Origin of the sequence: Lichenicola sp. (assembly GCF_965198575.1) — a bacterium.
Classification (GTDB): domain Bacteria; phylum Pseudomonadota; class Alphaproteobacteria; order Acetobacterales; family Acetobacteraceae; genus Lichenicola.
In genome coordinates this window covers 2,864,549-2,921,438 of the sequence record NZ_OZ240671.1, presented here as the reverse complement: position 1 = coordinate 2,921,438, position 56,890 = coordinate 2,864,549, and the positions used below count along the sequence as shown (strand labels likewise).

Sequence of the window (56,890 nt, the reverse complement as noted above, 5' to 3'; positions counted from 1 at the left end):
TGCCGGATTGCGGCACCAGGCTGGTGCCCTCGAGCAGTTCGGGCACGCCGGCGCACAGTGTGTACGCCAGCCGCAACGCCAGCCCGAGGATCTCGGCGCGGCGAAAACTGTCATCGTCGAGCAGGCGACGCGCGGATTGCAGGAACGGCTGGTCGAGTTCGGCCTCGTAGCGCATCGCCAGGGTGAGGGCGAGATAGGCGCGCGTCGGGTGGTCGAACGCCATCCCGGGCTGGCGCAGCACGCGCAGGAAGGTCTGCTCGGCGCGGTATTCCGGATGATCGAAGGCGCCGCTATCCGACATCCAGCAGGCACATACGCGCAGGCGTTTCTGCCGGGCGGTCTCTGAGCTGGGGCCGCCATCCGACGGCAGCCCGTACTGCACCAGCGCCTGCGTCCAGGCGATCAGGGCCGGCGGCAGCAGCGCATTGCGGCCGAGTGTGGCGGCCATGTCGCGCGCCGCCGCCTCCATCGGCTCCTGGCTCATCGCCTCGGGGGCGACGTGGCGCATGAACCAGCCCTCGCGCAGACCGTCGACGCAGAACACCACCCGTGCCGGGGCCGCCCGACGCAGCAGCCGGCGCAGCACGATGGCGGCCCAGGGCAGGTCCTCGAGCCGCTTGCGGGGCGCGCCGGGCAGACGCTCGAGCGTGCGGCGGCTGGCACCGATCACCCAGCCGGTCATCTCGCGCGCCTCGTCCTCGCGCAGCTCGTATTGATGGACGATGTTCAGCGGATAGAAGGTGCGCGCGATCTGCAGCCTGGCCAGCGCACGGAACGCGCCGCCGACCAGATACAGCGTGCGGCCGGTGCCCTGCTTCAGCCAGTCGACGCTCATCAGGTCCTGCTCGACCAGCGTGCGTGCCCGCTCCAGGTCGCCTTCGGCGCGGTCGTTGAGCCGGATCACGCCCAGCTTCAGGGTCTGCGCCTGCTGCTTGGTGCCGTCGGCGAGCCTGACCAGCTCGAGCGAGCCGCCGCCGATATCGGCCACCACCCCGTCCGCCTCGGGCAGGCCGCAGAGAACGCCGGTCGCGGAATAATCCGCCTCCTCCTCGCCCGACAGGATGCGGATCGGCACCCCCGGCATGATCCGGCGCAGCTCGTCCACGAAATCCGGACCGTTGCTGGCGTCGCGCACCGCGGCGGTCGCCAGCACCTCGAACGGATCGGCACCCATGCTGCGGGCCACGGCGTGGAAGCGCCGCATCAGCACCACCGCCTGCACGACGCCGTCCGGGTTCAGCCGGCCGGTCTGCTCCAGGCCTCGACCGAGCCGCACCACCGCCTTCTCGTTGAAGATGGTGACCGGGTTGCGCGCCTTGCCCTCGAACACCACGAGCCGGACCGAGTTCGAGCCGAGATCGATGACCGCGGCGCGTGGTGGGCGCGCGGCGGCGGGATCGGCGAAGGGCTGCGTCGGCATCGGCATCGGCATCAATCCTCGAGGATCCGGTCAGGGCGGCGTGGCAGTGGTCGCACGACCGGGAGTGCTGCGTTCTTGCCCGCCGAGCCACGGCCGGACAGCGATGGATTGGTCATGAAATACTCATGCGCCGAGAACGGCTTGATGCTGGAATCGAGACGGCGCCACTGGCCGCTCTCGGACAGCTGCCAGGATTGCAGGTTGTCCTTCAGGTCCATCACCATGATCTGGTCGAGAACCTGCGCGTGCACGGTCGGATTGCGGATCGGCACCATGCTTTCCACCCGCCAGTCCATGTTGCGGGCCATCCAGTCGGCGCTGCTGATATACACCAGCGCCTCACGCGACGGCAGCCGGCTGCCATTGCCGAACACGAAGATGCGGCTGTGCTCCAGGAACCTTCCGACGATCGACTTCACCTGGATGTTCTCGGACAGGCCCGCGACACCCGGACGCAGGCAGCAGATGCCACGCACCACGATCAGGATGCGCACGCCGGCGCCGGAGGCCTCGTAGAGCTTGTCGATCAGGTCGGCATCGACCAGCGAATTCATCTTGAGCCAGATCTGCGCAGGCTTCTTTTCGCGCGCGAAGGCGATCTCGCTCTCGATCAGCTCGACCAGGGTGCTGCGTATGGTCAGCGGACTGAAGGCGATCGCGTCCATCGCGGCGGGTTTCGCATATCCGGTCATGTAGTTGAACAGGCGTGCGGAGTCGCGTGCGAGCCCGGTGTCGCAGGTGAAGAAACTCAGGTCGGTGTAGATCCGCGCGGTGATCGGATGGTAGTTGCCGGTGCCGAAATGCGCGTAGCTGCGCACGCTGCCGCCCTCGCGACGCACCACCAGGCTGAGCTTGGCGTGCGTCTTCAACTCGGCGAATCCGAACACCACCTGCACGCCCGCGGCCTCCAGAGTGCGCGCCAGCCGGATATTCGCCTCCTCGTCGAAGCGCGCCCGCAACTCCACCATCGCGGTCACCGACTTGCCGTTTTCCGCAGCCTCGATCAGCGCCTTCACGATCGGGCTGTCGCGCGAGGTGCGATACAGCGTCTGCTTGATGGCGACCACTGCGGGATCGAGGGCGGCCTGACGCAGGAACTGCACCACCACGTCGAAACTCTCGAACGGATGGTGGACGATGATGTCCTTGGCGCGGATCGCGGCAAAGCAGTCGCCGCCGAAATCGCGGATGCGCTCGGGGAAACGCGGCACGTAGGGCGGGAACAGCAGGTCGGTGCGGTCGCTCTCGATGATCTGCTTGACGTCGACCACGCCGACCAGCCCGTCATGCACCTGGACTTCGCCGAGCGGCACGTCGAACTCGTCGGCAACCAGTTCGGCGAGGTCGTCCGGCATGCCGCCGACGATGTCGAGATGGATCACCACGCCGCGCCGGCGACGCTTCAATGCGGTCTCGTAGGAGCGAACCAGATCCTCGGCCTCCTCCTCGAACTCGACGTCGGTGTCGCGGATCACCCGGAACACGCCGCCACCGCCGATATGGAAGCCGGGGAACAGCCGATCGAGGAACATCACGATCAGGTCTTCGAGGATGATGAACCGTGCCGGCTCCGGCGAGATCTCCGCCGCCGTCGTGTCGTCGGCCGCGCGTGACGGCAGCCGGATGAAGCGATCGACCTGGTTCGGCAGCATGATCAGGCCGGTCATGACGTTGCGCTCGTTCTCGTCGCCTAGCAGGCGCAGCACCAGGCCCAGCCCCATGTTGGGCACGAACGGGAACGGATGCGCGGGGTCGATCGCCAGCGGCGTCAGCACCGGAAAGATCCGCTCCATGAAGCAGGTATCGAGCCAGGCGCGGTCCTGCTCGTCGAGGCCGTCCGCGTCGAGCACGGTGATCCCGGCCGCTCCCAGCGACGCGCGCAGTTCCTTCCAGATCCGCTGCTGCTCGCCGAGCAGGCTGCGCGACCGCTCCTCCACCGCCGTCAGCTGCTGCGTCGGCGTGCGACCGTCGGGCGAGCGCGTGGTCAGCGCCTCGCGCACCTGGCCGACCAGGCCGGCCACGCGCACCGAGTAGAACTCGTCGAGGTTGCCTGCGCTGATCGAGAGGAAGCGCAGCCGCTCCAGCAACGGGTTGCGCTGGTTGTCGGCCTCCTCGACGACGCGCTGGTTGAAGTCCAGCCAGGACAGCTCGCGATTGATGAAACGATCGGGACTGTCGGCGGTCGGTGGCTGGGCGGGGGTGGCGTGCGCGCGGGTCGATGGATGACGTGCGGCAGGACGCGTGCCCGGATGGGACGCGGTACGGTTGGTCAGCGAGCGCGACCTGGCCTTGTCCCGCGCGGTCGCTGTCGCTTTCGCTGGCGGCTTCAACTCGTCCACGTGCGATCCCCTGTGCTCACGGTGATGTAATCGTAGGCAGTCCGCCGGGGGGTGGGAAGGCCGCCGCCGGGCTGCAGCGCCCCGCCATCCCGCGGCATGAGGCGTGCACAGGAGCCATCGGCAGTTGATATTCTCATGACAGCCTCGTCCCCTGCTGTCGGCCGTCCCGTCCCGCCTGAACCTCGGAGCACCCGTCTTGCGTCGCAGATCCTTCATCGCCGCCCTGCCGGCGGTCGCGTTGCCGGCGATCCAGATCACCGGTCAGGCCTTCGCCGCACCTGCCGGCAACGCACCCGCCACCCAGGGCGGTGCCCCGTCCGGAGCGACCACCGACGGGCCTGGCCAGGGCGGCGCTGCCCATCCGGCGCCGGTCGAGCTGCCCGGCTTCCAGCCGCCCGGCACCGAGCATTTCAACCGCCCCGACGTGCATGCCGGCGACCGTCCGGCCGGCGCCAGCTTCGCCAGCCGGTCGGCGGCGATGGGCCTGTCCGGGGCGGCCGGCACCGCGCACCCGATCGCTACCCAGACGGCGATCGAGATCCTGCGTCGCGGTGGCTCGGCGATCGATGCCGCGGTGGCCGCCAATGCCTGCCTGGGCTTCCTCGAGCCGACCAGCTCCGGGCTCGGCGGCGACTGCTACGCGATGGTCTGGGACCCGAAGCTGTCCAAGGTGGTCGGCCTCGCCGGCTCCGGCGCCAGCCCCCGTGGGCTCAGCCTCGAGACCGTGCGCGCGCATGCCCGCAACGGTGCGTTGCCGCCGCTGGGTGCGGTGACCGTGTCGGTACCGGGCGCGCTGGACGCCTGGTGGACGCTGCACCAGCGCTACGGCCGGCTGCCCTGGCGCGAGCTGTTCCAGCCGGCGATCGCCCTCGCCACCAACGGTGCGCCGGTGCCGCAGATCATCGGCTATTACATCCACCGCAACATGGCGGCTTTCGTGAAGCCGGGCTCCGGCGTCGAGGAGACCGCCAACGCGCTGCACACCTACGCACCGGACGGCCAGCCGCCGCGCGAGGGCGACGTGTTCCGCAATCCGGATCTTGCCCGCACCTACACGATGATCGCCGAGGGTGGCCGCGACGCGTTCTATGACGGGCCGATCGCCGACACCATCGAGCGCTACTTCAAGCGCATCGGCGGCTGGATGACGCGCGACGACCTGCGCCGGCACCATTCGGACTGGAGCGACCCGCTGGTCACCAGCTATCGCGGCGTCGAGGTGTACGGCATGGCCGAGAACACCCAGGGTGCGGCGACATTGCAGATGCTGAACATGCTGGAGCATTTCGACCTCCGCCAAATGGGCTTCCAGTCGGCGGACTCGTTGCAGGTGCAAATCGAGGCCAAGCGGCTCGCCTACGAGGATCGCGCCCGCTACTACGCCGATCCGCACGTCTCCAAGGTGCCGTTCGAGTGGCTGGTCTCGAAGGATTACGCCGCCGAGCGGGTGAAGCTGATCCGGCCCGACCGGATCAACACCGACGTCAGGCCGGGCGACGCGCCGAGCCATGGCGACACCACCTATTTCACCATGTCGGACAGCTCCGGGATGATGATCTCGATGATCCAGTCGAACTTCCGCGGCATGGGGTCGGGGCTGGTGGCGGACGGGCTCGGCTTCATGTTCCAGGATCGCGGCCAGCTGTTCTCGCTGCAGGACGGCCATCCGAACCTGTACCAGCCTGGCAAGCGGCCGTTCCAGACGATCATTCCGGGGTTCGCGACCAAGGGCGGGCAGCCCTGGATGAGCTTCGGGGTGATGGGCGGCGACATGCAGCCGATGGGTCAGCAGCAGATCATCGTGAACCGGGTCGATTACGGCCTCGACATCCAGGCCGCCGGCGACAGTCCGCGCTGGCACCATGAGGGCTCGTCGCAGAGCATGGGCGAGGACCAGCCGCATCTGCCGCCCACCGGGATCCTGCGGCTGGAGAGCGGGGTTCCGGTGGCGACCCGCATTGCACTGGCCGGACTGGGCTGGACGCTGGCGCCGTCGGATGGCGGATACGGCCGTTACGAGTGCATCGAGCATCGCATGAACGGCGCCGACCGGGTCTGGGCGGCGGCGAGCGAGATGCGCGCGGATGGCTGCGCGCTCGCCTACTGAGAGGCCGACCCGATCCCGCACGGGCGGAAACGTGATCCCGCGGCGGGCGTCCCCGGGCAGGTTGTCTCGTGACGTGAGCATGGCCGGTTGCTAATCGGATGACCATGTCTCCCGATCACGATCTTTCCGTCGCTTCCGGGCCGTCGCTGACCTCGAGGGCATCCGGCTCGTCGTCCGCCACGCCGATGGCGGACCCGCCGGTGGCGGACCACGCGGCGCGCTACCGGGCGATCCTGGCCAGCGCCACCGATTTCGCCATCATCGCCACCGATCGTGCCGGGCTCATCACCGACTGGAACACCGGCGCCGAGCGGGTGTTCGGCTGGTCCGAGCAGGAGATGCTGGGAACCAGCGTGGAGCGCATCTTCACCCCGGAGGATCGCGCCGACGGCGGTCCGCACCAGGAGATGATGCAGTCGCTGCAACACGGGAACGCCCCCGACGAGCGCTGGCACATGCGCCAGGATGGCCGCCGCTTCTGGGGCAACGGCGAAATGATGCCGTTGCGCGATCCGGACGGCGTGCATATCGGCTTCCTCAAGATCCTGCGCGATCGCACCGCGCAGCGTCTCGCCCTGGACCGGCAGCATTCCGATGCGGAGTTCCTGAACCGCGTCCTGGCGGCCTCGCCCGACTGCATCAAGGTGCTCGATCTCGATGCCAGGCTGCTCTTCATGAGCGATGCCGGGCAACGGGTGATGGAGGTCGGGGATGTCGGCGCGATCATCGGCTGTCCCTGGCCGAGCTTCTGGCAGGGCGCCGGCAACGCTGCTGCCAACGCTGCGCTGGCGGCGGCACGGCAGGGGGGTGCCGGCCATTTCGAGGGCATGGCCAACACCATGGCCGGCAATCCGCGCTGGTGGGACGTGCAGGTCACGCCGATCCTCGATGCGGACGGGCGCCCGGAGAAGCTGCTTGTGGTGTCGCGCGACATCACCGAGCGCAAGCAGGCGGATGCCGATATCGGCAACCTGGTCGGGCTGGTCGAGCAGTCCACCGACTTCATCGGCATCGCCAGCCCCGAGGGGCGGATGCTGTTCGTCAACCCGGCCGGCCGCAACCTGGTCGGGCTGGACGACGACACCCCGCTGGCGGAGCTCGGCATGCTCGATGTCGTCCTTCCGGACGACCAGGCCGCCGTGGCCGAGCTGGTGCTGCCCACGGTGCAGGAGCGGCATCACTGGGAGGGCGAGCTGCGGTTCCGCCAGGCCCGGACCGGCGAGGCGATCCCGGTGCTGTGCACGATCTTTCCGCTGCGCGACGTGCAGGGCACCCTCACCGGCTACGGCACCGTCACCCGCGACCTGCGCGAAACCAGGCGTGCCGATGCCCGCCGGGCTGCTTTGCTGGAGCTCGGCGACCGCATGCGCGAGCTCGAGGATCCGGCGCGGATGGCGTTCGTCGCCGCCGAGATCATGGGCCGCGCGCTCGGCGTCGACCGGGCAGGCTACGGCACGCTCGATCCGCATGGGCATGCCGTGGTGATCGAACGCGACTGGACCGCGCCCGGCACGGCGAGCGTCGCCGGAACCCACCTGCTGCGCCATTACGGTCGCTATTTCGAGGATCTGGGCCGCGGCGAGACCGTCGCCATCGACGCCATCGCGCTCGATCCGCGCACCGCGGATACCCAGGCGGCACTCCTGGCGCTCGGCATCCAGGCGCTGGTGAACCTGCCGCTGATCGAGCAGGGCCGGCTGGTGGCTCTGTTCTACATCAACCATGCGACGCCACGGGCATGGACCGGCGACGAGCTCGGCTTCGTGCGCGACGTGGCGGAGCGCACGCGGGCGGCGATCGAGCGCAGGCGGGCGGAGCAGCGCCTGCGTGACCTGGCGACGATGCTGGAACACCAGGTGGCGGAGCGCACCCGCGAGCGCGACCGGATCTGGCGGGTGAGCCAGGACCTGCTTGGGGTGGCGGACAGCCAGGGTCGCTGGGCCAGCATCAATCCGGCCTGGAACGCGCTGCTGGGCTGGGACGATGCCGACATCATCGGCCGCAGCTCGGAATGGCTGGAGCATCCGGACGACCATGTCGCCACCAGGACCGAGGTCAGCCGGCTGGCGGCGGGCCACCGCACCTTCGCGTTCGAGAACCGCTTCCGGGGTCGCGACGGGCAGTATCGCTGGCTGTCCTGGGCTGCGGCGCAGGAGGACGGCCTGCTCTACTGCGTCGCCCGCGACATCACCGCGGAGAAGGCGGCGGCGGAGGCGCTCCGGCTCACCGAGGACCGGCTGCACCAGAGCCAGAAGATGGAAGCGGTGGGCCAGCTGACCGGCGGCCTGGCGCACGACTTCAACAACCTGCTGACCGGCATCACCGGCAGCCTGGAGCTGCTCGAGACCAGGATCGCGCAGGGGCGCCTGGGCGATGTCGGGCGCTACATCGCCGCCGCGCAGAGCGGGGCCACGCGCGCCGCCGCCCTCACCCACCGGCTGCTGGCATTCTCGCGGCGGCAGACGCTGGATCCGAAGCCCACCAGCCTGCACCGGCTGGTCGCCGGCATGGAGGAGCTGATCCGGCGCACGGTCGGGCCGGCGATCGAGATCGTGGTGGTGGCCGGCGCCGAGCTATGGACCGCGCGGGTCGACCCGAACCAGCTCGAGAACGCGCTGCTGAATTTGTGCATCAACGCCCGCGATGCGATGCCGGATGGCGGCCGCATCACCATCGAGACCGCCAACACCTCGGTGGACGAGGCCACCGCCCGCCAGCGCGACATGGCGCCGGGCGCGTATCTCTCGATGGCGGTGGCCGATACCGGCACCGGCATGACCCCCGACGTGATCGCCCGCGCGTTCGACCCGTTCTTCACCACCAAGCCGCTGGGCGCCGGCACCGGGCTCGGCCTGTCGATGATCTACGGTTTCGCGCGCCAGTCCGGCGGCCAGGTCTGCATCCATTCCGAGCCTGGGCGGGGCACCACCATGTGCCTGTACCTGCCCCGGCACGTGGAGCCCGGCGATGATGCTGCACCGGAGGCGGCGACCGGGCGTGCCGGGACCGCGCACGATGATGACACGACCGCGGGGGTCGGACGCGCCGGCCGAGGCGAGACGGTGCTGGTGGTGGATGACGAGGCGGCGATCCGGATGCTGGTCGTGGAGACCCTCGAGGAGTTGGGCTACACCGCGATCGAGGCAGCGGATGGGTCTGCCGGGCTGCGGGTATTACGCTCCGACGCCCGGATCGACCTGCTGGTCACCGATGTCGGGCTTCCCGGCGGGATCAACGGCCGCCAGCTGGCGGATGCCGGGCGGGCCATCCGGGCCGGGCTGAAGGTGCTGTTCATCACCGGCTACGCGGAAGCCGCGGTGGTCGGCGACGGGCTGCTGGACCCGGGCATGCATGTGCTGACCAAGCCGTTCCTGATGGACACGCTGGCAGGCCGGATCGAGCAGCTGATCACCGGGGCGGTGATCTAGGCTGGCGGCAACCGCGGCGGCCGTCTCCGCCCGCAACGCGGCGCCCCTGCTTCAGGCTCCGTCTTCGAGATGCTTCGCGCCGTCCGAGCTACTCTCCGCCAAAGGTCTTATGCAGCGTCGCCACGGAGACGTGTGGCCAACTCAGGGACGCACCTGGTGCGCCTGTCCCCGTGAGAACGGGGAAGTTGAGAAAGACGGTCTGGACGTATTGCAGCTGCAGAAAGCCGGTATCCTCGGTCGGTCCCTGGATCTTCTCGATCCAGAATGTCGCGAACATCGTTTCTGCGGCCGCATTGCTTTGAAGAAATGGAATATTCAGTATATTCCCGCCTGTGTTGAGCCCCGCCAGGATATCCTTCGGTGGCTGGCCCTCGGGCTGCTCTTGAAGCAGGCTCGGCACCGTGGCGATATTGATGACCACCATGTGTTCGATCACCTGGTCTGACAGCGCTGCGGTCAGAAGCTTCACCGGGTCGAGGACCATGTCCTGCATCGGCACACCTAGGATCGTGGTCGGCAACGGACGAGCCGGTATGTCTCCGGCCGGTGTGCGGAAATTGACTGCTGCAGGGGTGAAGTTCGACAGGTCGTAGGGAGCGAAGCCCGAGAGTGTGCCGGGGAGTGGTATGGTGGCACCGACTGCAAAGGGCGACGTGTTCGAGGGTGTTATGGCGTCGGGGTTGAACGGATTCCCGGTGAACGGATCGAGGCTGATCGCGCTGCCTTGCGCCAGCAGCGAGTTCCCATGCGGAACCGTCCCGAGCCGGAACACGCTCTGCGTGGCGTCGACGTCCTGCGTCGGCACATGAACCCACATACCTTCTTCGATGTGCAGGGCGCCGCCGGTGACCAGGTCGGTTATCTTTTGCTGATAGGTCAGCCCAAACAACTCGATATCATCGACAACATTGCCGCGGTTCGGGATCGAAGAGGATATCGGGATGAAGTTCAGCGTCTCGAACGTCTGGTTGAGCTCGAGAAACAGAGGTGACTCACCTTGGCGGTCTGGCCGGGCAACCAGATTGAAGCCTTCGCCGGTCCAGGTTCCACGGAGGTTTCTCAGGAACCCGAGCTTGTCTCCGACAGCTTCGGAGCTGGCACTCCTGCGGATCGAGGGTATGTATGCTACTGTCATGGTCGTCTCTCCGGTTTCGTATTGAAAGGACTTTGCTCCTGGTGACGATAGGGCAAACGATGTGCTTCGAGGGCGGGACGATGGAGCGGTCGGAATAACCCGCGCACATCATCTCGCCTGACAAACACAGCGTAACTTATTCGCACGGTAACGGTTGTGAAAAGGTTACGTGATCGAAAAGTCCTGGTTTAACGCTTTTTCGCCGATATGCGACGTCTGCGACCTGCTCAACCCTCATGCAGGGCCTGCATCTTTCCGGATTCGGGAAATGCGTCCGTATCGACCTGGATGGTTTGATGAGCGGTTCACGCATTCCAACCGTGCGGATCGTCAGACACGTTTCGTAGTGTCCTGACCTGACCGCTCCGGCGGCGGAACCTGATCGGCCGTGCCGGAAACTCACGCCCACTACAGCAGCGAGCCGGTCCCCAGCTCGCCATCCGGGAGCGTTTCCGCGTCGGCGGGTCCCGCCAGCATGCCGGCAAGCACAGCGGCCGCGAGCGGGCGGGTGACGCGACGACCGAATGCCATGGCGGTCTCGTCCAGTCGACGGGCGGCCTCGCGCATGGCGCCGGCGGTGCGTGGCAGGCGGGGCAGCAGCCAGTCGACCACCGGACGGGTGACCGCCAGCTGACGCTCGACCAGGAGCCGCATCAGCAGGATCCGCAACAGCTCGTCCTCCGGATGTCCGAGCCCGACTGCCTGGATCGCACGCAGCCGGCTGCCCAGGTCCGGCAGCGTGACCGGCCAGCGCGCCGGCGGGGTGCGGCCGGTCAGCAGCACCGGCACGCCGGTCTCGTGCGCCGCGTTGAGCAGGTGCAGCAGCGCCGCCTCGTCCGCACGCGACTCGTCGAGGCTGGCATCGGCATCGTCGACCGCAATGCCGCCCCACCGGTTCGGCGACTGGAACAGCTCGGCCAGGTCGCGCAGCGCGGTGCCGGGGAGCAGCAGTGCCTCATGTTCGCGCGCCCACACATGCAGCAGATGCGTCTTGCCGCTGCCGGCGTCGCCCCATAGCGCCAGCCGACGCGACGGCCAGCCGGAATCAGCCCGCGGCGCCAGCCAGGCCAGTGCATGCCGGTTCGATCCGGCCGCCAGGAAGTCGGCACGCTCGAACTGCGGGCGATGCGCGAACGGCAGGGCCAGCTGCCTGGCGGGAGACTCGAGTGCGGGTTGCCGCGGGAGGGTGTCCGGCGAGGGCTCCCGTGGGAGGGAGTGCACGGTGGACTTGCCTGGGGGCGGGGTTGCGGCACCGTCTCCGTCCTGCCGCATCGGCACGCGCCCCCTGCCCGCCCTGCCGCGCGCCGCGTGCTGCGCCGTCCCGGAACCGAGGAGCATGTAGCGCAGCTTCGGCGCCACTTCGATCCCCCGCCGGCATCAGGAGGCGCGTAGCGCTGGCACCAGGACGCGCGCGGGGCTGGCTGCATCCGCTGCCGCCGGATGCTGCAGCACAGCAAGTGCCGCAGGTTCCCAGCACTTTTCCCATGTGGCAATCTCGAGGTTCAAGAAGCGGCCGAATGGTCGCGTGCAAGGGAAGGGACCGTTCGATGCGTGATCGACGCAGGGAGTCTCGGCGGCCGTTGCCGGGCCGCAACCGCGAACTGGCCGATCGGATGGGGCATGCCGATCCAGCCGATGACCGATCGCACGGACCCGGAGGACGCGGACGATGAGCCAGTCACTCGGTGGCGCACAGATGCCGGGAGCCTGGCCCGAGCTCGACGAGATCGCGGCCCAGGTCAATGCGGGCCTGCCGCACGGCACTGTGTTTTCCAGCCGGCCGGCAAGTCCGTCCTCCAGCTCCGCAGCGTCGGACTACCAGAGCGCCCGCTCCGGATCACCGCCACCCTCACGGCCGCCATCGCCGCGGCAGGTCCCGTTGCCGCCGTCCCCCGCCAGCTCGGCCGCCTCGTCGCGCTCGTCGTCGCCGGCCTCGTCGCGCCCGTCGTCACCGGTCTCGTCGCGTCCGTCGTCACCGACAGGGAGTTTCTACTCGGCCCGGTCGACCGGCTCGTCCGTCGCCGCGCCGGACATGCCGCCACGGCTGCCGCTCTGGGAATGGCGTAGCCGGGTCGATGCGTTCAAGTCGGTGGATGCAGCGCTCGAGCTCGGCGCCGGAATCCTGGCATCCGCGTTCGCCGGCCGGAACGTTCCGGTTGCCTGGTGGACCTTCGCGCCGATCGCCGGTGGCGCCTACGAGGCCTACAAGATCTACAAGGCGCGCAACCCGGACGAAGCCGCGAAGGAGGTGAACCCCCTCCTCAAGACCTACTACGAGGCGAGGCCGTTGTTGCGTGACGGCAACATGTCCGCGGATCATCGGGCGACGGTCGACTACCTGCGCCGGGCGAGCGCGCGCGGCGTCGGCGATGCCACGTCGGCGACGATCTCGCTGATCGGCGGACACTTCGTCCAGGATCTCGGCTGGACCTTCAACTCGCTGATCCATGCGCCGGCCGCCGGGGGCGCGCTCTACACGCTGACACGCGCCAGCTGGATGCTGGTGCGGCGCCTCAGCACGATGCAGCGCGCGGATGACCAGGACCTCGTGAACACCTGGATCACCGGCCTGATCGGCCTGAAGGCGGGCCGGCTGGGCTTCCGGATCGTGCATTCGCTGCTGCCCCGCTTCGAGAACCAGCAGATCCTGTCGATCCTGGCGGGAGCCACCGCGATCCGGCTCGGCGGCAGCCTGACGATCGGCGGCTACATCAATGCGATGGCCTCGCACATCCACTTCAAGGCGTACGAGGAGCAGGGCCACCTGGCGCAGTTCCCGCTGCGGCCGCCGGCAGATATCGAGGCGCAGATCCCGCTGCGCGGCAGGCAGGCCGGACCGAACTCGGAACTCGTCTTCATGCTGTTCGAGGACGCCCTGGTACAGACCAGCACCCGGAACGTCGCCGGCGACATCATCCAGGATCCCGCCGGCTGGCTGGCCATCGCCCACCGGCTCACCATGACATGACGTGTTCCCACCGATCGCTTTTCTCACGGGCCCGGCTGCCGTAAACGGGCGCCAGCGCCGCCGGCGATTCGGTTTCCGGCGCGGATGGTCCGATCGTCGGGCCGTCGCGACAGCGCCGGAGGGCACGCCATGGGTTCGGAACCGGTCACAGCCTCGTATCGCGGGTCCGGGGTGGATATTGAGGCCGGCGACGCGCTGATCGAGGCGATCAAGCCGGCAGCCAAGGCGACCGACCGTCCCGGCACCATGGGCGGCCTCGGCGGCTTCGGCGCGCTGTTCGACCTGAAGGCGGCGGGGTTTCTGGATCCGGTGCTGGTGTCCTCCACCGACGGCGTCGGCACCAAGCTGATGCTGGCGATCGAGAGCGGGCGGCACGAGACGGTGGGCATCGACCTGGTCGCGATGTGCGTCAACGACCTGGTCGTGGCCGGGGCCGAGCCGTTGTTCTTCCTGGATTATTTCGCCACCGGCAAGCTTGCCCTGGAAGACGCCGCACGCGTGGTGCAGGGCATCGCCGAGGGCTGCCGGCTGTCCGGCTGCGCGCTGGTCGGCGGCGAGACGGCCGAGATGCCCGGCATGTATGCGCCGGGCCATTACGACCTGGCCGGCTTCTCGGTGGGTGCGGCCGAGCGTGACGCGCTGCTGCCGAAGCTGGTGTCGCCGGGCGACGTGATCCTCGGGCTGTCCTCGAGCGGCGTGCACTCGAACGGCTTCTCGCTGGTGCGCAGCATCGTGGCCGCCACCGGAATGGGCTGGGACGCGCCCGCACCGTTCGCGCCGCTGATGTCGCTCGGCGAGGCGCTGATGATCCCGACCCGGCTCTATGTCGGCCCGGTGATGGCGCTGGTGCGTGCGGGGGTATTGCGGGCGGCGGCGCACATCACCGGCGGCGGGCTGCCGGGCAACCTGCCGCGGGTGCTGCCGGCGGGGACGGTGGCGGTGCTCGAGGGCGACGCCTGGCCGATGCCGCCGGTGTTTCCCTGGCTCGCCCGCACCGGCCCGGTGGCGCCCGACGAGATGCTCAGGGTGTTCAATTGCGGGATCGGCATGGCGCTGGTGGTGTCCAATGTCGCCAGCGCGAGTGCCTTGCTGGCGGAGCTCGGCGAGAGCGTGACGCTGATCGGGCGGATCGAGGCAGCAGCGAGCCCGGACGCGCCGGCCAGCGTGCGTTTCGCCAGCATGCCGGCGTTCTGAGGCGTGTCTTCAGGGAGCGGGCGGACCCGGGTCGCGGTGCTGGTCAGCGGCCGCGGCAGCAACATGACGGCGCTGATCGAGGCGGCCCGCACGCCGGGGTTTCCGGCCGAGATCGCGCTGGTGCTGAGCAACAACCCGGATGCGGCCGGCCTGCGCACCGCCGCCGAGGCCGGGATTGCGGCGCTGGCGATCGATCACCGGCCGCACGGGCGGGACCGCGAGGCGCATGAGCGGCAGATCGACGCGGCACTCGAGGCGGCGGGGATCGGGCTGGTGTGCCTCGCCGGCTACATGCGGCTGCTGACGCCGTTCCTGGTTTTGCGCTGGCAGGGCCGGATGCTGAACATCCATCCGAGCCTGCTGCCGGCCTTCCCCGGGCTGCATACCCACGAGCGGGCGCTGTCAGCCGGGGTGAAGCTGCATGGCTGCACCGTGCACCTGGTCACCGAGATCATGGATGAGGGCCCGATCATCGGCCAGGCGGCGATCCCGGTGGCGGCGGACGATACCCCCGATACGCTCTCGGCCCGGGTGCTGGAACAGGAGCACCGGCTCTACCCGATGGCGCTGGCCCGGCATCTCGGTGCCGCGTCCACACCGACGGCAACCGGCGCGCTGCTGGCAGTCTGAATGCCCGGCATGAGCGTGTCCCGTTCCGCGTGGGGTGCGGTGGCGCTGCTGGTGGCACTGCCGCTGCTCGTCCAGCTGCCCGCGCTCCTCGGCTGGCTGTCGGCGAACCCGCTCTTCATGGAGGCCGGCCTCACGACCAGCACGCCGAGCCAGATCCTGCCGGGCTTCCCCGGCTGGATCGACGGCAATGCGGGCGTGACGACGCAGGCGCTCGGCAAGCTCGCCGCCGACCAGTGGCTGCACGGGCAGCTGCCCTGGTGGAACCCGTATTCCGGGCTCGGCATGCCGCTCGCGGCCGAGATGCAGAACTCGGCGCTGTTCCTGCCCTTCGTGCTGCTGCTGCATTTCGCGGACGGCGTGCTCTATCTCAAGATCAGCATGCAGATCCTGACCGGTCTGTTCATGCTCGCCCTGCTGTCCGAGCTGGGCCTGGATCGCCGTTCCGGGCTGGTCGGCGCCGTGCTGATGGAGTTCTGCGGCACGCTCGCCTGGTTCAGCCACGGCCCGATCATGCCGGTGCCGTTCCTGCCGCTGCTGGTGCTCGGCATCGAGCGATCCGCCCGGCTCTCGCGCGAAGGGGGGCGGGGCGGCTGGCCGCTGGTCGCGGTGGCGATTGCCGGCTCGATCGTCGCCGGCTTCCCCGAAACGGCCTTCATGGACGGCCTGCTGGCGCTCTGCATCGCCGGCTGGCGGGTGGCGTCGGCGGGTTGGCGATGGACCGATGTCGCCTGGCGGATCGGCGCCGGCGGAGTGCTCGGTCTGCTGCTGTCGGCACCGGCCTGGCTGCCGTTCGCGGAGTCCCTGCCGTCATCGTTCCTCGGCCAGAACACCGATTTCGCCGGCACCCACCTGATGGCTGCCAGCTACGGGCTGCTGCTGTTTCCCTACCTTCTCGGCACGCTGATCTATGGCTTCGACCATGTCCCCGGCGAGGCCGATGTCTGGTGGCATACCGGCGGCTACTGCGATCTCGTGCTGGTGGTCGCGGCGGCAGTGGCACTGGCAGGGCGCACCGGCGGGCGGCATCGCGCGTTGCGCTGGGTGCTGGCCGGCTGGCTGCTGGCAAGCCTGTTGAAATCCGCCGGCATGCCGCGGGTGAGCCAGGCATTCGACCTGATCCCGCTGATCCGCCAGACCATGTTCTACGTCTATGCCTCCCCCGGATGGGCGTTCGCACTCAGCCTCCTCGCCGCACTCGGTCTCGATGATCTGCGTCGCGGTCAAGGTCCGCCCGTGCGGCGGATGCTGCTGGTCGGAGCGGCCTGTGGACTCCTGGCGGCAAGGGCGGCGTTCATGGCGCGCAAACCGGTCCACGCGCTTGCGGCGGTGATGCCGCACTACGCCATCTTCCCGCTGCTCTCCCTGCTCTGGGCATTCGGAGCGGCAGCGGCATTCATCGCGCTGACGATGCGCGGCCGTGATCGGGCGGCGGCATTGCTGCTGGCGGTGAACGCGATCGGCCTGTTCGCGCTGCCGGTGTTCTCCGGCGTCCGCCACGCGCGCGCCGATCTCGGCCCGGTCGCGTTCCTGCGCCACGAGCTCGGGTTGCACCGGTTCTACAGCATGTCGCTGCTGCAGCCGAACTACGGCGCCTACTTCAGGATCGCGTCACTGAACTGGAACGCGGTGCCGGTACCGCTCGCCCTGATCGCCCGGATCGGACGCGACCTCGATCCCGGCATGGACATGACCGGCCTGTTCGGCAGCCGCCTGCAGCGCCTGGGCATGGACGTGCCGTCGCCGGCGACCGTGCAGAGCACGACCGCCACCGCGATCGGCCGCCTCGAGGCGCTCGGCGTGTCGGACCTGCTGGTGCCGCACGGCTTCGACCCGCTCGCCGAGGAGATCAGCGCTCCGGCGATGCCCGGCACGCTCGCCCCGCAAGCCGTACAGGCCGGCACCGTGATCGAGGTCGCGATGCCGCCGGGCCTCACCGGCAATGCACGCATCGAACAGGCCGGTGTCGATCTCGGCACCTATGCGGGCCATCCGGCGGGTCGCCTCGAGATCTCGGTCTGCGTCGCTGCCCGGTGCAGCACCGGTGCTGCCGACCTGGCCCAGGCCGTCGACAACCATCCGCTCTGGATGCCGCTCGACGACCCGCTCGAAACCCGCGCGGGCGACCAGGTGCATTATCGCCTGCGGGTTGCGAGCCTGGCGGGTGGGCTGGCGGTCTGGAACGACACGCTGGCTGACGGCGAACATGCGCCGTTCGTGCTGCTCCATACCGTGTCGCACGAGCCGACCCTCGCGCGCGTCTATGCCGACCCGACGATCGACATCCTCCGCCTGCCGGACCCCGCACCCTACTTCGCCACGACGGAGGGGTCCTGCGTGCTGCAACCGGAATCGCGGATGCGCCTCGCGGCCACCTGTGCCGCACCTGCCCGATTGATCCGCCGCGAGCTGGTGTTCCCCGGCTGGAGCGCCACGGTGAATGACCGTCACCTGACGCCCGATGCCTATGAGGCAACGTTCCAGAGCATCCCGTTGCCTGCCGGACGTTCCGACATCCGCTTCGGATATGCGCCGCCGCATGTCGCGTGGGCCTGGGGAGCGATGCTGCTGGGGCTGCTTCTGCTCGGTGGCGGCATCCTGACGGACAGGCCTCGCCGATGAGCCAGTTTCGTCTCGGCACCCGGAGGCCGGCACCCAGCCTGCTGGCGATCCGGCTCTGGGCATCCGCGATCCGGCTCTGGGCACCGCGGCTCCGGGAACCGCGGCTTTGGGAACCGCGGCTTTGGGCACCGCGGCTGCTGGCGCTGTTCTTCCTGGCGTATGGCGGCACCGGGGTCATGGCGATCGCCTGCCTGATGCCGCCGTTCCAGGCCGCCGACGAGACCAACCATGCCGATCGTGCCGACCAGATCGCCGGCCTGGGCCTGCTCGGCCTGCGCCAGGGTGGCGATACCGCCGGCGGCATCGTCGATCTCGGCCTCGACCGCGCGTCCGCCGCGTTCGACCGGTTGCGCTTCCATCCGGAGATCAAGACCACGCGCGCGATGGCGGATCAGGCTGCGGCGGCAGACTGGCGGCCACGCGGCCCGCTGGCGTTCCCGAATACCGCGATCTACCCGCCATTCTTCTATCTGCCGGGAGCCCTCGGCATCCTGGTCGGCAAGCATGCCGGGCTGTCGGTGCTCAACACCCTGCTGCTCGCGCGACTGGTGAGCGGCGGCGTGAGCGTGCTGATCGCGGCGGTGGCGATCGGGATGGCGGGCGGCATGGCACCGCTGCTGTTCACCGTGCTGTGCCTGCCGATGTCGCTGGCGCTGTTCGCCTCGGTCTCGCAGGACGGCCCGATGATCGCCGCCAGCGCGCTTGGCGTCGCCCTGCTCGGCGCACCGACGGGCCGATCGCGACTTGCTGTCGCATGCGTGGCGGTCTGCCTGGTGGCGATGGCGCGGCCTGCGTATCTGCCGCTGGCCCTGATCCCCGCGTTGCTCTGGGACAATAGCTGGCACCGAGCGGCCTGGCGCCGGCGCCTCGTGCTGGCGGCCTCGACCACCGTTCCGGTCGTGGGCTGGATCATGCTGACCGGTGCGGTCACCCTGCCACACGTCACGTCGGCGCATACGAGCCAGCAGATCCAGGCGCTCCTCGCGAACCCCGGTCTCGCCGAGCGGATTGTCGTCAACACCCTGGCTCGGCAGGTGCAGGAGGGGGGGCCGTATTTCCGCGAGTTCGTGGGCGTGCTCGGCTGGCTCGATACCACCCTGCCGAACCCATACTACGCGGTTACAGGCATCATCCTCATCGTCGCCACGCTTGCGGTGATTCTCGAACCGGGCACGGCACCAAAGCCGGGACCAAGGCCGGCACCAGGGCCGCCCGGGAACGCGTCCCTGCTGCCGATGCTGCTCAACGGCGTGTTGCTCGTCGCCGCCATAGTTGCGGTGTTCGTCCTGGAGTACCTGAGCTGGAGCCCGATCGGCGGCGGCATCGTCGAGGGGGTGCAGGGTCGCTATTTCCTGCCGATCGCGCTGTTCCTGCCGCTCGCCCTGCCGCGCCGTCCGGAGGGACACCTGGCCCGGGCCGCTCCGATCGCGATCATCCTGCTGCTCTATCCGGCCGTGTCGCTGGCGCTCACCCTCCGGGCCATCGTCATGCGCTACTACCTGGGCTGAGCCGGGACGCCTCTTGGCCCGCGAAGGCCGAGGGCTGCCAGGGCGGCGACCAGGTTCACCACGGCGAGATACCAGGCCGGCGAGACCGGATCATGCGTCCAGTGGATCAGGGTCGTGAACACGATCTGCGCGGTGCCGCCGAACAGCGAGATCGCGATCGCATACAGCGTGCCGAAGCCGGTGCTGCGGACCTGGGGCGGGAACAGCTCGACCAGCAGCACCACCGAGCCGGCGAAGCTGCCGACCTGCAGCACCGTGACGAGAGCGGCGACCAGGCCGAACAGCCAGCCGGCGGGATGGCCGGTCAGCAACAGCAGCAGCGGAACGATCAGCAGGCCGAGCGCCAGGCGTGGCACCAGGATCACCGGGATGCGGCCGATCCGATCGGATAAATGCCCGGCCACCAGGGCGGCAATGGCGCCGCAGCCGCCGACGATGACGGTGCCCAGCAGCGACAGCCCGGTCGGCAGGTGCAGCACGGCGAGCGCGTAGGTGGTGATGTAGTTGAGGAAATACTGGCTGACGGTGCCGGCGATCAGCAGCATCAGCGCGCAGAGCAGCTTCCCGCGGCCGGCCGAGAACAGCTGGCCCACGCGACTGCTTCCCGGTTCCGCCAGCTGGGTGACCGGCACCTCCTCGAGCCCGCGTCGCAGCGCCAGCCCGACCGGTACCACCAGCACGCCGAGCGCGAACGGCAGCCGCCAGCCCCACTCCGCCATCGCACCAGGCCCGAGCAGCAGCGTCGCGACATAGCCGATCAGTCCGGCGCCGAGCACGGCGAGAGACTGGCTCGCGCCCTGCCAGGAGGCATACAGCCCGCTGCGGCCAGGCGGCGCATTTTCCAACAGGTAGGTGGTGGCGGGTCCGGCCTCGGCGCCCCAGGCGATGCCCTGGATCAGACGGGCCAGCACGAGCAGAGCCGGCGCCCACGGGCCGATGCTGGCATAGCCCGGCAGCACCGCGATCATCAGGCTGCCCAGCCCCATCAGGCCGAGCGAGATCATCATGCCGTGGCGGCGGCCGTGGCGGTCGGCGAGCAGCCCAACCAGGATCGCGCCGAGCGGGCGGGTGACGAAGCCGACGCCGAAGGTGGAGACCGACAGCAGCAGGCTGAGATAGTCGTCGTGGGTCGGGAAGAAGGTGCGGCCGATCATGACCGCGAAGGTGCCGTAGGCGATGAAGTCGAACACCTCGAGGGTGTTGCCGATCACCGCCGCGGCCACGCTGGGCCGTCGGCGGCTCGGTTCTCCGGCGGGGGTCAGGTCCCCCTGGATAAGGCCCCCTGAAATCAGGGAAGGATCTCGGTGCCGGCGAAGAAGAAGGCGATCTCGATGGCGGCGTTCTCGGCGCTGTCGGAGCCATGCACGGAGTTGGCCTCGATGCTCTCCGCGAACTGCGCGCGCACGGTGTGCGGCTCGGCCTTCTTCGGGTCGGTGGCGCCCATCACGTCACGGTTCTTGAGCACCGCGCCCTCGCCTTCCAGCACCTGCACGACCACCGGGGCCGCGGTCATCGACGACACCAGGCTCTGGTAGAACGGGCGCGCCTTGTGCACCTCGTAGAACGCACCGGCCTGGGCGTCGGAGAGCTGGATGCGCTTCTGGGCGACGATGCGCAGGCCGGCTTCCTCGAACAGCGCGTTGATCTTGCCGGTGAGGTTGCGACGCGTGGCGTCCGGCTTGAGGATCGACAGGGTGCGCTCGATGGCCATGACGGGTATCTCCTAGGGGCCGGCACGAGGCAGGCTGTGGGGTTGCGGCGCGATTTAGAGCAAAAACGCGGCGCGTGCCACCTCCGCTGTTCAGTGGAAAGCTGTGAAGCTTCAACCCCAGATTGCAGACATCACGGCCGATCGTGAGCTGGATCTTTTGCCTTTTGCCTGGAAGAGGACAATGACCTCCTGCAGGATGATCGACGCTGGTCACCGGGGCAGGCACAATGGCAACACGCACCTTGTCCGAGATTGCTGATCTAGTGCGGGAGAACAACAAGTCGAAGGTCCTTTCCGACGCGTTCCTGACCTGTCTGATATGGAAAGAGTGTGGCTTCCGACCACGCAGGAACGAAAACGGCTCGTCCGCCCGGGGCATGATGCAGCTCACGACAGCGGCCATAAAAGATGTCAACCTGAGCCTGGGCCACGCGCCGCATTTTACCCTCGCCGACATGAGCGACGACGCAAAGAACATCCAATGTGGCACGCTCTACCTGGACATCAGGATCCGGCGTCAGGGGGGTAATGTCAGGGCCGGCGTGGATGCCTTCGGAACCGGTAGCGGCTATAGCGACAATATTGTCGCCTGCGAGGCATGCATGAAAAAGACGGCCGGCGTCGCGTGCCTGATGCAGATCCATCCATGAGACCGTCTGCGTTCGCGTGTCTGCAGATGGGCGTCGTACTGATCCTTGCGATTGGCAAGACCGGCGTGGCGGCGGATCGGGCCGACTGGAGCAGCCTGTCGATCTGGAAAGACCACACGCCTGCCGATCGAGTGAGCCCCGGAAAGACCATGTTCCTCGACACCCCCCGGATCGCGCGGGGCCTCAGGGAGGTCCTCCCGGACGCGGAGTGGAAGCTCCTGCGACACGTCTATACGGTGGGCGACACCTTCTCCGTCACTGACCACTACCTGATCGGCGATGTCTGCCGACCGCATGATTGCGGCGCCGAAAACGCGACGATGGTCTTCGACCTGAAGAGTGACAATTTCTGGATAGCGATGTTCGCCCACGTCGGACGAACCGTCTCGACCCGCTGGTTCGGGACCGCTGATTATGTCGATCTGCCGCCTGCGGTCCTGACTGCCGTCTTGTCGGTGCATCGGCCCTTGCCTTAGACACTCTCGCTCCCCGGGAGCTTCCGCCAGTTGAGCCTGCTCGTCATCTCCGCGCTGACGTTGCGCATCGCCGGCCGCACCCTGCTCGACCAGGCCGATCTCACGGTCGATCCGGGCCGGCGCATCGGGCTGGTCGGGCGCAACGGCGCCGGCAAGTCGACGCTGCTGGCGGCGATCGCCGGCGACATCCAGCCGGATGGCGGCGAAATCCGCCTGTCCAGCCGGGCCCGCATGGCGCGCATCCTGCAGGAAGCCCCGTCCGGGGAGCAGAACCTGCTCGACACGGTGCTCGCTGGCGACGTCGAGCGCACGCAACTGCTGGCAGAAGCCGAGGCGGCAGTCAGCGCCGTAGCCGGCGATGGGCACGACCCGGGCCGGGTTGCCGACATCCACGAGCGGCTGCGCGCCATCGAGGCCGACAGCGCGCCGGCCCGTGCTGCCACCATCCTGTCCGGGCTCGGCTTCGACGCGGCAGCGCAGGCGCGCGCGGTGAACGACTTCTCCGGCGGCTGGCGCATGCGGGTGGCACTGGCGACGGCGCTGTTCCTGAACCCGGACCTGCTGCTGCTCGACGAGCCGACGAACCATCTCGATCTCGAGGCGACGCTTTGGCTGGAAAGCTGGCTCGCGCGCTTCCCGGGTGCGGCCCTGATCGTCAGCCACGATCGCGGCCTGCTCGACCGCGCGGTGGAGGCGATCGCGCATCTGGATCGCGGCAAGCTGTCACTCACGCCGGGCGGCTACGACGAGTTCGTGCGCATCCGCACCGAGCACGCCATGCAGCAGAACCGGGCGGCCGACCGCATCGCCGCACGACGGGCGCACATGCAGTCGTTCGTCGACCGCTTCCGCGCCAAGGCCACCAAGGCGAAGCAGGCGCAGGCGCGCATCAAGGCGCTGGAGAAGCTGCCGGCGATCGAGAGCGTCGTCGAGGACCGCGCCACCGTGTTCGCGTTTCCCGAGCCGATCCAGCTGCCGCCACCGATGCTGACACTGGAGCGGGCGACGGTCGGGTATGACGGCCGGCCGATCCTGTCGAACCTCAGCCTGCGCATCGACATGGAGGACCGGATTGCTCTCCTTGGCGCCAACGGCAACGGCAAGTCGACGTTTGCCAAGCTGATCGCCGGCCGCCTGGAGCCGCAATCGGGCGTCATGCAGCGGCACGCCAAGCTGAAGGTCGGCTATTTCGCGCAGCACCAGGCGGAGGAACTGACGCCGGACGAGAGCCCGGTGCAGCATATCGCCCGCGCCCTGCCGCTGGCCCTGCCGACGGCACTGCGCTCGCAGCTTGCCCGGTTCGGGCTGGACGCCAACCGCGCCGACACCCCGACGCGCGACCTCTCGGGTGGGGAAAAGGCGCGACTGCTGCTGGCGCTTGCCACCCGCGACGCGCCGCAGTTGCTGATCCTCGACGAGCCCACAAACCATCTCGACCTGGATGCCCGCGAGGCGCTGATCCGGGCGCTCGCCGAGTTCGAGGGTGCGGTGCTGCTGATCAGCCACGATCCGCACCTGGTGGAGCTGGTGGCCGACCGGCTGTGGCTGGTGGGCGACGGCCGGGTGCAGCCGTTCGATGGCGACATGGCGGAGTATCGCGTCTGGTTGTCCGAGCGTGCGCGGGCTGCGGCGCGGGAAGCCGGACGTGGTGGAGAGTCTGGATCCAGGGCGCCCACGCCGGCGCGCGCGGAGGACCGGCGTGATCGGGCCGAGACCAGGCGGGCGATGGCGCCGGTACGCAAGCGGGCACGTGATGCGGAGGCGTTGCTGGCGCGGCTTGCCGCGGAACGGGCGACGCTGGAGGCGAGGCTGGCCGACCCGGCGATGTACGCGCCGGGCCGGGCCGAGGAGATCACCCGCGCCAACACCCGGCTCGCCGCGATCGCCCGCGAACAGGCGACCGCCGAGGAGGAGTGGCTCGAGGCCGAGCAGGAGCTCGAAGCGGCGTCCTGACGCGCCGGATCGGCCCGGCGTCAGCCCGGTGTGACGATCAGCGCCAGTGCGCCGGGATCCACACGGTCTCGAAGCCGCGCCGCGCCCAGTGGCCCGGAACCCACGCACCGTAATGCGGGCGCCAGGCGACATAGTGTCCCGGCGCCCAGACGTAGCGGCCGCCGATCCACTCCCAGCCGCCCCGCTGCCAGATCATCCGGGGGCCCACCGGTGGTGGTGGCGGTGGTGCCTCGTATTGCGGCGGCGGGATCGGCGCGTAGCCGTATGGCTGCGCTTCGGCCTGGCCGGTGCAGGCGAGGCCGGCGGTCAGGAAGAGGATCGATGCACCGATCCGGAAATGGCTGTTCATGAGGTGGTTGACCTCCTGGCTGTTGGGTATGGGGCGGAAGATGTGCCGCCATCGTGGCGACACAACGGCACCCACGCCGGCACAGCGGTGCAAAATGTCTTCGATTGCGTCGGCATGTTGCAGTCAGGCGCGAGTCAGGAACCTGACCTTTGGCTCGGCGAGACCGAGAGCCTTCACGCCGGCGGCAAATGTCGCGTAGTGCGGCGTGGCGAGATGCGCATCGAAGGCGGCCTTGTCGGCATAGACCTCGTACAGGATGACGAGCTCGGGTGCGTCGTCGGTCGTCAGCGCGTCGAACTGCAGGCAGCCAGGCTCGTCGCGCACCGACGAGCTGCTGTCGAACGCACACAGCTCGAGAAACCCGGGCTTCTGCGCGGGAGGGACCGAGAACTCGACGAGAATCACGAATGCGCCAGTATTATCCGACAAGGGGTCTTCTCCTGATCTCGCCCGGATGGATTGACGGGCACGCCCGGCAGTTTATCGACCGTGCATGGCTGGCTGTCGACCGCGCCCTGCACCGCCGAGCTGCCGGTATTCCGACTCCGCCAACCTGTCCGGACGCTTGAGCCAGACAGCCGAGGCCTTCAGGGAGCCCGGCGCGTATCTCGGTCGGATCCAGCTGGCGGCCCGGGGGTGGTCGAAGCCGTCCGCAGGATCTCCGGGACGATCGAGCAGATCGGCTGATCTCGACGAGCATCGCCGCAGCCATCGAGGAGCAGGGTGCTGCCACGGCAGGGATCGCGCGCAGCGTGCAGCAGACCGCGCAGTCGAGCCGGGACGTCACGGTCAATATCGGCGGCGCCAGCCGGGGTGCCACCGATACCGGAACCGCCGCGGCCCCGGTTCTGGACGCCGCCGTCGGCCTGTCGCGTCAGGCGCTGCAGCTGACGAGCGAGGCCGTTTGCTGCATGGACGAGGTCAGGGCCGCCTAGAGCTGGCGGTCCCGATCTTCAGCCTGTTTACCTTCGCTTCACACCCTCCGGCGTAGGTTGAGCGCAATGTGTGGAGTGGGTCACGGGCAATGCTGAAAATTGCCGACTGTCTGTTCAACCAGCACGACCTGCGTCTGGTCGGGCTTGCGGTGGGTATGTGCATTCTTGCCTGCATGGCAGCATCGGCGCTGCTTTCCAGGGCGCAGGCATCGACCGGCCGGTTGCAGATCATATGGGCCAGCATTGCAGCGATCGAATTCGGTGGCGGCATCTGGTCGCTGCACTTCGTCGCCATGATCGCCTTCATGCCCGGGATCGGAATCGCCTACGATATCCGCGACACCATGATGTCGATCTTCATCCCGATCGCCGGCGCACTTGCAGGCTTCGGGTTCCTGCTGTGGAGCAGGAACAGGATCGTCACCGTCATCGGCGGCACCCTGTTCCTGACTGCAGCGATCGGCGGGATGCACTACACCGGGACCGCTGCGATGCGGATGCACGGACGTATTTCGGTCGACAGCGCGCAGGTGGCTCTGTCGATCGTGCTCAGCGCCGCTTTTTCGGCGGCTGCGATCTGGGTCATGCACGACCTGCGTTCGCAGCGTCGGCAAACGATCACGACCTTCTTGCTGGCAGGCGCGATCTCGGTCCTGCATTTCACCGGCATGTCGGCGATCACGCTGCACGGCGTGCAGGATCATGCGGATCTGCCTGGCCTGGTCGGGTCGACTTCTCTCGCCATAGCCGTCGCCGGGCTCAGCATCGCGATGCTGCTGCTGAGCTTCGCGTTGTCGCTGGTGGATCGCCACCTCGCGGACAGGACCATCAAGGAGAAGGAGCGGCTGCACCAGCTGGCCGGCGTATCCTTCGAGGGGCTCGTGATCGAGCACGAGGGCATCATTCTCGACGCGAACTCGAGGTTCTGCGAAATGAGCGGCTACGACCTGCCGCAAAAGCTCGGCCAGCCGGTTTCGATGTTCGTCGCGGGCTATCCCGGTGGGCAGGACGCTGTTGCATCGCTCGATGTCCGCCCCCGGGAGCTGGTGTTGCGATGCCGCGACGGCGGCGAGGTTGCCGTCGAACTTCTCGCCAGGCCGATCACCTACGACCGGGGTCCGGCGGTGGCGATCGCGGTCCGTGACATCACCTCGCAGAAAAAGAGCCAGGCGGCGATGCAGCGGCTCGCAGCGATCGCCGATCTTCTGGCGGCAGGCAAAGGGCCGGGGCTGTTGGGCACCCTTCGTTCGGCAGTCGGTGCGGAGCCACCGGTACCGCCGGAACGCGTTGCTCCCGGCTGGCCGGAAAACGGGGCGCTGCCTCCGCACGATATCGGCCAGATCCAGGCGATCAGCCTCGCAGCACTGAGGATCGCCTATGCCGATGACTGGGAACACATCTCCTGTCGGGCAATGCTGATCGCGGAGCGGATCATCAAGCGGGTGGTCTCACCGGAGGATGTCTTCAGCCGGGCGGGAGACGAAGGCTTCGCGCTCTGGTTCGCCAGTGACGACATCAAGGTGAACCGTGCCAGGTTGGCCAAGGCGACCCGGGAGATCAGGCTCGCCTTCCTGCACGAGTTCGGCGAGGCCGCCGCCCATCATACCGGCGCCGCCCTGGTCAGTTGCGGCCGGCATGATGCCCCCGGCCAGACGGCCGTCGAGGTTCTCGGCTCGTCGCTGCATATCGCGGCAAAGCTGCAGGACAGGCGGGCGCGCGACGCCCAGGACGTCAGGGCGTTGTTCGATGGGCTGTCCCGCGTCGAGGTCACCGCCGCCCGGCCGGTGATCGACAGAAACGACAAGCCGACGGATCTGGAACTGGTCGATTTCGACGCGGGCCTCCTGGCCCGGATTTCCGATCTTGCGGTTGCCCTCGAGAACACACTCGAGCACGGCCACGATCTCGACCTGTTGCGGCTCGATCTGGCCATCCAGGCGCTGCACGACCGCCCGGACGACCGCCGCGTTCTGGTCGAGGTGTCATGGTCGATGCTGAGCCAGCCGGTCCGGCGATTCCAGTTCGATGAACGGCTCGCGACGATCGAGCCGGGGTTGCGCCGTCGACTGACACTGGCGGTTGCCGGCATACCGCCGCTGCCGCACGACAAGAGATGGACCCAGACCGTCGAGCCGCTCCGCCGCATCCTGGGCGGGGTCGGGATCCTCGCGATGCTGACGCCGGACGAATCCCCGTCGCATGCAAAAGCCATGGTCCAGGACTGGAAGATCGGCCTGCTGATGATCGACGGATCCAGCCCTGGGTCTGCCGAGCCGGCCGCCTATTTCGAGATCATCGCCCTGGCGCGTCAGCGCGGCATTCCCGTGCTTGTCCGCACAGTGTCCATTCAGGACGCGCCCGACTGGCGAGAGCTGGGTGCGACCGGCTTCGTAACCGTCCGATAGGCCTTCAGCCGCCTACAACCCGCACCGGACGGCCGTCGAGAAATTCCGTCGCGTTGGCAACGCTGTCGCCGTAGAAGGCTGCCCAGGTCTCAGCGACGCCGTAACCGAGATGCGGCGTCAGGACGGTGTTCCGCGCCGTGCGGAGTGGATGGTCCGACGGCAGCGGCTCCTGGTCGAACACGTCGAGGGCGGCAGTGATCCGGCCTTCGCGCACGGCCTCGACGAGTGCGGCTTCGTCGATCAACGGGCCGCGTGACGTGTTGACCAGGATGGCGCCGGGTTTCATGCGCGCAAGCTCGGCCGCGCCCAGGACGCCGCGCGTCCGATCCGACAGCACCAGGTGCAGGCTCACCGCATCTGACCGTTCCAGCAGCTGGTCGAGCGACACCGGTGCCGCACCCGCTGCGGCGGCCCGCTCGGCGGTGAGGTTCGGGCTCCACGCCAGCACCTGCATGTCGAGTGCCCGGGCGTAGTGCGCCATCCGCGTGCCGAGCCGTCCCAGCCCGATCAGGCCGAGGGTCCGGCCGGCCAGTGCGATACCCTCCGGAACACCGTCCTGGAAACGCCCGGCACGGATCGCAGCGTCGCCGGCCGGGACCGAACGTGCGGCGGCCAGAAGCAGCCCGAGGGCCAGCTCGGCGGTGGCGAACCCGGCGCCGCCCGGGACGCCGCCGGTATTGCAGACGGTGATGTCGTGCGCACGGCAGGCCGCGAGATCGAGCGACGGGTTGGCCGCGCCGGTGATGCCGATCATCCGGCAGCGTGGCAGGCGGGCGATCAGCGACGCGGGAAATGGCGTCCGTTCGCGCATGGTGAGCAGGATGTCGAAGCGGGCGAGCGCCTCTGCGGCCGCGTCCTCGTCGGCAAACGCCTCGTGGAAGAACACCAGCTCTGCACGTGCCTGCAGCGGCGACCAGTCGGCGCTCGTGCGAGCAACGCCCTGCCAATCGTCAAGAACCGCAATCGCCGTCATGTCCGCCTCCGTCCCCGATTATGGTCGCACCCGGGCATAGCCACGGTGCCATGGCAACCGCGCCGGCCCGACACCGGTTCCCCACAGACACGTCCCAACAGGAGCATCCTGATGAACACACGTCGCTTCTTCGCGCGCGGCCTCGCTGCGTTGTCGGTGCTGCCTCTGCTGGCAGTCCGATCGGCGCAGGCGGCCGCACCGGATCCGGGAGCGGACGCCACCGGCGGTCGGGGCATGGAGATGCTGACGATCTTTCTCCGCCACGACGAGAGCAAGACGCTCGACGAGATCAACGCGCACCTGAAGCAGACGGGATGGTTCGCGCATTTTCCGCCGGCGGGGGTCGAGGTAGTGTCCTGGTACGTGATGATGGGGATCGGCCAGGTGGTCACGCTGCGCTTCCCGTCGGAGCGGCTGCGCGAGATCAACGCGCTGGTGGAGAAGGCGGCGTGGGGCGGGTTCCGTACCGAGTTCTATCCGACCTATGACTACCGGGCGCTGTACGCGGCTCAGCAGGCCTCGATGAAGTGAGCGAGCCGTGAGCCGGTCGGGATCAGCGCGCCGCGGGTCTGCACCGAAACTGCCGCGACCTGATGGCCACGCGCCACCGCCGCCAACGCATCCAGGCCCTCCAGGCGGCCCGCGAGGTAGGCGCCGTTGAACGCGTCGCCGGCGCCGGTGGTGTCCAGCACGTGCTCCACCGGACGGGCCGGTATCCACTTTGACACGCCGTCCACCACGCACAGCGCCGGATCCGGACCGTTCTTCACGACGATCTCGCTGACACCCAGCTCGGCGAAGCGGGCGGCCGTCGCGGATGGGGATGCGTCGCCGAACAAGGCCGCCTCGTCGGAGAAGCTCGGCAGCACGCAGTCGACGATGCGGCAGAACGCGGTCAGCGTGTCCCGCGCCGCGGTGTCGGAGGGCCAGAGGCGTGGTCGGTGGTTCGGGTCGAAGGCGATCCGCGTTCCGTTGCGGCGCGCCTCGACAAGAGCAGTGAACAGCGTCTCGCGGGCGGCTTCCGACAGGATCGCCAGGGTGATGCCGGAGAACAGCACGATGTCGGCGCCCTGCAGCGACAACGCGAGCGCGGATGGATCATCGGCGAGGCTGGTTGCCGCGGAGTTGCTGCGCCAATACGCGAACGAGCGCTCGCCCTCGACCAGCCGCACGGCATACAGACCGACCGAGCGCACCGGATCGCGCCGGACCGCCGACACGTCGAGACCGGCCTGCGCCATGAAGGCGACCATCTCGTCGGAGACCCAGTCGGTGCCGACCGCGGTGACGTAGCGGACCGCATGCGAGGCCGGCAGCAGCACCCGGCTCGCCCACGCGGCGTTGAAGGTGTCGCCTGCATAGCCGAGCGAATACGAATCGGCGCCGGCCGGTGCCACCTCGACCATGCACTCGCCGATGGCAACCAGCGTCTTCACGCCACCGGTCCTGCCTGCAGAGCCGCACGCAGGCGCGACTGCGGCAGATCCAGTCCGAGGCGTTCGGCGTCATCGACGATCGGTTGCAGCCGGCGGCGCTTCTTCTCGGCCTGGTTCTGCGCGATGTCCTCGAGCCGGTGCGCCAGGAAGGGGTTGAGGAAGCGCTCGCGCACCGTCCCGATATAGTCGCTCGCCAGTTCCCCCTGCCCCGACGCCTCGAACACCGGCAGCACCTCCTTGGTCCAGACATTCTCGAGATCCGCTCGCATTTCCGGATCGTTCATCGCCTGCAGCACCGTCATGCCCGGACGCGCGCCCGCGTCGAGCCAGAGCTGCGCCAGAACGGTGTGGCCGAGATTAAGGATGTGCAGCTTCAGCCGTTCGTAGGTCGCGAGATCGTCGGTCAGCACGATGGCGTCGTGGCTGCATGGCAGTTGCATTGCGTGCTGCCGTTCGATCGCCCAGAGCGCGTACGGCTCGGCGACCGCCCCGACCGGCGACAGCGCCTCCGACACGATCCGGTCGACCAGGCAGTTCACCCACACGCAATGTGACCGGAGATAAGCGACGAATTCGCCGGGCAGGTCGCACTGCCGGGCCAGGTCGATCACCAGGTCGCGGAGGGTGTCGCCGTTGCGGGACAGGAGCTCGCACGGCAGCAGCGTCAATGCGGCATCCGGCCGTCGCTGCCACCGCGCATGCAGCAGCACCGCGAGCTTGGCCGGGAAGCTGCGCGGCACCCTGCCCTCCAGAATGCCGGGCAGCTCGTCGGCGGGATCGAGGTCGAAGCCGCGGTCGCCGGTGTTCGAGAGGATCACCCGGGCCTCGTGCACGAAGATACGCCGCACCTCGTCCCAGTCATCGTCGGCCTGCAATCCGCGTCGCACCGACCGCACCTGGACCCAGCGATCGACAGCCTGCCCGGACTGCAGCCCGCGGATCCGCACCGGGTAGCCGTCGCCGCTGGCCATCGCGGCGATCCGGGCGGCGCTCTCCGGGTTGCGGGTCGTCTGCACGACGGCAATGGTGCCGATCGCCTCGCCCCGATCCAGCGCCTCGGACACGAACAGATCCGCATGCGCCTGCAGGAAGCGGCTGGTGCCGAATTGCAGGATCGCCGACACGTCGCGCATCAGATCTCGATCATGCCCTTCACGACGCGCTGGCCCGGATCGAGCAGAGTGTGGAAGTCCGTCGGCACCGCGTCCAGGGTCATGCGGTGGGTGCACAGCGCGTCGGTGGGGATGCGTCCGGCCCGCATCACCTCCAGCACCTGCCGGAAATCCTCGATCGTGGCGTTGCGGCTGCCGAGCAGGCTGGTCTCGCGCTTGTGGAACTCCGGGTCGGAGAACGAGATCCGGTCGGCAACGATCGAGACCAGCAAATAAGTTCCACCATGCGCCACGAAGCCGAAACCGCGCTCCATCGCTGCCGCATTGCCGGTCGCATCGAACACGACGTCGAAGAAATTGCCGTCGGTCAGTGCCGAGAGTTCAGCCGTGTCCGCCTCGCCCAGCTGCACCACGCCCGAAACTGCGAGGTGGCGCATGGCGAAGGCGAGCCGGTCGGCGCGACCATCCAGCATCACCACACGGGCTCCGGCTTCGATCGCGAACAGCGCCACGGCGAGGCCGATCGGACCGGCACCCACCACGAGCACGCTTTGTCCCGGCGCCGCACGGCCGCGTCGTACTGCATGCGCGCCGATCGCCAGGAACTCGATCATCGCCGCCTGCTCGAGCGACACGCCCTCTGCGTGATGCACGAACTGCCGTGGCAGGGACAGGAACTCCGTCATTCCACCATCCCGGTGCACGCCCAGGACCTGGATCTCGCTGCAGCAATTGGTCTTTCCCTGCAGGCAGGCGTGGCAGCGACCGCAGGACATGTAGGGCATGATGAAGACGATGTCGGATGTCGCCAGGCCACTCCCCGGGGGTGCTTCCTCCACCGTGCCGGAAAGCTCGTGGCCCATGACGCGCGGATACGACAGATAGGGCTGGTTGCCGCTGAAGATATGCAGGTCGGTGCCGCACACGCCGACGCGACGGATACGAACCAGCACCTCGTCCTCGCCGCGGACCGGCATCGGCCGCTCGACACGCTGCAGCAGACCGGGAGTCTCGCAAACGATCGCGCGCATCGTCATCTTGCCTCGCCTGGATTGCCGGTCGGGGCGGCCGGATCGATCAGTCCCTGCTGCTTCAGGTTCGCCCAGAATGCGTCCGGGATCGGGTGGTCGAACCAGCCGATACTGGTTCGGAGTTGTGCCGCCGAATGGGCGCCGACGACGCAGGAGGTGATCGCCGGATGGGCTACGGGAAACTGCAGCGCTGCCGCGGGCAACGGAACATCGAACGCATCGCAGGCCTGCTGCAGCGCCCGCACGCGCCTGATGATGTCCGGCGGCGCCTCGGCGTAGTTGAACATGGTGTTGCCGACCAGCACTCCGGAGTTGAAGACGCCTGCCGCGATGATGGCGTTGCCGTTGCGGTGGCACGCTTCGAGAAACCCGGCACTCGCCTGCTCCAGGAGCGTGTAGCGACCGGCCAGCATGGTGACGTCCAGGTCGAACGCCTGCATTGCGTCAGCCACGACCTCGCACTCGTTCACGCCGAGGCCGACCGCGCCGACCTGCCCGGAGTCGCGCAATTCGGCGAGCGCCCTGAAGCCGCCGCCGGTGGTCAACTGGCTCCAGTACTGCGCGTGCCGGTCGCCATGCGTCACCCGGCCAATATCGTGGACGTAGAGGATATCGATCCGGAGGCAACCGAGGCGCTGCCGGCTCACCTCGAACGACCGCAGGATGCCGTCATGGCTGTAATCGTAGGTCGGACGGAACGGCAGCGGGCGCACCCAGCCATCCTCGTCCGCACCCACCGCCGCATCCGGCAACATCAGCCGACCGACCTTGCTGCTCAGCACGTACTCGTCGCGCGGGAAACCGTCGAGGATCGTGCCGAGCCTGCGTTCCGATCGGCTGTAGCCGTAGTAGGGTGCGGTGTCGAAATAGCGGATCCCCGCGTCCCACGCCGCTTGCACGGTTTCCTCGCAATCGCGCAACGGCATCGGGCGGAACAGGCCGCCCATCTGCGCGCAACCGAGCCCCAACCCTGTCGGTGACACCGCACGCCGCGGCAACATACGACGATCACCGACACCCATTCCGGACCCTCCCTGCACCGCCGGGATGCGCTAATACAGCACGTTCTTTGCCTCCGGCGAATTGATGTTCGCCTTGGTGACGAGCACGACACCGGTGTCGATCTGCTTCTCGACCGGCTTGTGATCGATGACCTTCAGAAGGGTCTGGATGCCGAGCTTGCCCATCTGGTACGAGCCCTGCACCGCGATCGCGTTCAGCGTGCCGTCCTTGACGAAATTCTGCAGGTCCTCGTTGCCGTCGAAGCCCACAGCGGCGAGGGCGCCTGCGCGACCGGACTGCTTGAGTGCCCGACCCATGCCGATCGCGGTCGGCTCGTTGGCGCCGAAGATGCCCTTCAGGTCGGGGTGCGCGGTCAATACGTCCGTGGTCTGGTTCAAGGCCGTCGCCATCTGCGACTGCGAATAGTACGGGCCGATGATGGTCAGCTTCGAATGCGCCTTGATGTAATCGGTGAAACCACCCACGCGACCGATCTCGGACCCGGCACCGGCGACATACGACATCACCGCGATCTGCCCGGTCTGGCCTGCCTTGTCGATCAGCGCCTGTGCGCAGAGCTGTCCGGCCTTAACGTTGTCGGTGGCCAGGAACGACTGGAAATAATGTGCTCCGGCGGCCGACAACGGCGAGTCGATCACGATCAACGGGATATGTGCCTCCCATGCCTGCTTTGCCGCCGGCACCAGCGCGTCGGGGTCGGATGCTGCCAGCACGATGCCGGCGACATGCCGGTTCACCGCGTTCACCACCAGGTTGACCTCGTCGGCAACGGCGGATTCGGAGGCCGGACCCTCGAACGTCATGTGATAGCCCGAAGCGTCGGCCATGGCGGATTGCGCGCCCTTCTGCACGTTCTGCCAGTAGGTCGAGTTCACCGTCTTGACGATCACGGCCAGCTCCTTGCCGTCCGCCGCCTGCGCGCCCTGGGTGAGGCCGAGCAATGCGCTGCTTGCCAGCAACGCCGCCATGAGTTTCGTAACGTGACGTCTTTCCATGAGTGTATTCCCCCTTGTCGGTCCGGTTGTTCCGAGCCGTTGGCTATTCAGGTGTCGCGCTCACCGGCGGTTGCGCAACTGGTCGATCCACACCGTGAACAGGATCACCAGGCCGATGATGATCTGCTGCGTGAAGGCCGACACGCCGTTCATGTTCAGCCCGTTGCGCAGGATGCCGATCACGAACGAGCCGATCGCGGTGCCGGAAATGGTCCCGACGCCTCCGATCAACGAGGTGCCACCGATCACCGCGGCGGCGATCGCGTCGAGCTCATACATGATGCCCTCGTTCGGCTGGCCGGTCACCAGTCGCGACATCAGGATGCAGCCGGTCAGTCCGGCCAGGGTGCCCGACAGCACGTAGGTGAATTGCGTCACGCGGGCGACGTTGACGCCGGACAACCGAGCCGCTTCGGAATTGGATCCGACGGAATAGATATGCCGCCCCAGGACGGTGCGTGTCAGCATCAGCGACACCAGGATCGCCAACACGATCATGATGATCACCGGATACGGGATCCCCGGGAATGCGACGTTCGGGAAGCCGTCCGATCCGATGCTCTCCACCCGGAACAGCGAACCGTTGCCGAGAACCCCGAAGCCCTGCCCAAGACCGGAGACCGCCCGCGCGCCGGTGATCTGCAACGCCAGGCCGCGCGCCACCATCATCATGCCGAGTGTCGCGATGAAGGGTGGCAGCCGCAGCCGGGTGACGGCGAGCCCGTTGAGGAAACCACAGGCCGAACCGACCAGGATGCCGACGAACATGCCGAGCCAGACCGGTGCGCCCGCCTTCACCACGAGGGCGGCCGATACTCCGGCAAGGGCCACGATCGAGCCGACGGAGAGGTCGATCCCGCCGGTGATGATGACGCAGGTGGCACCGATGCCCAGGATCGCGATCGAGGTGACCTGCAGCGACACGGTGAGCGCGTTGTCGACCGTCATGAAGGCGCGGCTGGTGATCGAGAACACGATCATCAGCAGCACCAGGCCGCCGAAGGCCGCGAATTTCTGGATGAGATCCTTCTGCCTGTCGTACAGCCCGGCCTGGGGAAGCGCCGGAGGCTGCGTCGAGGGCGATGGCGGCAACGACCCGTCCTTCATGCCGCGACTCCGGAGATCCGGCGGCCTGATGCGTAATGCATGATCTCTTCCTGGTCGGTGGCCGCGGTATCGAGAATTCCGGCGATCCGGCCCTGGTGGAACACCGCAACCCGGTCTGTCATGCCGAGGATCTCGGACAGCTCGGAACTGATCAGCACCACGCCGATGCCCTGCGCCGCCAGCTCGTCCATGATCTGGTAGATGGCGAATTTCGCGCCGACATCGATGCCGCGCGTCGGCTCGTCGAAGAACAGCATGCGGGCGCCACTGAACAGCCACTTGCCGATGATGATCTTCTGCTGGTTGCCGCCCGAGAGGAGCCTTGCCACCTGGTGGATCGAGGGCGTGCGGATGTTGAGCAGATCGACGTAGCGCCGGGCTACGTCTGCCTCCTTGGAAAAGTCGAGCAGGCCGGCGCGGCTCGAGACGGCGCCGATATTGGCCAGCGTCATGTTGCTGGCCAGCGACATCTTGATCGCCAGGCCTTGGCTCTTGCGGTCCTCCGACAGATACGCGAACCCGCGCGCGATCGCGTCCCGCGGCGATGCGGGCGACACGGTCCGGCCCTCGAACGTCACGGTTCCGGAGTCACGTCGATCGGCACCGAAAATGGCACGGGCGACCTCGGTGCGGCCGGCGCCGATCAATCCGGCAAATCCCAGGATCTCGCCGCGGCGCACGGTGAAGCCGATATCGTGGAACACGCCCTTGCGGGTCAGGCCGTCGACCTTCAGCAGCACGTCTTCGGTCGGCACCGAGGTACGGTGCGGGAACTTGTCCTCCAGCGTTCGCCCGACCATCCGCGAGACGATCGCATCGATATTCGTCGCCTCGAAGTCGTCGGTGCTCACATAACGGCCGTCGCGGAACACCGTGACCCGGTCGACGATCTCCGACATCTCGTCGAGACGGTGCGAGATGTAGATGATGCCGACGCCCTCGCGCCTGAGGTCGCGGATCACGTTGAACAGCAGCGTCGTCTCGGACTCGGTGAGCGACGACGTCGGCTCGTCCATGATCAGCAGTTCGGCGTTTGTCGACAGCGCCTTCGCGATCTCGACCATCTGCTGCTGGGCCACGGAAAGCCTGCGAACCGACGCGGACGGGTCGATGTCGACGCCGAGACGCTGCAGGCAGCGCGCAGACTCGCGCAACAGGCGCCGGCGATCGACGAACGGACCGCGCCGCGGCTCACGCGCCAGGAAGATGTTCTCCGCCACGCTCAGATGCGGCACCAGATTGAGTTCCTGGTGAATGATGCCGATCCCGGCTGCTTCCGCCTCGAGCGTCGAGGCGAACCGGCGCGCCTGGCCCTTGAAGATCATGGTGCCTTCGTCGGGCAGGAAGGCGCCGCTGATGATCTTCATCAATGTCGACTTGCCGGCGCCATTCTCGCCGCACAACGCATGCACTTCGCCGCGCCTGGTATCGAAATCGACGCGGTCGAGCGCTACGACGCCCGGAAAGCGCTTGGTGATCCCCTCGAGGCGGAGGATCGTCCGATCATCGGTCGGATCGGACGCGTGATGCGCCGCAATCGTCATGTCGTTTCCCCCGGGGGCGCCGGCGCGGTTGGTCCGATCGGTCCTGCCCAGATTTTCTTACTTGCCGAACTAGGATAATTGGCCTTACCAGTCAACGCCGAAATGCCCCAACTGGAGCGCGGGGGTCATGCGATGCCGGAATTGATCAGGCCAATCGAGCAGCGCCGGCTGTATCAGCAGATCGCCGACCGGATCCGCGAGCTGATCCAGCGTGGCGATTTCCAGCCCTCGACACGGCTGCCGGCAGAACGTGAACTCGCCCAGACCCTGGGGGTGTCGCGCCCGTCATTGCGGGAGGCGCTGATCGCGCTCGAGATCGATGGCAGCGTCGAGATCCGCATGGGGTCCGGGATCTATGTCAGCGCCGGTCAGCAACCGGCGCCACCGGCATCGTCGCTCGGGGAAAGCCCGTCCGAGATCATGCAGGCGCGCATCGCGGTCGAGGGGACGGTCGCGGTGATGGCGTGCGTTCGGATGACGTCTGAAATGCTTGCGGCCCTGCGCGAACTGCTCCGGAGCATGCGCCAGACGATCGAGGCCGGCCGGGTGCCGCTCGAGCAGGACCGGGAATTTCATGTGCTGCTCGCGAGCCAGGCCGGCAACAGCGTCCTCACCCGACTTGTCGGCGAGCTGTTCGATGGCCGCCAGGGCATCATCCTGGCAAAGCTGAGCACGAAGTTCGAGAATAGCGGCACCTGGCGTATCGCGCTTGCCGAACATGATGCGATCCTCTCGGCACTTGAGGCGACGGACGTCCTGCGCGTGGAAGCGGCGATGCGCACACACCTGCACAACTCTGCCGAACGCTGGCTCGGCGATTGATCATGCGGAAACAGGAGATGCCGATGGCAGGCGGACGACTTCAGGGCAAGCGCGTGCTGGTCACCGCGGCGGCGCAGGGCATCGGCCGCGCGACGGCGGACGCCATGGCGCAGGAGGGCGCACAGGTGCTGGCGACGGACTTGAATATCGACGCGCTCCAGGGCGCGAGCGGCCTCACCGTGCGACAGCTCGACGTGCTCGATCCGGGTGCCATCGAGGCGCTGGCGCGCGAGCATGGCAGCGTCGACATCCTGGTGAATTGTGCCGGGACGGTGCAGCACGGTTCCATTCTGGAGTGCGACGACCGTGCCTGGCAGTTCTCGTTCGACCTCAACGTCACCGCCATGTTCCACGTCATGCGGGCGATGCTGCCGGCGATGCTGGAGGCGGGCGGCGGCTCGATCGTCAACATCGCCTCGGTCGCGTCGAGCCTGAAGGGGGTGCCGGATCGTTGCGCCTACGGAGCCTCCAAGGGTGCGGTGATCGGCCTGACCAAATCCGTCGCCGCCGATTATGTGGCGCGCGGCGTGCGTTGCAACGCGATCTGCCCCGGCACCATCGAGACGCCGTCGCTTGCCGGCCGCGTGGCCGACCTGGCCCAGGCGCGCGGCACCAGCGTCGCGGAGTCGCTCGCCGCGTTTCGGGCCCGCCAGCCGATGGGCCGGCTCGGCACCGCGTCGGAGATCGCAGCCCTCGCGGTGTATCTCGGCTCCGACGAAAGCCGTTTCACGACCGGCACCACGATCATCATCGATGGCGGCTGGCTGAATTGAATCCGAGGAGTTGAGACCATGAAACTCGTTCGCCATGGCCAGGCCGGCCAGGAACGCCCCGGGATACTGGACGCGCAGGGCCATGTCCGCGACCTCTCGGCGCATGTCCCCGATATCGCCGGATCGACCCTGCTGCCGGCGACACTCGACCGCCTGCGCGCCCTCGATCCGGATAGCCTGCCGCTTGCGGAAGCGGGCCGGATCGGCGCCTGTGTCGGGGGCGTCGGCAAATTCATCTGCATCGGATTGAACTATTCCGATCACGCAGCCGAAACCGGCTCGCCGATCCCGAAGGAGCCGATCCTGTTCAATAAATGGATCAGCGCCATCACCGGGCCGAACGACGATGTCGAGATCCCGCGCCTTTCTTCCAAGACCGACTGGGAAGTCGAGCTCGGCGTGGTGATCGGCGCACCCGGACGCTACATCACGCCGGAGGATGCGCTCGCCCATGTCGCCGGATATTGCGTGGTGAACGACGTATCGGAACGCGAATGGCAGATGGAGCGAGGCGGCACCTGGGACAAAGGCAAGGGCTGCGACACCTTCGGACCGATCGGGCCTTGGCTGGTCACCGCCGATGAGGTGCCCGATCCGCAGGCGCTGCATCTGTGGCTGGAGGTCGATGGCACGCGCATGCAGGACGGCACCACGCAGACGATGATCTTCGACGTGCGCACGCTGGTCAGCTACTGCAGCCAGTTCATGAGCCTGCAATCGGGCGACATCATCTCGACCGGAACCCCGCCCGGCGTCGGCCTGGGCAAGACGCCGCCGGTGTTCCTGCGCGCCGGGCAGACCATGCGCCTCGGCATCGACGGGCTCGGCGAACAGCGTCAGAGGGTCGTCGACGCGTCATGACCCGTATCACCGGATTACGCACCCTCGACATCCGGTTCCCGACATCGCGCGCATTGGACGGTTCCGATGCGATGAACCCGGATCCGGATTATTCGGCGGCCTACGTCATCCTCGAGACCGACATACCCGGGCTCGAGGGTCACGGCCTCACCTTCACCATCGGCCGCGGCAACGAGATCTGCTGCCTGGCGATCGAGGCGCTGGCGCATAACGTGGTCGGGCTCGAGCTCGACTGGATCAAGGAGAATCCCGGACGCTTCTGGCGCCACGTCACCGGCGACAGCCAGTTGCGCTGGATCGGCCCGGACAAGGGCGCCATCCATCTTGCCACCGGCGCGGTGGTGAACGCCGTGTGGGACCTGTGGGGCAAGGAAGTCGGCCGCCCGGTCTGGCAGCTGGTCGCGGAAATGAGCCCGGAAGAGATCGTCCGCGCCATCGACTTCCGCTACATCACCGACTGCATCACGCCCAAAGAGGCACTGGAGCGCCTGCAGGACAAGGCCGCCGGCAAGGCGGAGCGGATCGCCCATCTGCGCCGGTCCGGCTATCCGAGCTACACCACGTCGGCGGGTTGGCTCGGCTATGACGACGACAAGCTGCGCCGGCTTTCCCGGGAGGCGGTGGCGGCCGGCTTCAGCCACATCAAGCTCAAGGTGGGCCGCGATCTCGCCGACGACATCCGCCGGCTCCGCATCGTCCGTGAGGAGATCGGCCCGGATCGCAGACTGATGATCGACGCGAACCAGGTCTGGGAGGTCGGGCAGGCGATCGAGTGGGTACAGGCGCTGTCGTTCGCAAAGCCGTGGTTCATCGAGGAGCCGACCAGCCCCGATGATGTCGAGGGCCATCGCGCGATCCGCCACGGGGTCGCACCAATCGGCGTCGCCACCGGCGAGATGTGCCAGAACCGCATCCTGTTCAAGCAGTTCATCATGCGTGGCGCGATCGACATCGCGCAGATCGATGCCTGCCGGTTGGGGGGCGTGAACGAGATCCTGGCGGTGATGCTGATGGCCGACAAGTATGGTGTGCCGGTGTGTCCGCACGCCGGCGGCGTCGGCTTGTGCGAGTATGTCCAGCACCTGTCGATGATCGACTACGTGTCGATCTCGAGCAGCATGGAGAACAGGGTGATCGAATATGTGGATCACCTGCATGAACACTTCGTCGATCCGTGCATCATCTCTGATGCCGCCTACATGCCGCCGACGGCGCCCGGCTTCTCGATCACGATGAAGCCGGAAAGCCTTGCGGCCTATCGGTTCGGCGCCAGCAACGGGATATGACGGTCATGCGGATCGGGCTGTTCATTCCGTGCTTCATCGACCTGTTCTATCGTGATGTCGGAATCGCCACGCTCGAACTGCTCGAACGGCTGGGGCACTCGGTCGCGTATCCCGAGGCGCAGACCTGCTGCGGCCAGCCGATGGGAAACAGCGGCTTCATCGGTGAGTGCGGACCGGTCGAGGCGTTGTTCGTCCGCAATTTCGACAGCTTCGACGCAGTCGTCTGCCCGTCCGCGAGCTGCGTGCATCACGTGCGCAACAAGTCCAATCTGCCCCGTGAGCTGCGCGCGCGGACATACGAGCTGGTGGAGTTCCTGCACGACGTCGTCGGCGCGGACAAACTTCCGTCAGCCACGTTCCCGCATCGCGTCACGCTGCATAACGGCTGCACGGCGCTGCGGAGTCTCGGGCACGAGTCCGTACCCGAGCTCAATGTCGCGTTCTTTTCCAAGCCGCGGGCGCTGCTGGCCCGGGTGCAGGAGCTCGAACTGGTCGAGACGGAGCGCGCCGATGAATGCTGCGGCTTCGGCGGCACCTTCTCGGTGTCCGAGCAGGCGGTCTCGGCGCGCATGGGGCTGGACAAGGTCACCCGCCAGGCGCGCAGCGGTGCGGAATACGTCGTGTCGGCCGACATGTCGTGCCTGATGCACCAGGCCGGCAGCGCGTCGCGGCATGGGCTGGATCTGCAGTTCATCCATATCGCACAGGTGCTGAACGCATGAAACGGGTGTCCATCGACCATGCCGAGGGACGCTCCCGGCCGATCGCCCCGGACGGCGCCGCGCCCGAGCGGGAGGCCCAGCCACGGGGCGCCCACGATCGTGGCCGCCGTCCGATCGACCATGCAGAGGCGGCCGAACGGTTCCTGGCGGCGCCGGATCACCTGTCCTTCCACGACAAGCGCCTTTGGGATCTACGCGAGAAACGTGATCGGGAAGCACGCGGCATTCCCGAGTGGGAGGAACTGCGCACGCTCGCGTCCGCGATCAAGGAACATGCGCTCACGCATCTCGACACGCTGCTCGAGACATTCGAAACCAACGCGATCGCTAACGGCGTCACCGTGCATTGGGCGACCGACGCAGCCGAGCACAACCGCATCGTCGCCGATATCATGCGGGCGAACGGCGCCACCCGGCTGGTCAAGAGCAAGTCGATGCTGACCGAGGAATGCGGGCTGCGTCCACACCTGGAGCAGGCCGGCATCGCGGTGATCGAGACCGATCTCGGCGAGCGCATCCAGCAGCTCGACAACGAGGATCCGAGCCATGTCGTGGTGCCAGCCGTGCACAAGCTGCGCTCCGATGTGGCGGCGGTGTTCGCGCGCACGATCGGGACGGATCCGGACAATGACGATCCGGCCTACCTCGCGGAAAGCCAGCGCGAGAATAATCGCCCCCTTATCCTGGAGGCCATCGTCGGCATGACCGGGGCGAATTTCCTGGTGGCCGACAGTGGCGCCGTGGTCGTGTGCACCAACGAGGGTAACGCCGATCTGTGCGCCAGCGTGCCACGTGTGCATATCGTGTCTGCCGGCATCGAGAAGATCATCCCGCGCACGCAGGATCTCGGCGTGTTCATCCGGCTGCTGTCACGCTCGGCGCTGGGCTCGCCGATCACCCAGTACACGTCGCATTTCCGCGGACCGCGCGCCGGCGGGGAGATGCACGTGATCCTGGTGGATAATGGTCGCTCGGAACGCCTCGGCGCCGAGGAATTCTGGACCTCGCTCAAGTGCATACGCTGCGGCGCCTGCATGAATACCTGCCCGGTCTATCGCCGGTCCGGCGGCCTGTCCTACGGCGCCACCTATGCCGGGCCGATCGGATTGATCATCGACCCCAGCTTCAACCGACGCAAATACAGCATGTTGCCGTTCGCCTCGACGCTGAACGGGAGCTGCACCGCGGTCTGCCCGGTCAAGATCAATATCCACGAGCAGATCCTGTCATGGCGCAAGGTCATGGCGGAGCATCACGAGCCGTCGATGACCAAGCAGTTGTCGATGAAGGGCGCGGCCCTGCTGCTGGCGCGGCCGGTGGCGTATCGGGCCGCGGTGACTGTCGCCAACGCCGTGTTGCCGCACATGCCGCACGTCGCGCTCTACAACCGCGCCAACGCGTGGGGCAAAGGCCGCGACGTTCCGATGCCGCCGGGGCAGAGTTTCCACGCCTGGTACCGGAGCCGACGCGGCAAGCCCGGGGACGAGCCCGCATGACCTCCCGGGAGACGGTTCTGGCGTCGATCCGCCGCAACCGCCCGCACCTCGAGCGGCCGCTCCCTGAACTCCCGGTCGGCGGGAGGTCGCAACACGAACCGCGCCTCCAGGAGTTCCGGCGGCGACTGACCCAGATGGGCGGCAGGCTGCTCGACCCCGGCCCGCCCGACGACCGCCTTGCCCCTGCCCGCGCGATGATCGACGAGGCCGCAATCGTCTGCTCGATGGTGGCCGACCTGCCCGGCAACCGGCCGGTCTCCGACGCCGACCCGGCCTCGATGGCCGACGTGGACCTGGCGGTGCTGCGCGCACGCTTCGCCGTCGCCGAGACCGGCTCGGTGGCCTTGCGGGCCGTCGATCTCGGGGTCAACTCGCTCGGCTACCTGGCACAGCGGCTGCTGATCCTGGTCGATCCCGACACGATCCTCGAGACCTTGCACGATGCCTATGCCCGCCCGGACTTCCTCGCCGGAAACTACCTCGTGCTGCAGACCGGTCCGTCCGCGACGGCGGATATCGAGGGCGTGCTGATCCATGGCGCACAAGGCGTGAGGGCTCTCACGGTCCTGCTCACGCCGTAGCGGTTTCGGCGCAGGAGACCTCGCCTTTGCCTCCATGACGGGCCTTTACAGGGAGGCAGTCGTTGACCTTCTAGAGCCGCTCGCGGGGCAACCTGCCGATCGCTCAGCCGGAGAGATAATCCACGATCAGCTCGGCCGCCTGCTCCGGCGTCGTCGTGCTGGTGTCGATGCGGATCTCGGGGTTTTCCGGCGGCTCGTAAGGGCTGTCGATGCCCGTGAAGTTCTTCAGCTCACCGCGACGGGCCTTGCCGTAGAGCCCCTTCACGTCGCGCCGCTCGGCCTCGGCGAGTGCCGTGTCGATATGGATCTCGATGAATTCGCCGGGCGGCAGCATCGAGCGCACCATCGCGCGTTCCGGCCGGAACGGCGAGATGAACGCGGTCAGCACGATCAACCCGGCATCGGTCATCAACCGCGCGACTTCGCCGATGCGGCGGATGTTCTCCACCCGGTCTGCATCACTGAATCCGAGATCCTTGTTGAGCCCGTGCCGGACGTTGTCGCCATCGAGCAGGAAGGTGTGACGCCCTTGCGCGTGCAGCTTCTTCTCGACCAGGTTCGCGATCGTCGATTTCCCCGCCCCGGAAAGCCCGGTGAACCACAGCACGCGCGGCGATTGCTGCTTCTGGCTCGCATGCGCCTCGCGATTGATCTCGATCGCCTGCCAATGGATGTTCTGTGCCCGGCGCAGCGCGAAATGCAGCAGGCCTGCCGCCACCGTCGCATTGCTGATCTTGTCGATCAGGATGAATCCGCCGAGTTCGCGACTTTCGGCGTATGGTGCGAATACCAGCGGCCGGTCGGTCGAGAGATTGGCGACGCCGATTGCGTTCAGCTCCAGCGTGCGCGCCGCAAGATGCTCCATGCTGTTGACGTTCACCTGGTATTTCGGAGCCTGCACCTGCGCCGTCACCATCTGGCTGGCGAGTTTCAGCAAGTACGGCCGCCCCGGCAGCATCGGTTCGTCGGCCATCCAGATCAGCGTCGCCTCGAACTGGTCGGCAACTTCCGGCGGCGCATCGGCGGCACTGATCACGTCGCCACGCGAGCAATCCACCTCGTCGGCCAGCGTCAGCGTGACGGACTGCCCGGCCACCGCCTGCTCGAGATCACCATCGAAGGTGACGATGCGGGCGACCCGGGTGGTGCGTCCGGACGGCAGGACGCGCACCGGATCGCCCGGACGCACCACGCCGGACGCGATCAGTCCGGAGAAGCCGCGGAAATCGAGGTTGGGCCGCTTCACCAGCTGCACCGGCATCCGGAACGGCCTGTCCTGCTCGATCGTCAGCTCGAGCGGCACGGTGTCCAGATGCTCGATCAGCGTCGGCCCGGCGTACCACGGCATGTTCGGCGAAACGCTCGTGATGGTGTCGCCGGCAAGGCCCGAAATCGGCATCGGGGTGAAGGCGGTGATCCCGATCGAGCGCGCAAACTCCCCGTATTCGGCAACGATCGCGTCGTAGCGCGCCTGATCGTAGCCGATCAGGTCCATCTTGTTGACCGCCAGCACCAGGTTGCGGATGCCGAGCAGGTGCGCGAGATAACTATGCCGGCGGGTCTGCGTCAGCACGCCCTTGCGCGCATCGATCAGGATCACCGCGAGGTCGGCCGTGGAGGCGCCGGTCACCATGTTTCGCGTGTATTGCTCGTGTCCCGGCGTATCGGCGACAATGAACTTGCGGCGCTCGGTCGAGAAGAAACGATACGCGACGTCGATCGTGATGCCCTGCTCGCGCTCCGCCGCCAGCCCGTCGACCAGCAGCGCGAAATCGATGTTCTGGCCCTGCGTGCCGAGCCGCCGGCTGTCCGCTTCGAGGGTTGCCAGCTGGTCGTCGAAGATCATCCGGCTGTCATAGAGCAGGCGTCCGATCAGCGTGGACTTGCCGTCATCCACCGAACCGCAGGTAATGAAGCGCAACAGCGATTTATGCCGATGCCGGTCGAGATAGGCGTCGACATCCTGCGCGATCAGCGCATCGGTCGCATACTGCCTGGACGCTTCCGGCTCGCCGCTCATCAGAAATACCCGTCCTGCTTCTTCTTTTCCATGGAGGCGGCAACGTCATGATCGATTGCCCGGCCCTGCCGCTCGCTCGTCGTGGTCAGCAGCATTTCCTGGATCACCTCCGACAGGGTGGCCGCATCGCTCTCCACCGCACCGGTCAGCGGATAATCGCCGAGGGTGCGGAACCGCACCGATCGCTGCACCGGCACCTCTCCCTCCGCCAGGCGGAAACGCTCGTCATCGACCACCAGGATCATCCCGTCACGCTTCACCGTCGGCCTGGGTGCGGCGAAGTACAGCGGCACGATCGGGATGTTCTCGAGCTGGATATATTGCCAGATATCGAGCTCGGTCCAGTTCGAGATCGGGAACACCCGGATGCTCTCGCCGCGATTCTTGCGCGCGTTGTACAACTGCCAGAGCTCCGGACGTTGCGTTTTCGGATCCCAGCGATGGCTGGCCGATCGGAACGAGAAGATCCGCTCCTTGGCACGGCTTTTTTCCTCGTCCCGACGGGCTCCCCCGAACGCCGCGTCGAAGCCATGCTTGTCCAAGGCCTGTTTCAGGCCCTCGGTCTTCCACAGGTCGGTATGCAGCGCGCCGTGATCGAACGGATTGATGCCGCGCGCCATCGCGTCCGGGTTGTGATGCACCAGCAGCTGCATGCCGCTATCCAGCGCCATCCGGTCGCGCAGGCGGTACATCTCCTGGAACTTCCAGGTGGTGTCGACATGCAGCAGCGGAAACGGCGGCGATCCCGGAAAGAACGCCTTGCGGGCCAGGTGCAGCATCACCGCGCTGTCCTTGCCGACCGAATACAGCATCACCGGCCGTTCGGTTTCCGACACCACCTCCTGCAGGATGTGGATGCTTTCGGCCTCCAGGCGCTGCAGATGAGTGAGGATCGTCAAGAAACCCGCTCCGATGCGGCAGTCGCCCGGTCGACCCTGCAGGCCGCGAGATCGAACGCGCCGTGCGCCACGAACCACGGGTTGGCGAAATCGGCGTCGTCCGGCTGCCGGCGCTTGCCATAGGTCAGCGGCAGCCCTCCGAGCGTCACGACCGTGCCACCGGCCGCGCGCAGCACCGCATCGCCGGCTGCCGTGTCCCACTCCATGGTGCGGCCGAGGCGCGGATACAGATCCGCCTCGCCCGTCGCCACCCTGCAGAACTTCAGCGACGAGCCCGCCGACACCAGCCCTGCCACGTCGAACCGGCGGATATAGTCGCGCGTCGCGTCGCTCATGTGCGAGCGGCTGGCCACCACCCGCAGGCCGGCAGCCGCGCCACCCTCGCGCCGTGCGGCCGAGATCGGCATCCAGGCGGCCGCGGCCCCGTTGACGATGTCGCCCCGCCAGGCGCCGCCACCCGGCAGCCCCGCATAAAGCGCCCCGAGTGCCGGAGCGAACACCACGCCGAGGACCGGACACCGATCACGAACCAGCGCGATATTGACCGTGAAGTCCTCGCGTCGCGCGACGAACTCGCGGGTGCCGTCGAGTGCGTCGACCAGGATGAAATCGCCGGACGTGAGCGGCACCGTGCCGGCGGCCACTGCCTCCTCGGCCACCACCGGCAGACCGGGCGCCAGCCGATCGAGCGCCGCCAGGATGATCGCCTCGCCGACCCGGTCCGCCGCCGTGACCGGCGAGCCGTCGCGCTTCACGAGGCTCGCGACCGCCTCGCCGTTATAGATCTCGAGGATCGCCGCCCCGGCCTGCAGCGCCATCGTCACGAAGCCATCGAGCAGTGCCAGGTCGTCGCCATCGACGTCGGCCGGATGCATGGGGGCGGTCCGGTCGACGGCGTGCGCAAGCGTCTCGGGACCGTGCGGCATGGCGGACAGGCTCCTGGCGCGAGTGGCGGAAACGAGGGCAGCAATCGTCGTCCCGGATACCGCCAGCCCATAACCCAATGCGCCCGACGACGCGACCCGCAGAAGCCGGACGCCCACGGGATTGCTCCAGAAACCGTGCGCCGGCCGTGCGCCATCAAAGCCGCCGGCTCGATTTACAGGGGTCGGGCTCGCAGTGCTAATACGCCATGCGCCCCAGCCTGCCTGCACATCCATGGTCATGACGAAGCCGGAGCGGACACGAGTGGTGGCGATCACCGGCGCGTCGTCCGGGATCGGGCTGTGCAGTGCCGCACTGTTCGCCGCACGGGGCTGGCGCGTCGGGTTGATCTCACGCAGCGATGCGCGACTGGTCAACGCGGTTGCGCTGATCGCGAGCCTGACCCCGGGTGCCAGGCTCACCCATGCCGCAGCGGACGTCATCGACAGCGAGGCACTCTCGTCGGCGGCGAGGTCGATCACCGCGGCGCTCGGCCCGATCGACGTCTGGGTCAACGCGGCCGGGAACGGTGTGTACGGGCGCTTCACCGACGTGAGCGAGCGCGAGTTCCGCCGCGTGACCGACGTCACCTATCTCGGAACCGTCAACGGGACCCGCGTGGCGCTGGCGCACATGCAGCCCCGCAACGAAGGCAGTATCGTCAATGTCTGCTCGGCCGTGGTGTTCCATGGCGTGCCGCTGATGAGCTCCTATTCGGGCGCCAAGGCGGCGGTGCGGGCGTTCGGCCAATCGCTCCGGCTGGAGCTGCGTCTTGCCGGCAGCCGGGTCCGGGTCGGCACGCTGTTCCCACCGGCGATCAACACGCCGTTCTTCGACCACGCCGCCTCGCATATGGGGTTTCCGGCGCGACCGGTGCCGCCTGTCTATGCTCCCGAGGTCGCGGCCGAGGGGGTGTATGCATGCGCCACCGGCCGCGGCGGCGAGATGATCCTGACCGGCGTGGTGATCGCCTATGCGCTGATCACGCGGCTGTCGCTGCGGCTCGCCGGCTACCTGGTCTCCAAGAGCGACTTCGCCTCCGAGCTGCCGCAGGACGATGCCGGATCCCTGCCCGACCGCGCCTCCGCACCCGCTTTGTTCCAGCCGCAGGACAGCAGGTGCCGGATGCAGGGCGGCTTCGCCAGCAGGGCGCGCGGCTGGAGCACACACCTGCGGCTGCTATCGATCTGGCGGCGTCTCCCGACCACGCGGCCGCTTGCAGGCGAGCCCGTGGCACGGCCACCCGCAGCGACCGATCTCAGGCCTGCCCGACCAGGTGCGCAGTCGCCCGCAACACGCGCCGGCGCAGACCGGGATCATCCGCAAGCGGGTTCGGCGCAACCACGGCGCACCGCTTCAGATAGCATCCGCTGACCCCTGCGAGTCCCGGCGACAAGGCGGCATCGAGCAGCGGTTCGGCGCCCTGTGCTTCGGTCAGCGCGAACGGCGCCATCGCCCTCCAGGCGAGCTGGACGATGCCGCCGGTCCGCACCAGCCCGGTCGCCACCAGGCCCGGATGCACCACGTTGATGGTGACCCCGGACCCCGCCGCCTCGCCGGCCAGCTCGATGCTGGTCATCAGCGACGCGAGTTTGGAGCGACCATAGGCGCGGGTCATTCGCCAGCGCCGACGCAGTTCCAGATCGTCCGGATCGATGCGGGCACGGTCGGAGGTCGAGGAGCCCGTCATCACCACGCGGCCATGCCCGGAGCGCTGCAAGGCGGGAAGCAGTGCCCGGGTCAGCACGAACGGCGCAAGATGGTTCACCGCAAGGGTGGTCTCGTGGCCCTCGGCGGTGTCGGCACGCCGGCTGGACAGAGTCCCGGCGTTGTTGAGCAGGATGTCCAGGACCGGGGTCAGTTCGAGCACCTCTGCCGCCGCCCGCCGGGTCTGAGCCAGCAGTGACAGGTCGGCCTCGATCGACAGCGGCACCCGGTTCGGCACACGCCCGCCTATCCAGTCGGACGCGGAGCGTAGTCGCTCCGGGTCGCGGCCGACCAGGATCACCTGGTAGCCGGCTTCTGCGAGCCCGAGTGCCGCCCATCGGCCGATACCGCCGGTGCCGCCCGTAACCACCGCGTGGGGTGGCGCGACCGGCGGCGCGGCATCGACGTCCGGTGACGGCTCCGATTGGATCAGCGGCGAGCCTTGCGGGCGGCGTAGCGGGCGTCGCGGGCCGCCTTCTGCTCGAGCTTGAGGAGAGCCTCGGCCCGTGCGGCTTCGAGAGCCTGGGCCTCCTCCTCCTTGCGCCGGACCGCCTCGGCAGCCGCCGCTGCCTCGCGCTCTGCGGCCTGACGCGCGGCCTCGGCCTCGCGCTCGACACGCCGCTCGGCAAGCCGGGCCTCACGCGCCTCTGCGATCGCCTTGCGTTCGGCCGCGCGGGCCTGGACCTCTGGATCGTCGGGCGACGGACGCTGCTGGAACTTGGCGAGCACGGCACGCTTCGCATCAGCGGACGTGGATTGACGTTCGCCGAACTTGTTTCCCTTGAAGATGGTCTTGGCCCTCGGAAGATGGTGGAGAACATGGTCCGTCGCGATCGGCCCGCGGAGGGCCAGGGAGACGGATACGGCCGGAGCAGTACCGCGTTTCCCATCTGGCGACCACATCCAGTATAGCAAGGCCGGCTTGCATCGCGACAGGACGATGCACAGCTCCCAGAGTTCCACGAGCAGAGACCCAATGCAGCCAAGACTCGACGATAGTGCCACGGCGGCCGGCCGGAACGGTGACGCGGGCGATCTACTGGTTACCGGAGGCAGCGGGTTTCTCGGGTCGCAGTTCATCATCGCCTGGCTGGACCGCCATCCGGACGCGCGTGCGATCTGCCTGATCCGGGCGGATGACGACGCGGCGGCGAGCCTCCGGCTGACGGCCGCCCTCACCCGCGCGGCGCATGACCGGGCACTCGATGACGGCCTGGGCGAGCTGCTTCCGCGTGCCATCGCCATCCGCGCCGACCTGTCGAACATCGACTGGCTCGCGCAGTTGGCCGAACGGCGCCCCGGACGCGACGCGGTGCCGCTGCGGGTGGTGCATTGCGCCGCCAACCTGTCCTTCCGCGCCGCCGACCGCGAGGCCATCCTCGGCACCAACGTGGCGGGCACCCGGCTCATGGTCGAGGCCGCCCGCCGGCTGGGTGCGTCGGAATTCGATTACGTCAGCACCGCCTACATCGCCGGCGACCGGGACGGCGACATCCTGGAGGACGATGCCAGCCAGCCCGACGCCTTCACCAACGCCTACGAGGAGAGCAAGTGGACGGCGGAGGCCCTGGTGCGCAGCGAGTGCAGGGCTGATGGGTCCCGGCCGGCGCTGCCGTTCCGGATCTTCCGGCCGAGCATCATCATCGGCCACTCCATCACCCACCGGCTGTCGGCATTGTCGGGGTTCTACAAGGTCGCCGAGACCATCGAGCAGTTGGGCCGTTCGGGCCGGGTTGCGGGCGAGACCGTGCTGCTGCCGATGCCCGGCGGTGCGACCCTGGACCTGATCCCGGTCGACGTCGTGGTCGCTGAGATGATCGCGCTGATGGAGGCGGGCCGGCCGACCGAAGGCCATGCGTTCCACCTGACCAGCGAGAGCCCGCTGCCGCTGGTGCAGGTTCTGAGCACGCTGTCGCCGCTGGCCGGCTTCTCGATCGACCGGCTACCGGAGGATGCGGGCCCGGCCAGCAGGCTCGCCGAGGCGCTGATGCAGCGGTTGCGCCACTACATGCCGTATCTCGGCCAGGTGCGTCGCTTCGACCGGACCAACGTGCATGCGGCCGGCATCCGCCAGGAGACGGTCCTCGACGTCGAGCGGCTGCGCCACTTCGTCACCAGTTTCCTGAGCCGGGGCGACTGAAAGCCGGGCTTGCGCGATCGCCGGGCCGGTTGGGCTGACCGGCCTGCTCAGTGCTCGAAATGCGACGCCAGGCCGCCTGCCACAGGGCTGGCACCGGTATAGGCGGTGCCGAACGGGGCGATCAGGGCGCCGGTCTGGGCATCCCTGCCGTCGGGCGTGCTCTGGTCACCGGAAACCTTGTAGCGACCGAGATGCACGTCCGGCTTGTCCGGCGGAGGCTGCAGTGCAGGCCCCGGCATCGGTGCCGTCTCGAAGGTCTTGCGGTGCCCGAGCACCGTGAGGTTCTCCTGGGTGTCGGGAGGCGCGGCCGCAGTTCCGGCGGGCGTGGCAGCGGGGGCCGTCTGCGCAAACGCCGGCCCGGTCACTGCGGACCAGGCGACGACCAGCGCCAGCGTCGGCACGGCAAGCGCGGTGCCGGCGCGTAAAAGCTGTCCCATGTCGCATGTCTCCCGACCGGCGGCGCGACATGGCAGCGCGGCCGATACGATCTAGTCGCTCACGCTGTCCCGACACAAGTCCGACATCATTTCGTTCGGATCCGAAATACTTCGTGAAAATCTCGTTATTGCTTGTTATAAATCGGATGCAGAATCTGCCCGGGTTGACCCATGCTGCCGACCTTCGCGACCTCAGACATGCCTGTCGTGGCAGCTCCGCTGCTGTGCGGCATCGTCTATCGGCACCAGCCGAGCCCGGCCTTGCGCCTGGTCGGCTTCGCCACGCTCTGCAGCGCCATCGGCATGGCCGTGACGGCGCTGGCGCCGCGTGGCATCGGGCTCGTGCCGGACGTCGCCATCGCGCTGCACCTGCTCGGCGGCTTCCTCGCCTGGCGGGCAACGGCACAGATCTTCAACCGCCGCGCGTCGCTGGCATGGCTGATCCTGCCGCCGCTGCTCTGGCTGGCGCTGTGCCTGTTACCCGTCTTCCGCACGTCCCCACCCGATCGGCTGCTCGCCGCCACCCTCGTCAGCAGCGCCCTGACCGCCTTGTGCATGATGCCGCTGCTGCAGAACCCCAGGCAGAGCGATCCGCAGGCCAGCCTGCTCCTGGTCGGCACTGTCCATCTCTGCTGCACGGTGCTCTGGACGGTGGCGATCATGCAGCCACGGTTGCTGCCCTGGCCCTGGCTCCTGCACGCGGCACTGCCCGTCGAGATGCTGGTCTACATCATGCTGTGGCCCGGCCTCAGCCTGATCCTGATCGTCGAGCGGGCGCTACTCGCGCAGCAGCGGGAGGCCCTCAGGGACGAGCTCACCGGCGCCCTCAACCGCCGTGGCTTCTGGCGGGCGGCGGGACCGCTGCGCCGGCGCACCATCATCCTGGTCGATATCGACCACTTCAAGCGGATCAATGACGGCTTCGGCCACGCCGCCGGCGATGCGGTGATCACGCGGTTCACCCGGATCGCGTCCGAGCTGGCCGGACCGGACGTCGTCCTCGGACGCATCGGCGGCGACGAGTTCGCGCTGGCCATCGACAACGTCACCGTGACGCAGGCCCGCGATCTCGCCGAAACCCTCCGGAAGGCTGCCAGTGCCCACGGTCCCAGCCCCTGCTTTACCGTCAGCGTCGGCGTTACCGTCGGCACCGACGAGGCGCTGAGCGTCGACGACCAGATGGCGATGGCGGACCGTGCGCTCTACCGCGCCAAGCGCCTCACCCGGAACCGAACCGAACTCCATATCGGCGAGCCGGCGGAGGCCGCGGACGACACCGTGCGGGACGATCCCGAGCCGCTTCGGCTGCGCGCCGGACTGCGTACCGGCCGTCGGCAGAGGCGGGACTTCATCTAGCCCACGTCAGGTGGACCGCGCGGCGCTCCGGAATGCCTGCACGACGTGCTCGACATCCGCGTCGTCGAGCTCGGGATGGATCGGCAGGGCCAGGATGCGGCTGGCAAGATCCTCGGAAACCGGCAACGGCGTGTCGTCGTGATGCGGACGGTAGGCCGGCTGGTGATGCAGCGGCCGCGGGTAATAGATCGCGGTCGGCACGCCCTGCTCGCGCAAGGTCGCCTGCATGCGGTCACGCGCGGCACCGTCCTCGAGCAGCACCGCATACACCGCCCAGGCACTGCGACCACCGGCCACTCGTGCCGGGATCCCGGCGAACCCGGCGAGGCCACGATCGTAGGTGTCGGCGATCCGCTCGCGGCGATCGAGCTCACCCTCGAACGCGTCGAGCTTGGCCAGCAGCACCGCCGCCTGCAGCGTGTCGAGCCGGCCGTTCATGCCGGTGCGCAGGACCTCGTAGCGGGTCTCGCCTTCGCCGTGCGAGCGCAGGCTGCGATACAGCCTGGCCCGGTCCGCGTCGTCGGTCAGCAACGCGCCACCATCGCCATAGCCACCGAGCGGCTTGGAGGGAAAGAAGCTGATCGCGGTCGCATCCGCCTCGCGACCGAGCCGAACGCCATCCAGGCTGCCGCCGAAGCTCTGCGCGCAGTCGTCCAGCAGGAACATGCCCGCGTCACCGGCGATCTGCCGAAGCTCCGGCCAGGGCGCCGGCTGGCCGAACAGGTCGACACCGACGATCGCTGCCGGCCGCAGCGTGCCCGCCTGCCGCACCGCCTCGATCCGCAGCCGCAGATGCGCCGGATCGATCTGGAAGGTGTGCGCGTCGACATCGACGAACACCGGTGTCGCACCCAGCACCAGCGGCACCTCCGCGGTCGCGGTATAGGTGAAGGCGGGCAGGAACACGGCATCGCCCGGCCCGATGCCGGCGGCCATCATGGCGATCTGCAGCGCGTCGGTGCCGGAACTGACAGCGACGCAATGCGCCGCTCCGCAGAAGTCCGCCAGCCGTGACTCCAGCTCCTGCACCTCCGGCCCGAGCACGAACTGGCAATGCGCCAGCACGGCATCGATGCGCGCGCGCAGGGCCGGGGCCATCCGGGCCGCCTGCGCCTTCAGGTCGAGAAACGCGACCTGTCTCGGGGCGGGACCATCGGGGTTCATCACAGGATCCTCTCGGGCTCGGCGGTTTCCGTGGCGCCGTCCGGGTTGTGGACGAATTCCGGCACCAGGCGCTTGAGCAGGGCAAGCGCCTGGTCCGCATGACCGGCGCGGCAGCTGGCACCGATCGCCGCGAGCGCCTGCCCGACCACCACCGGATCGGCGGTGCGCGGCGTGGCCATCAGCAGCCCGGGATAGCCGGTCGGCACCGGCGGCTCGCTGCCATGGAACAGCTCCTCGAACAGCTTCTCGCCGGGGCGCAGGCCGGTGAAGCGGATCTGCACGTCGTCATCCGGGCGCAGGCCGGCGAGCCGGATCATCTGCCGCGCCAGGTCGACGATCTTCACCGGCTCGCCCATGTCGAGCACGAAGATGCCGCCATCCTGCAGCAGAGCGTCGGTATCGGCGGCGGCCGTCCGGTCCTGGCTGGCTCCGACCGCGCTGGCCTGCAGCACCAGCCCGACGGCCTCGCTCACCGTCATGAAGAAGCGCTGCATGTCGGGATGGGTCACGGTGAGCGGGCCGCCACGCTCGAGCTGGCGGCGGAACAGCGGCACCACCGACCCGGTGCTGCCGAGCACGTTGCCGAACCGCACGGTCACGCAGCGCATCCCGGTCCCGGCACGCCGGGCGGCGATGTCGAGCGACTGGCAATACATCTCCGCGGCCCGCTTCGACGCACCCATCACGCTGCTCGGATTGACCGCCTTGTCGGTCGAGATCAGCACCATCTCCGATGCTCCCGCCTGCGCCGCCGCATCCGCCACCTGGCGGGTGCCGACGATATTGGTGAGCATGCCCTCGGCCTGGTTGGCCTCGACAATCGGCACGTGCTTCAGGGCGGCTGCGTGGAACACGATCTCCGGGCGGAACTCGGCGAACAGCGTCGCCAGCCGGCCGGCGTCGCGGATGTCGGCCACCACGGTCCGCCGCGTCACGTCCGGGGCCAGTTCGGCCAGCTCGAGATCGACCTGCCACAGCGCGAACTCGCCATGATCGAGCAGCACCAGCAGCTCAGGCGACAGGGCAGCCACCTGGCGTGCCAGTTCCGAGCCGATCGTGCCGCCGGCGCCGGTCACCAGCACCCGGCGGCCACGCACCAGGCGCGCCATCGCCTGGGTATCGAGCGCCACCTGTGGCCGGTTCAGCAGGTCCTCGATGGCCACCGGGCGCAGTTCCACGCGTGATGCCGGCGACAGCGTGGTCGGATCCGGCACCCGGCCGACCGGGATCGAGAGCCGGTCGGCCTCGCGGATGATCGCCGCCAGGTCGCTGCCGCGCAGTTCCGGGTCGGTCACCACTAGACCGTCGGGACGCAGGCCCTGCCGCTCGAGCCGGTCGAGCACCGGGCCGACATCGCGCAAGGTGCCCAGGATCGGCACGCCATGGATCCGGCGACCGGGCTGGTGGCTGCCATAGGCGAGCAGCCCGGTGATCCGCAACGGCGTATCGCGGGCGCGCTGCACCGCACGCAGGAACAGGTCGGCGGCCTCGTCGGCGCCGACGAGCAGCACGTTCTGGGTCGGCGCGGTCGCAGCCGCCGGGCCGAAGCGCCCCTGGCTCAGGCGATAGACGATGCGCAGGCCGCCCAGCAGCACCAGCAGGGTCAGGGCGTGTATGATCGGGAAGGTAATGCTTGGCAGCCGGAAACCGGTCGCCAGCAGCAGGCCGGCAAACAGCACCGCACTCGCCACCGAAGCCCCGGCGATCCCCATGAGATCGGCGACACCGGAAAACCGCCAGTACTGCTGCGGCATGCGGAACGGGACGCCGACGATCACCAGGGTGATGGCGCCACCGGCGAGGAACCAGAGCGGATGGATCAGCCCGCCTTGCGGATCCGCCAGCCAGCGCGCGATCGGCGCTGCCACTGCGGCCAGCGCACCGTCGAGCGCGATGTTGACCAGGATCCGGTTCATCGGCCGGAAGCTTCGGCGCCGGTCAATACGCTTGGGCGGTGCTGCGGCCCTGGCGAGGGGTGGAGACGCCGGAGACTCCGACCGAGGACGCAGCAAGGGACGTTGCGAGGGCATCTTCGCGACCCTATAGCCCAGCGTCCGCCGCGCTAGAAGGGCACGAGCGGCTCGATCGAGTGCCAACTCAGGAGGTCGTCATGGCGCATCAGGACATGGCGGCACGTCTGCCGGCGCTGCTCGGGCTCGCGGTGTTGGCGGCCTTGCTGTCCGGCGTGGTGGTCCGGCGGATGATCCGGGTCGGCGTGCTGGATGTGCCGGGCAGTCGCAGCTCGCATGATCGCCCGACGCCGAAGGGCGGTGGCGCAGGCGTCGTGGCGGCGGTCATGGCCGGTGTTCCGGCGGCTCTGTTGCTTCTGCCCGGGCAGTCCGGCGAACGACCAGCGACGCTGCTGCTGCTGCTCGCGGTGCTGCTGCTGGCCGTGGTGTCCTGGGCGGACGACCTTCGGCAATTCGGCTTCCAGATCAAGCTGGCAGCGCAGGCGGCGGCTGGAAGCCTCGCCATCGGTGCGGTGGCGGTGCTGCTGCCGACCCACCTACCCTGCGTCATGGTGCTGCCACTGGTGCTGGCCTCACTGTGCTGGCTGCTCCTGGCAACCAACGCGTTCAACTTCATCGACGGCCTGAACGGCCTGGCGTCCGGCAGCGGCCTGATCGCGAGCGTTGCCGTGGGCTGGCTAGCCT

The 56,890-nt window shown here is 68.1% G+C and carries 48 protein-coding genes (2 of these 48 cut by a window edge); 24 read left to right on the top strand and 24 right to left on the bottom strand.

Features of this window, described 5'->3' with window-relative positions; translation table 11 throughout:
- Together ACOEQ2_RS13245 and ACOEQ2_RS13240 are read right to left on the bottom strand one after the other, a co-directional pair.
- Positions 1-1,426, bottom strand: partial view of a Ppx/GppA family phosphatase gene (locus ACOEQ2_RS13245; RefSeq protein ID WP_419728443.1) — the 5' portion only. The gene continues 116 nt to the left of window position 1, outside the view; the window shows 1,426 of its 1,542 coding nt (coding positions 1-1,426); its start codon is at positions 1,424-1,426; the stop codon falls past the left edge of the window.
- Between the two features lie 5 nt (positions 1,427-1,431).
- On the bottom strand, positions 1,432-3,759 hold the full coding sequence (locus ACOEQ2_RS13240) for an RNA degradosome polyphosphate kinase (RefSeq protein WP_419728442.1): 2,328 nt from the start codon (positions 3,757-3,759) through the stop codon (positions 1,432-1,434).
- Positions 3,760-3,955: 196 nt separating this feature from the next.
- Between ACOEQ2_RS13240 and ACOEQ2_RS13235 the strand changes: the two genes are divergently transcribed.
- Positions 3,956-5,866 carry a gamma-glutamyltransferase family protein gene (locus ACOEQ2_RS13235; protein WP_419728441.1) on the top strand — a complete coding sequence of 637 codons (1,911 nt, stop codon included), beginning with the start codon at positions 3,956-3,958 and terminating at the stop codon, positions 5,864-5,866.
- Between the two features lie 98 nt (positions 5,867-5,964).
- Positions 5,965-9,294, top strand: a complete 3,330-nt coding sequence (locus ACOEQ2_RS13230; RefSeq protein ID WP_419728440.1) for a PAS domain S-box protein — start codon at positions 5,965-5,967, stop codon at positions 9,292-9,294.
- An 88-nt stretch (positions 9,295-9,382) separates the two neighbouring features.
- Here the strand turns inward: ACOEQ2_RS13230 and ACOEQ2_RS13225 are convergent, their stop codons facing one another.
- The gene (locus ACOEQ2_RS13225) at positions 9,383-10,429 is read right to left on the bottom strand and encodes a heme-binding protein (RefSeq protein ID WP_419728439.1); all 1,047 of its coding nucleotides are present in this window, start codon (positions 10,427-10,429) and stop codon (positions 9,383-9,385) included.
- A 408-nt stretch (positions 10,430-10,837) separates the two neighbouring features.
- Positions 10,838-11,788, bottom strand: coding sequence for a chromosomal replication initiator DnaA (locus tag ACOEQ2_RS13220; RefSeq protein ID WP_419728438.1), 951 nt, complete (start codon positions 11,786-11,788; stop codon positions 10,838-10,840).
- Positions 11,789-12,098: 310 nt separating this feature from the next.
- Between ACOEQ2_RS13220 and ACOEQ2_RS13215 the strand changes: the two genes are divergently transcribed.
- The 5 genes from ACOEQ2_RS13215 (at position 12,099) to ACOEQ2_RS13195 (ending at position 19,348) form a co-directional block, all read left to right on the top strand.
- A complete protein-coding gene (locus tag ACOEQ2_RS13215) occupies positions 12,099-13,397 on the top strand; it encodes a hypothetical protein (protein ID WP_419728437.1) in 1,299 nt (432 codons plus the stop codon).
- Positions 13,398-13,526: 129 nt separating this feature from the next.
- Positions 13,527-14,591 (top strand): phosphoribosylformylglycinamidine cyclo-ligase, encoded by a 1,065-nt coding sequence (gene purM / locus ACOEQ2_RS13210; protein WP_419728436.1) that lies wholly within the window; start codon positions 13,527-13,529, stop codon positions 14,589-14,591.
- A gap of 63 nt (positions 14,592-14,654) precedes the next feature.
- Positions 14,655-15,221: a phosphoribosylglycinamide formyltransferase gene (purN, locus tag ACOEQ2_RS13205; protein ID WP_419731222.1), complete on the top strand. Its 567-nt coding sequence runs from the start codon at positions 14,655-14,657 to the stop codon at positions 15,219-15,221.
- A gap of 9 nt (positions 15,222-15,230) precedes the next feature.
- Positions 15,231-17,840, top strand: coding sequence for a hypothetical protein (locus ACOEQ2_RS13200; RefSeq protein ID WP_419728435.1), 2,610 nt, complete (start codon positions 15,231-15,233; stop codon positions 17,838-17,840).
- Positions 17,837-19,348: a DUF2142 domain-containing protein gene (locus ACOEQ2_RS13195; protein WP_419728434.1), complete on the top strand. Its 1,512-nt coding sequence runs from the start codon at positions 17,837-17,839 to the stop codon at positions 19,346-19,348. Before ACOEQ2_RS13200 ends, ACOEQ2_RS13195 begins: the two co-directional genes overlap by 4 nt.
- Here the strand turns inward: ACOEQ2_RS13195 and ACOEQ2_RS13190 are convergent.
- On the bottom strand, positions 19,336-20,571 hold the full coding sequence (locus ACOEQ2_RS13190; protein ID WP_419728433.1) for an MFS transporter: 1,236 nt from the start codon (positions 20,569-20,571) through the stop codon (positions 19,336-19,338). The genes ACOEQ2_RS13195 and ACOEQ2_RS13190 overlap by 13 nt on opposite strands.
- Positions 20,572-20,636: 65 nt before the next feature.
- The gene (gene ndk, locus ACOEQ2_RS13185; RefSeq protein ID WP_419728432.1) at positions 20,637-21,059 is read right to left on the bottom strand and encodes a nucleoside-diphosphate kinase; all 423 of its coding nucleotides are present in this window, start codon (positions 21,057-21,059) and stop codon (positions 20,637-20,639) included.
- A 227-nt stretch (positions 21,060-21,286) separates the two neighbouring features.
- Between ndk and ACOEQ2_RS13180 the strand changes: the two genes are divergently transcribed.
- The 3 genes from ACOEQ2_RS13180 to ACOEQ2_RS13170 are packed head-to-tail and all read left to right on the top strand — an operon-like array spanning position 21,287 to position 24,138.
- The gene (locus ACOEQ2_RS13180; RefSeq protein WP_419728431.1) at positions 21,287-21,709 is read left to right on the top strand and encodes a lytic transglycosylase domain-containing protein; all 423 of its coding nucleotides are present in this window, start codon (positions 21,287-21,289) and stop codon (positions 21,707-21,709) included.
- A gap of 26 nt (positions 21,710-21,735) precedes the next feature.
- On the top strand, positions 21,736-22,185 hold the full coding sequence (locus ACOEQ2_RS13175; RefSeq protein ID WP_419728430.1) for an Ivy family c-type lysozyme inhibitor: 450 nt from the start codon (positions 21,736-21,738) through the stop codon (positions 22,183-22,185).
- A gap of 30 nt (positions 22,186-22,215) precedes the next feature.
- Entirely contained in the window at positions 22,216-24,138 is a 1,923-nt protein-coding gene (locus ACOEQ2_RS13170; protein ID WP_419728429.1) for an ABC-F family ATP-binding cassette domain-containing protein, read from the top strand.
- A 37-nt stretch (positions 24,139-24,175) separates the two neighbouring features.
- Here ACOEQ2_RS13170 and ACOEQ2_RS13165 read toward each other — a convergent pair whose 3' ends face one another.
- Together ACOEQ2_RS13165 and ACOEQ2_RS13160 are read right to left on the bottom strand one after the other, a co-directional pair.
- Complete coding sequence (locus ACOEQ2_RS13165; protein ID WP_419728428.1) at positions 24,176-24,487, bottom strand: hypothetical protein; 312 nt, start codon at positions 24,485-24,487, stop codon at positions 24,176-24,178.
- A 123-nt stretch (positions 24,488-24,610) separates the two neighbouring features.
- The gene (locus tag ACOEQ2_RS13160) at positions 24,611-24,916 is read right to left on the bottom strand and encodes a putative quinol monooxygenase (RefSeq protein ID WP_419728427.1); all 306 of its coding nucleotides are present in this window, start codon (positions 24,914-24,916) and stop codon (positions 24,611-24,613) included.
- A 323-nt stretch (positions 24,917-25,239) separates the two neighbouring features.
- Here ACOEQ2_RS13160 and ACOEQ2_RS13155 point away from each other — a divergent pair, with 323 nt between their 5' ends.
- Positions 25,240-25,422 carry a hypothetical protein gene (locus ACOEQ2_RS13155; protein WP_419728426.1) on the top strand — a complete coding sequence of 61 codons (183 nt, stop codon included), beginning with the start codon at positions 25,240-25,242 and terminating at the stop codon, positions 25,420-25,422.
- 89 nt (positions 25,423-25,511) lie between these two features.
- Positions 25,512-27,827, top strand: coding sequence for an MHYT domain-containing protein (locus ACOEQ2_RS13150; RefSeq protein WP_419728425.1), 2,316 nt, complete (start codon positions 25,512-25,514; stop codon positions 27,825-27,827).
- A 4-nt stretch (positions 27,828-27,831) separates the two neighbouring features.
- Here the strand turns inward: ACOEQ2_RS13150 and ACOEQ2_RS13145 are convergent, their stop codons facing one another.
- Positions 27,832-28,800, bottom strand: coding sequence for a D-2-hydroxyacid dehydrogenase family protein (locus ACOEQ2_RS13145; RefSeq protein ID WP_419728424.1), 969 nt, complete (start codon positions 28,798-28,800; stop codon positions 27,832-27,834).
- A gap of 111 nt (positions 28,801-28,911) precedes the next feature.
- Here ACOEQ2_RS13145 and ACOEQ2_RS13140 point away from each other — a divergent pair, with 111 nt between their 5' ends.
- On the top strand, positions 28,912-29,331 hold the full coding sequence (locus ACOEQ2_RS13140; RefSeq protein ID WP_419728423.1) for a hypothetical protein: 420 nt from the start codon (positions 28,912-28,914) through the stop codon (positions 29,329-29,331).
- Here ACOEQ2_RS13140 and ACOEQ2_RS13135 read toward each other — a convergent pair.
- From ACOEQ2_RS13135 to ACOEQ2_RS13105, 7 genes are read right to left on the bottom strand one after another with little or no spacing between them, the layout of a single operon-like run.
- On the bottom strand, positions 29,310-30,236 hold the full coding sequence (locus tag ACOEQ2_RS13135) for a sugar kinase (protein WP_419728422.1): 927 nt from the start codon (positions 30,234-30,236) through the stop codon (positions 29,310-29,312). The two genes, ACOEQ2_RS13140 and ACOEQ2_RS13135, sit on opposite strands and share 22 nt — an antisense overlap.
- Complete coding sequence (locus ACOEQ2_RS13130) at positions 30,233-31,369, bottom strand: mannitol dehydrogenase family protein (RefSeq protein WP_419728421.1); 1,137 nt, start codon at positions 31,367-31,369, stop codon at positions 30,233-30,235. The genes ACOEQ2_RS13135 and ACOEQ2_RS13130 overlap by 4 nt, the downstream gene beginning before the upstream one ends.
- Positions 31,369-32,385: a zinc-binding alcohol dehydrogenase family protein gene (locus ACOEQ2_RS13125; protein WP_419728420.1), complete on the bottom strand. Its 1,017-nt coding sequence runs from the start codon at positions 32,383-32,385 to the stop codon at positions 31,369-31,371. The genes ACOEQ2_RS13130 and ACOEQ2_RS13125 overlap by 1 nt, the downstream gene beginning before the upstream one ends.
- Positions 32,382-33,401, bottom strand: a complete 1,020-nt coding sequence (locus ACOEQ2_RS13120) for an aldo/keto reductase (RefSeq protein ID WP_419728419.1) — start codon at positions 33,399-33,401, stop codon at positions 32,382-32,384. Before ACOEQ2_RS13120 ends, ACOEQ2_RS13125 begins: the two co-directional genes overlap by 4 nt.
- A gap of 30 nt (positions 33,402-33,431) precedes the next feature.
- Positions 33,432-34,397: an ABC transporter substrate-binding protein gene (locus tag ACOEQ2_RS13115; protein ID WP_419728418.1), complete on the bottom strand. Its 966-nt coding sequence runs from the start codon at positions 34,395-34,397 to the stop codon at positions 33,432-33,434.
- A gap of 60 nt (positions 34,398-34,457) precedes the next feature.
- Positions 34,458-35,504, bottom strand: a complete 1,047-nt coding sequence (locus tag ACOEQ2_RS13110; protein WP_419728417.1) for an ABC transporter permease — start codon at positions 35,502-35,504, stop codon at positions 34,458-34,460.
- Complete coding sequence (locus ACOEQ2_RS13105; RefSeq protein ID WP_419728416.1) at positions 35,501-37,048, bottom strand: sugar ABC transporter ATP-binding protein; 1,548 nt, start codon at positions 37,046-37,048, stop codon at positions 35,501-35,503. The genes ACOEQ2_RS13110 and ACOEQ2_RS13105 overlap by 4 nt, the downstream gene beginning before the upstream one ends.
- Before the next feature lie 132 nt (positions 37,049-37,180).
- On the opposite strand from ACOEQ2_RS13105, the gene ACOEQ2_RS13100 reads away from it, so the two are divergent.
- The 7 genes from ACOEQ2_RS13100 to ACOEQ2_RS13070 are packed head-to-tail and all read left to right on the top strand — an operon-like array spanning position 37,181 to position 43,589.
- A complete protein-coding gene (locus tag ACOEQ2_RS13100) occupies positions 37,181-37,870 on the top strand; it encodes a FadR/GntR family transcriptional regulator (RefSeq protein WP_419728415.1) in 690 nt (229 codons plus the stop codon).
- A 23-nt stretch (positions 37,871-37,893) separates the two neighbouring features.
- On the top strand, positions 37,894-38,643 hold the full coding sequence (locus ACOEQ2_RS13095; protein ID WP_419728414.1) for an SDR family oxidoreductase: 750 nt from the start codon (positions 37,894-37,896) through the stop codon (positions 38,641-38,643).
- Positions 38,644-38,661: 18 nt separating this feature from the next.
- Positions 38,662-39,504, top strand: coding sequence for a fumarylacetoacetate hydrolase family protein (locus ACOEQ2_RS13090; RefSeq protein ID WP_419728413.1), 843 nt, complete (start codon positions 38,662-38,664; stop codon positions 39,502-39,504).
- Complete coding sequence (locus ACOEQ2_RS13085) at positions 39,501-40,790, top strand: L-fuconate dehydratase (RefSeq protein ID WP_419728412.1); 1,290 nt, start codon at positions 39,501-39,503, stop codon at positions 40,788-40,790. The genes ACOEQ2_RS13090 and ACOEQ2_RS13085 overlap by 4 nt, the downstream gene beginning before the upstream one ends.
- A 5-nt stretch (positions 40,791-40,795) precedes the next feature.
- Complete coding sequence (locus ACOEQ2_RS13080) at positions 40,796-41,512, top strand: (Fe-S)-binding protein (protein ID WP_419728411.1); 717 nt, start codon at positions 40,796-40,798, stop codon at positions 41,510-41,512.
- Entirely contained in the window at positions 41,509-43,008 is a 1,500-nt protein-coding gene (locus ACOEQ2_RS13075; protein WP_419728410.1) for a lactate utilization protein B, read from the top strand. Before ACOEQ2_RS13080 ends, ACOEQ2_RS13075 begins: the two co-directional genes overlap by 4 nt.
- A complete protein-coding gene (locus ACOEQ2_RS13070) occupies positions 43,005-43,589 on the top strand; it encodes a LutC/YkgG family protein (protein ID WP_419728409.1) in 585 nt (194 codons plus the stop codon). Before ACOEQ2_RS13075 ends, ACOEQ2_RS13070 begins: the two co-directional genes overlap by 4 nt.
- Positions 43,590-43,692: 103 nt before the next feature.
- On the opposite strand, the gene cysN is transcribed toward ACOEQ2_RS13070, so the two are convergent.
- Genes cysN through cysQ form a run of 3 tightly spaced genes read right to left on the bottom strand, consistent with a single transcriptional unit; the run spans position 43,693 to position 47,434 of the window.
- A complete protein-coding gene (cysN, locus tag ACOEQ2_RS13065; protein WP_419728408.1) occupies positions 43,693-45,609 on the bottom strand; it encodes a sulfate adenylyltransferase subunit CysN in 1,917 nt (638 codons plus the stop codon).
- Entirely contained in the window at positions 45,609-46,508 is a 900-nt protein-coding gene (gene cysD / locus ACOEQ2_RS13060) for a sulfate adenylyltransferase subunit CysD (RefSeq protein ID WP_419728407.1), read from the bottom strand. Before cysD ends, cysN begins: the two co-directional genes overlap by 1 nt.
- Complete coding sequence (gene cysQ / locus ACOEQ2_RS13055; protein WP_419728406.1) at positions 46,505-47,434, bottom strand: 3'(2'),5'-bisphosphate nucleotidase CysQ; 930 nt, start codon at positions 47,432-47,434, stop codon at positions 46,505-46,507. The genes cysD and cysQ overlap by 4 nt, the downstream gene beginning before the upstream one ends.
- A 238-nt stretch (positions 47,435-47,672) precedes the next feature.
- Between cysQ and ACOEQ2_RS13050 the strand changes: the two genes are divergently transcribed.
- On the top strand, positions 47,673-48,806 hold the full coding sequence (locus tag ACOEQ2_RS13050) for an SDR family oxidoreductase (protein WP_419728405.1): 1,134 nt from the start codon (positions 47,673-47,675) through the stop codon (positions 48,804-48,806).
- On the opposite strand, the gene ACOEQ2_RS13045 is transcribed toward ACOEQ2_RS13050, so the two are convergent.
- Together ACOEQ2_RS13045 and ACOEQ2_RS13040 are read right to left on the bottom strand one after the other, a co-directional pair.
- Positions 48,691-49,509, bottom strand: coding sequence for an SDR family NAD(P)-dependent oxidoreductase (locus ACOEQ2_RS13045; protein ID WP_419728404.1), 819 nt, complete (start codon positions 49,507-49,509; stop codon positions 48,691-48,693). The genes ACOEQ2_RS13050 and ACOEQ2_RS13045 overlap by 116 nt on opposite strands.
- Before the next feature lie 59 nt (positions 49,510-49,568).
- Positions 49,569-50,102, bottom strand: coding sequence for a DUF6481 family protein (locus tag ACOEQ2_RS13040; protein WP_419728403.1), 534 nt, complete (start codon positions 50,100-50,102; stop codon positions 49,569-49,571).
- Positions 50,103-50,115: 13 nt separating this feature from the next.
- Between ACOEQ2_RS13040 and ACOEQ2_RS13035 the strand changes: the two genes are divergently transcribed.
- Positions 50,116-51,279, top strand: a complete 1,164-nt coding sequence (locus ACOEQ2_RS13035) for an SDR family oxidoreductase (RefSeq protein ID WP_419728402.1) — start codon at positions 50,116-50,118, stop codon at positions 51,277-51,279.
- A gap of 47 nt (positions 51,280-51,326) precedes the next feature.
- On the opposite strand, the gene ACOEQ2_RS13030 is transcribed toward ACOEQ2_RS13035, so the two are convergent.
- Entirely contained in the window at positions 51,327-51,716 is a 390-nt protein-coding gene (locus tag ACOEQ2_RS13030) for a hypothetical protein (RefSeq protein WP_419728401.1), read from the bottom strand.
- Between the two features lie 198 nt (positions 51,717-51,914).
- Here ACOEQ2_RS13030 and ACOEQ2_RS13025 point away from each other — a divergent pair, with 198 nt between their 5' ends.
- Positions 51,915-53,072: a diguanylate cyclase gene (locus ACOEQ2_RS13025; RefSeq protein ID WP_419728400.1), complete on the top strand. Its 1,158-nt coding sequence runs from the start codon at positions 51,915-51,917 to the stop codon at positions 53,070-53,072.
- Between the two features lie 6 nt (positions 53,073-53,078).
- On the opposite strand, the gene ACOEQ2_RS13020 is transcribed toward ACOEQ2_RS13025, so the two are convergent.
- On the bottom strand, positions 53,079-54,236 hold the full coding sequence (locus ACOEQ2_RS13020) for a DegT/DnrJ/EryC1/StrS family aminotransferase (protein WP_419728399.1): 1,158 nt from the start codon (positions 54,234-54,236) through the stop codon (positions 53,079-53,081).
- On the bottom strand, positions 54,236-56,152 hold the full coding sequence (locus tag ACOEQ2_RS13015; RefSeq protein WP_419728398.1) for a polysaccharide biosynthesis protein: 1,917 nt from the start codon (positions 56,150-56,152) through the stop codon (positions 54,236-54,238). Before ACOEQ2_RS13015 ends, ACOEQ2_RS13020 begins: the two co-directional genes overlap by 1 nt.
- A gap of 194 nt (positions 56,153-56,346) precedes the next feature.
- Here ACOEQ2_RS13015 and ACOEQ2_RS13010 point away from each other — a divergent pair, with 194 nt between their 5' ends.
- Positions 56,347-56,890: the 5' portion of a glycosyl transferase gene (locus ACOEQ2_RS13010; protein ID WP_419728397.1), read on the top strand. The gene runs 515 nt beyond the window's last position; 544 of the gene's 1,059 nt are visible here — the first part of the coding sequence; the start codon lies at positions 56,347-56,349; its stop codon lies beyond the right edge, outside the window.

What these genes read in the sequence shown, in the direction of transcription:
- ACOEQ2_RS13070 (WP_419728409.1), top strand. Translation starts at nt 43,005, where the DNA reads ATGACCTCCCGGGAGACGGTTCTGGCGTCGATCCGCCGCAACCGCCCG.
- ACOEQ2_RS13035 (WP_419728402.1), top strand. Translation starts at nt 50,116, where the DNA reads ATGCAGCCAAGACTCGACGATAGTGCCACGGCGGCCGGCCGGAACGGT.
- ACOEQ2_RS13025 (WP_419728400.1), top strand. Translation starts at nt 51,915, where the DNA reads ATGCCTGTCGTGGCAGCTCCGCTGCTGTGCGGCATCGTCTATCGGCAC.
- ACOEQ2_RS13100 (WP_419728415.1), top strand. Translation starts at nt 37,181, where the DNA reads ATGCCGGAATTGATCAGGCCAATCGAGCAGCGCCGGCTGTATCAGCAG.
- ACOEQ2_RS13125 (WP_419728420.1), bottom strand. Translation starts at nt 32,385, where the DNA reads ATGACGATGCGCGCGATCGTTTGCGAGACTCCCGGTCTGCTGCAGCGT.
- cysQ (WP_419728406.1), bottom strand. Translation starts at nt 47,434, where the DNA reads ATGCCGCACGGTCCCGAGACGCTTGCGCACGCCGTCGACCGGACCGCC.
- ACOEQ2_RS13015 (WP_419728398.1), bottom strand. Translation starts at nt 56,152, where the DNA reads ATGAACCGGATCCTGGTCAACATCGCGCTCGACGGTGCGCTGGCCGCA.
- ACOEQ2_RS13090 (WP_419728413.1), top strand. Translation starts at nt 38,662, where the DNA reads ATGAAACTCGTTCGCCATGGCCAGGCCGGCCAGGAACGCCCCGGGATA.
- ACOEQ2_RS13085 (WP_419728412.1), top strand. Translation starts at nt 39,501, where the DNA reads ATGACCCGTATCACCGGATTACGCACCCTCGACATCCGGTTCCCGACA.
- ACOEQ2_RS13095 (WP_419728414.1), top strand. Translation starts at nt 37,894, where the DNA reads ATGGCAGGCGGACGACTTCAGGGCAAGCGCGTGCTGGTCACCGCGGCG.
- ACOEQ2_RS13115 (WP_419728418.1), bottom strand. Translation starts at nt 34,397, where the DNA reads ATGGAAAGACGTCACGTTACGAAACTCATGGCGGCGTTGCTGGCAAGC.
- ACOEQ2_RS13140 (WP_419728423.1), top strand. Translation starts at nt 28,912, where the DNA reads ATGAACACACGTCGCTTCTTCGCGCGCGGCCTCGCTGCGTTGTCGGTG.
- ACOEQ2_RS13215 (WP_419728437.1), top strand. Translation starts at nt 12,099, where the DNA reads ATGAGCCAGTCACTCGGTGGCGCACAGATGCCGGGAGCCTGGCCCGAG.
- ACOEQ2_RS13075 (WP_419728410.1), top strand. Translation starts at nt 41,509, where the DNA reads ATGAAACGGGTGTCCATCGACCATGCCGAGGGACGCTCCCGGCCGATC.
- ACOEQ2_RS13230 (WP_419728440.1), top strand. Translation starts at nt 5,965, where the DNA reads ATGACCATGTCTCCCGATCACGATCTTTCCGTCGCTTCCGGGCCGTCG.
- ACOEQ2_RS13225 (WP_419728439.1), bottom strand. Translation starts at nt 10,429, where the DNA reads ATGACAGTAGCATACATACCCTCGATCCGCAGGAGTGCCAGCTCCGAA.
- ACOEQ2_RS13030 (WP_419728401.1), bottom strand. Translation starts at nt 51,716, where the DNA reads ATGGGACAGCTTTTACGCGCCGGCACCGCGCTTGCCGTGCCGACGCTG.
- ACOEQ2_RS13145 (WP_419728424.1), bottom strand. Translation starts at nt 28,800, where the DNA reads ATGACGGCGATTGCGGTTCTTGACGATTGGCAGGGCGTTGCTCGCACG.
- ACOEQ2_RS13120 (WP_419728419.1), bottom strand. Translation starts at nt 33,401, where the DNA reads ATGGGTGTCGGTGATCGTCGTATGTTGCCGCGGCGTGCGGTGTCACCG.
- purM (WP_419728436.1), top strand. Translation starts at nt 13,527, where the DNA reads ATGGGTTCGGAACCGGTCACAGCCTCGTATCGCGGGTCCGGGGTGGAT.
- ACOEQ2_RS13175 (WP_419728430.1), top strand. Translation starts at nt 21,736, where the DNA reads ATGGGCGTCGTACTGATCCTTGCGATTGGCAAGACCGGCGTGGCGGCG.
- ACOEQ2_RS13165 (WP_419728428.1), bottom strand. Translation starts at nt 24,487, where the DNA reads ATGAACAGCCATTTCCGGATCGGTGCATCGATCCTCTTCCTGACCGCC.
- ACOEQ2_RS13050 (WP_419728405.1), top strand. Translation starts at nt 47,673, where the DNA reads ATGACGAAGCCGGAGCGGACACGAGTGGTGGCGATCACCGGCGCGTCG.
- ACOEQ2_RS13180 (WP_419728431.1), top strand. Translation starts at nt 21,287, where the DNA reads ATGGCAACACGCACCTTGTCCGAGATTGCTGATCTAGTGCGGGAGAAC.
- cysN (WP_419728408.1), bottom strand. Translation starts at nt 45,609, where the DNA reads ATGAGCGGCGAGCCGGAAGCGTCCAGGCAGTATGCGACCGATGCGCTG.
- ACOEQ2_RS13105 (WP_419728416.1), bottom strand. Translation starts at nt 37,048, where the DNA reads ATGACGATTGCGGCGCATCACGCGTCCGATCCGACCGATGATCGGACG.
- ACOEQ2_RS13110 (WP_419728417.1), bottom strand. Translation starts at nt 35,504, where the DNA reads ATGAAGGACGGGTCGTTGCCGCCATCGCCCTCGACGCAGCCTCCGGCG.
- ACOEQ2_RS13020 (WP_419728399.1), bottom strand. Translation starts at nt 54,236, where the DNA reads ATGAACCCCGATGGTCCCGCCCCGAGACAGGTCGCGTTTCTCGACCTG.
- ACOEQ2_RS13080 (WP_419728411.1), top strand. Translation starts at nt 40,796, where the DNA reads ATGCGGATCGGGCTGTTCATTCCGTGCTTCATCGACCTGTTCTATCGT.
- ndk (WP_419728432.1), bottom strand. Translation starts at nt 21,059, where the DNA reads ATGGCCATCGAGCGCACCCTGTCGATCCTCAAGCCGGACGCCACGCGT.
- ACOEQ2_RS13195 (WP_419728434.1), top strand. Translation starts at nt 17,837, where the DNA reads ATGAGCCAGTTTCGTCTCGGCACCCGGAGGCCGGCACCCAGCCTGCTG.
- ACOEQ2_RS13200 (WP_419728435.1), top strand. Translation starts at nt 15,231, where the DNA reads ATGAGCGTGTCCCGTTCCGCGTGGGGTGCGGTGGCGCTGCTGGTGGCA.
- ACOEQ2_RS13130 (WP_419728421.1), bottom strand. Translation starts at nt 31,369, where the DNA reads ATGCGCGACGTGTCGGCGATCCTGCAATTCGGCACCAGCCGCTTCCTG.
- purN (WP_419731222.1), top strand. Translation starts at nt 14,655, where the DNA reads ATGACGGCGCTGATCGAGGCGGCCCGCACGCCGGGGTTTCCGGCCGAG.
- ACOEQ2_RS13150 (WP_419728425.1), top strand. Translation starts at nt 25,512, where the DNA reads ATGCTGAAAATTGCCGACTGTCTGTTCAACCAGCACGACCTGCGTCTG.